General features: G+C 34.0%; 47 protein-coding genes, 3 tRNA genes and 1 pseudogene (2 of these 51 cut by a window edge). 17 read left to right on the top strand and 34 right to left on the bottom strand.

From position 1 onward, the window contains the following. Nucleotides 1-555, top strand: the final stretch of a protein-coding gene (locus IWX83_RS06435; protein ID WP_073355025.1) for an NAD-dependent succinate-semialdehyde dehydrogenase. 798 nt of this gene lie to the left of the window's left edge; 555 of the gene's 1,353 nt are visible here — the last part of the coding sequence; its start codon lies off the left edge, out of view; it ends in the stop codon at nt 553-555. A 143-nt stretch (nt 556-698) separates the two neighbouring features. Here the strand turns inward: IWX83_RS06435 and IWX83_RS06430 are convergent, their stop codons facing one another. Together IWX83_RS06430 and IWX83_RS06425 are read right to left on the bottom strand one after the other, a co-directional pair. After that, entirely contained in the window at nt 699-1,178 is a 480-nt protein-coding gene (locus IWX83_RS06430; RefSeq protein ID WP_073355027.1) for a hypothetical protein, read from the bottom strand. Between the two features lie 80 nt (nt 1,179-1,258). Further along, entirely contained in the window at nt 1,259-1,564 is a 306-nt protein-coding gene (locus IWX83_RS06425) for a hypothetical protein (protein WP_196828450.1), read from the bottom strand. A 593-nt stretch (nt 1,565-2,157) separates the two neighbouring features. Here IWX83_RS06425 and IWX83_RS06420 point away from each other — a divergent pair. Continuing rightward, the gene (locus IWX83_RS06420) at nt 2,158-3,207 is read left to right on the top strand and encodes an outer membrane beta-barrel protein (RefSeq protein WP_196828448.1); all 1,050 of its coding nucleotides are present in this window, start codon (nt 2,158-2,160) and stop codon (nt 3,205-3,207) included. Nucleotides 3,208-3,770: 563 nt separating this feature from the next. On the opposite strand, the gene IWX83_RS06415 is transcribed toward IWX83_RS06420, so the two are convergent. The 5 genes from IWX83_RS06415 to IWX83_RS06395 all read right to left on the bottom strand — a co-directional run bounded on the left by IWX83_RS06415 (nt 3,771) and on the right by IWX83_RS06395 (nt 9,445). After that, on the bottom strand, nt 3,771-4,673 hold the full coding sequence (locus tag IWX83_RS06415) for an N-acetylmuramoyl-L-alanine amidase (protein WP_196828446.1): 903 nt from the start codon (nt 4,671-4,673) through the stop codon (nt 3,771-3,773). 31 nt (nt 4,674-4,704) lie between these two features. Continuing rightward, nucleotides 4,705-5,172 carry a hypothetical protein gene (locus IWX83_RS06410; protein WP_073355033.1) on the bottom strand — a complete coding sequence of 156 codons (468 nt, stop codon included), beginning with the start codon at nt 5,170-5,172 and terminating at the stop codon, nt 4,705-4,707. Between the two features lie 30 nt (nt 5,173-5,202). Continuing rightward, the gene (gene rimO, locus IWX83_RS06405) at nt 5,203-6,516 is read right to left on the bottom strand and encodes a 30S ribosomal protein S12 methylthiotransferase RimO (RefSeq protein ID WP_196828444.1); all 1,314 of its coding nucleotides are present in this window, start codon (nt 6,514-6,516) and stop codon (nt 5,203-5,205) included. Between the two features lie 238 nt (nt 6,517-6,754). Next, on the bottom strand, nt 6,755-8,332 hold the full coding sequence (locus IWX83_RS06400) for an OmpP1/FadL family transporter (protein ID WP_073355037.1): 1,578 nt from the start codon (nt 8,330-8,332) through the stop codon (nt 6,755-6,757). Between the two features lie 54 nt (nt 8,333-8,386). Beyond that, entirely contained in the window at nt 8,387-9,445 is a 1,059-nt protein-coding gene (locus IWX83_RS06395; protein WP_196828442.1) for a hypothetical protein, read from the bottom strand. A gap of 100 nt (nt 9,446-9,545) precedes the next feature. Between IWX83_RS06395 and proS the strand changes: the two genes are divergently transcribed. From proS to rpsT, 5 genes are all read left to right on the top strand, one after another. Beyond that, nucleotides 9,546-11,024, top strand: coding sequence for a proline--tRNA ligase (gene proS, locus IWX83_RS06390; protein ID WP_073355041.1), 1,479 nt, complete (start codon nt 9,546-9,548; stop codon nt 11,022-11,024). A 78-nt stretch (nt 11,025-11,102) separates the two neighbouring features. Beyond that, a tRNA-Glu gene (locus IWX83_RS06385) sits at nt 11,103-11,174 on the top strand. Between the two features lie 47 nt (nt 11,175-11,221). After that, nucleotides 11,222-11,293, top strand: a tRNA-Glu gene (locus IWX83_RS06380). Between the two features lie 38 nt (nt 11,294-11,331). Beyond that, a tRNA-Glu gene (locus tag IWX83_RS06375) sits at nt 11,332-11,403 on the top strand. Between the two features lie 33 nt (nt 11,404-11,436). After that, a complete protein-coding gene (gene rpsT / locus IWX83_RS06370) occupies nt 11,437-11,688 on the top strand; it encodes a 30S ribosomal protein S20 (protein ID WP_066078122.1) in 252 nt (83 codons plus the stop codon). 68 nt (nt 11,689-11,756) lie between these two features. On the opposite strand, the gene IWX83_RS06365 is transcribed toward rpsT, so the two are convergent. Then, a complete protein-coding gene (locus IWX83_RS06365) occupies nt 11,757-12,167 on the bottom strand; it encodes a response regulator (RefSeq protein WP_073355042.1) in 411 nt (136 codons plus the stop codon). Beyond that, nucleotides 12,167-13,882 (bottom strand): PAS domain S-box protein, encoded by a 1,716-nt coding sequence (locus IWX83_RS06360; protein ID WP_196828440.1) that lies wholly within the window; start codon nt 13,880-13,882, stop codon nt 12,167-12,169. The genes IWX83_RS06365 and IWX83_RS06360 overlap by 1 nt, the downstream gene beginning before the upstream one ends. Nucleotides 13,883-14,056: 174 nt before the next feature. Here IWX83_RS06360 and typA point away from each other — a divergent pair, with 174 nt between their 5' ends. Then, nucleotides 14,057-15,853, top strand: a complete 1,797-nt coding sequence (gene typA / locus IWX83_RS06355) for a translational GTPase TypA (RefSeq protein ID WP_073355046.1) — start codon at nt 14,057-14,059, stop codon at nt 15,851-15,853. A gap of 258 nt (nt 15,854-16,111) precedes the next feature. Here typA and IWX83_RS06350 read toward each other — a convergent pair whose 3' ends face one another. The 7 genes from IWX83_RS06350 to IWX83_RS06320 form a co-directional block, all read right to left on the bottom strand. Further along, a complete protein-coding gene (locus IWX83_RS06350; RefSeq protein WP_196828438.1) occupies nt 16,112-18,616 on the bottom strand; it encodes a T9SS type B sorting domain-containing protein in 2,505 nt (834 codons plus the stop codon). A 22-nt stretch (nt 18,617-18,638) separates the two neighbouring features. After that, nucleotides 18,639-23,570 carry a T9SS type B sorting domain-containing protein gene (locus IWX83_RS06345; protein WP_196828436.1) on the bottom strand — a complete coding sequence of 1,644 codons (4,932 nt, stop codon included), beginning with the start codon at nt 23,568-23,570 and terminating at the stop codon, nt 18,639-18,641. A 24-nt stretch (nt 23,571-23,594) separates the two neighbouring features. Further along, nucleotides 23,595-25,919 carry a T9SS type B sorting domain-containing protein gene (locus IWX83_RS06340; protein ID WP_196828434.1) on the bottom strand — a complete coding sequence of 775 codons (2,325 nt, stop codon included), beginning with the start codon at nt 25,917-25,919 and terminating at the stop codon, nt 23,595-23,597. Nucleotides 25,920-25,934: 15 nt separating this feature from the next. Further along, nucleotides 25,935-26,771 (bottom strand): ABC transporter permease, encoded by an 837-nt coding sequence (locus tag IWX83_RS06335; RefSeq protein WP_196828432.1) that lies wholly within the window; start codon nt 26,769-26,771, stop codon nt 25,935-25,937. Nucleotides 26,772-26,862: 91 nt separating this feature from the next. After that, entirely contained in the window at nt 26,863-27,759 is an 897-nt protein-coding gene (locus IWX83_RS06330; RefSeq protein WP_196828477.1) for an ABC transporter ATP-binding protein, read from the bottom strand. Nucleotides 27,760-27,826: 67 nt separating this feature from the next. Beyond that, nucleotides 27,827-28,228 (bottom strand): response regulator, encoded by a 402-nt coding sequence (locus tag IWX83_RS06325; RefSeq protein WP_073354290.1) that lies wholly within the window; start codon nt 28,226-28,228, stop codon nt 27,827-27,829. Continuing rightward, the gene (locus IWX83_RS06320) at nt 28,218-30,047 is read right to left on the bottom strand and encodes a PAS domain S-box protein (protein WP_196828430.1); all 1,830 of its coding nucleotides are present in this window, start codon (nt 30,045-30,047) and stop codon (nt 28,218-28,220) included. Before IWX83_RS06320 ends, IWX83_RS06325 begins: the two co-directional genes overlap by 11 nt. 580 nt (nt 30,048-30,627) lie before the next feature. Between IWX83_RS06320 and IWX83_RS06315 the strand changes: the two genes are divergently transcribed. Then, nucleotides 30,628-31,692 carry a hypothetical protein gene (locus IWX83_RS06315; RefSeq protein WP_196828428.1) on the top strand — a complete coding sequence of 355 codons (1,065 nt, stop codon included), beginning with the start codon at nt 30,628-30,630 and terminating at the stop codon, nt 31,690-31,692. Nucleotides 31,693-31,853: 161 nt separating this feature from the next. Then, complete coding sequence (locus IWX83_RS06310; RefSeq protein ID WP_196828426.1) at nt 31,854-32,729, top strand: hypothetical protein; 876 nt, start codon at nt 31,854-31,856, stop codon at nt 32,727-32,729. On the opposite strand, the gene IWX83_RS06305 is transcribed toward IWX83_RS06310, so the two are convergent. After that, nucleotides 32,712-36,446, bottom strand: coding sequence for a metallophosphoesterase (locus IWX83_RS06305; protein ID WP_196828424.1), 3,735 nt, complete (start codon nt 36,444-36,446; stop codon nt 32,712-32,714). The two genes, IWX83_RS06310 and IWX83_RS06305, sit on opposite strands and share 18 nt — an antisense overlap. 22 nt (nt 36,447-36,468) lie before the next feature. Between IWX83_RS06305 and IWX83_RS06300 the strand changes: the two genes are divergently transcribed. After that, nucleotides 36,469-37,653 (top strand): Pycsar system effector family protein, encoded by a 1,185-nt coding sequence (locus tag IWX83_RS06300; RefSeq protein ID WP_196828422.1) that lies wholly within the window; start codon nt 36,469-36,471, stop codon nt 37,651-37,653. On the opposite strand, the gene IWX83_RS06295 is transcribed toward IWX83_RS06300, so the two are convergent. From IWX83_RS06295 to IWX83_RS06255, 9 genes and pseudogenes are all read right to left on the bottom strand, one after another. After that, complete coding sequence (locus IWX83_RS06295; protein ID WP_196828420.1) at nt 37,650-40,019, bottom strand: GAF domain-containing protein; 2,370 nt, start codon at nt 40,017-40,019, stop codon at nt 37,650-37,652. The genes IWX83_RS06300 and IWX83_RS06295 overlap by 4 nt on opposite strands. Before the next feature lie 152 nt (nt 40,020-40,171). After that, complete coding sequence (locus tag IWX83_RS06290) at nt 40,172-41,230, bottom strand: nucleoid-associated protein (protein ID WP_196828418.1); 1,059 nt, start codon at nt 41,228-41,230, stop codon at nt 40,172-40,174. Between the two features lie 47 nt (nt 41,231-41,277). Next, the gene (locus IWX83_RS06285; RefSeq protein WP_196828416.1) at nt 41,278-41,637 is read right to left on the bottom strand and encodes a four helix bundle protein; all 360 of its coding nucleotides are present in this window, start codon (nt 41,635-41,637) and stop codon (nt 41,278-41,280) included. A 62-nt stretch (nt 41,638-41,699) separates the two neighbouring features. After that, the gene (locus tag IWX83_RS06280; protein WP_196828414.1) at nt 41,700-42,239 is read right to left on the bottom strand and encodes a hypothetical protein; all 540 of its coding nucleotides are present in this window, start codon (nt 42,237-42,239) and stop codon (nt 41,700-41,702) included. A 180-nt stretch (nt 42,240-42,419) separates the two neighbouring features. After that, the gene (locus tag IWX83_RS06275) at nt 42,420-43,037 is read right to left on the bottom strand and encodes an HPP family protein (RefSeq protein ID WP_196828412.1); all 618 of its coding nucleotides are present in this window, start codon (nt 43,035-43,037) and stop codon (nt 42,420-42,422) included. A 6-nt stretch (nt 43,038-43,043) separates the two neighbouring features. Then, nucleotides 43,044-44,324: a chloride channel protein gene (locus IWX83_RS06270; RefSeq protein WP_196828410.1), complete on the bottom strand. Its 1,281-nt coding sequence runs from the start codon at nt 44,322-44,324 to the stop codon at nt 43,044-43,046. 129 nt (nt 44,325-44,453) lie between these two features. Next, nucleotides 44,454-44,843: a VOC family protein gene (locus IWX83_RS06265; RefSeq protein ID WP_196828408.1), complete on the bottom strand. Its 390-nt coding sequence runs from the start codon at nt 44,841-44,843 to the stop codon at nt 44,454-44,456. Nucleotides 44,844-44,890: 47 nt separating this feature from the next. Continuing rightward, nucleotides 44,891-45,286, bottom strand: coding sequence for a hypothetical protein (locus IWX83_RS06260; protein ID WP_073354271.1), 396 nt, complete (start codon nt 45,284-45,286; stop codon nt 44,891-44,893). A 71-nt stretch (nt 45,287-45,357) separates the two neighbouring features. Further along, nucleotides 45,358-45,921: pseudogene (locus IWX83_RS06255) on the bottom strand (sugar O-acetyltransferase). 290 nt (nt 45,922-46,211) lie between these two features. On the opposite strand from IWX83_RS06255, the gene IWX83_RS06250 reads away from it, so the two are divergent. After that, complete coding sequence (locus tag IWX83_RS06250) at nt 46,212-48,371, top strand: TonB-dependent receptor (protein WP_196828406.1); 2,160 nt, start codon at nt 46,212-46,214, stop codon at nt 48,369-48,371. Nucleotides 48,372-48,409: 38 nt separating this feature from the next. On the opposite strand, the gene IWX83_RS17435 is transcribed toward IWX83_RS06250, so the two are convergent. Together IWX83_RS17435 and IWX83_RS06240 are read right to left on the bottom strand one after the other, a co-directional pair. Next, nucleotides 48,410-48,706: a type II toxin-antitoxin system RelE/ParE family toxin gene (locus IWX83_RS17435; protein ID WP_196828404.1), complete on the bottom strand. Its 297-nt coding sequence runs from the start codon at nt 48,704-48,706 to the stop codon at nt 48,410-48,412. Further along, nucleotides 48,699-48,941 carry a hypothetical protein gene (locus IWX83_RS06240; protein ID WP_066078186.1) on the bottom strand — a complete coding sequence of 81 codons (243 nt, stop codon included), beginning with the start codon at nt 48,939-48,941 and terminating at the stop codon, nt 48,699-48,701. Before IWX83_RS06240 ends, IWX83_RS17435 begins: the two co-directional genes overlap by 8 nt. A 178-nt stretch (nt 48,942-49,119) precedes the next feature. On the opposite strand from IWX83_RS06240, the gene IWX83_RS06235 reads away from it, so the two are divergent. The 5 genes from IWX83_RS06235 (at nt 49,120) to IWX83_RS06215 (ending at nt 52,684) form a co-directional block, all read left to right on the top strand. Beyond that, the gene (locus IWX83_RS06235; RefSeq protein WP_196828402.1) at nt 49,120-49,740 is read left to right on the top strand and encodes a hypothetical protein; all 621 of its coding nucleotides are present in this window, start codon (nt 49,120-49,122) and stop codon (nt 49,738-49,740) included. Between the two features lie 52 nt (nt 49,741-49,792). Further along, a complete protein-coding gene (locus IWX83_RS06230; RefSeq protein WP_196828400.1) occupies nt 49,793-51,127 on the top strand; it encodes a histidine kinase in 1,335 nt (444 codons plus the stop codon). Between the two features lie 19 nt (nt 51,128-51,146). Continuing rightward, a complete protein-coding gene (locus IWX83_RS06225; RefSeq protein ID WP_073354262.1) occupies nt 51,147-51,446 on the top strand; it encodes a 2TM domain-containing protein in 300 nt (99 codons plus the stop codon). A 73-nt stretch (nt 51,447-51,519) separates the two neighbouring features. Then, nucleotides 51,520-51,855: a 2TM domain-containing protein gene (locus tag IWX83_RS06220; protein ID WP_073354261.1), complete on the top strand. Its 336-nt coding sequence runs from the start codon at nt 51,520-51,522 to the stop codon at nt 51,853-51,855. A 61-nt stretch (nt 51,856-51,916) separates the two neighbouring features. Next, nucleotides 51,917-52,684, top strand: coding sequence for a LytTR family DNA-binding domain-containing protein (locus tag IWX83_RS06215; RefSeq protein ID WP_196828398.1), 768 nt, complete (start codon nt 51,917-51,919; stop codon nt 52,682-52,684). A gap of 106 nt (nt 52,685-52,790) precedes the next feature. On the opposite strand, the gene IWX83_RS06210 is transcribed toward IWX83_RS06215, so the two are convergent. The 6 genes from IWX83_RS06210 to IWX83_RS06185 form a co-directional block, all read right to left on the bottom strand. Further along, the gene (locus IWX83_RS06210) at nt 52,791-52,973 is read right to left on the bottom strand and encodes a CsbD family protein (RefSeq protein WP_091258074.1); all 183 of its coding nucleotides are present in this window, start codon (nt 52,971-52,973) and stop codon (nt 52,791-52,793) included. 238 nt (nt 52,974-53,211) lie between these two features. After that, a complete protein-coding gene (locus tag IWX83_RS06205) occupies nt 53,212-53,985 on the bottom strand; it encodes a CDP-alcohol phosphatidyltransferase family protein (protein WP_196828396.1) in 774 nt (257 codons plus the stop codon). Nucleotides 53,986-54,048: 63 nt separating this feature from the next. Next, nucleotides 54,049-55,071: a COX15/CtaA family protein gene (locus IWX83_RS06200; protein WP_196828394.1), complete on the bottom strand. Its 1,023-nt coding sequence runs from the start codon at nt 55,069-55,071 to the stop codon at nt 54,049-54,051. A gap of 51 nt (nt 55,072-55,122) precedes the next feature. Then, nucleotides 55,123-56,568 carry a CCA tRNA nucleotidyltransferase gene (locus tag IWX83_RS06195; protein WP_370568391.1) on the bottom strand — a complete coding sequence of 482 codons (1,446 nt, stop codon included), beginning with the start codon at nt 56,566-56,568 and terminating at the stop codon, nt 55,123-55,125. A 12-nt stretch (nt 56,569-56,580) separates the two neighbouring features. After that, nucleotides 56,581-56,955: a GxxExxY protein gene (locus IWX83_RS06190; RefSeq protein WP_196828392.1), complete on the bottom strand. Its 375-nt coding sequence runs from the start codon at nt 56,953-56,955 to the stop codon at nt 56,581-56,583. A 203-nt stretch (nt 56,956-57,158) separates the two neighbouring features. After that, a protein-coding gene (locus tag IWX83_RS06185) for an L-threonylcarbamoyladenylate synthase (RefSeq protein WP_196828390.1) crosses the window boundary here: on the bottom strand, nt 57,159-57,671 show its 3' portion. It continues 75 nt past the right edge of the window; the window shows 513 of its 588 coding nt (coding positions 76-588); the start codon falls outside the window, past its right edge — the gene reads right to left on this strand; the stop codon is at nt 57,159-57,161.

Genomic DNA, 57,671 nt, shown 5'->3' with positions numbered 1-57,671 from the left:
TTTATAGTTACAGAAAAAGTAGCTGATGAATTTGTGTCACTTTTTACGCAAAATATAAAAGCATTAAAACAGGGTAATCCAGTACAAGAAGGAATTCATATGGGACCTTTGGCTCGATTAGATTTAGCAGAAACTTTAGGTGATCAATTGGAAAAATCACTAAAACAAGGAGCAAAATTAATAGTCGGAGGAGAGTGGGAAAGCTGTAATTTCCAGCCTACTTTAATTGATTTCGTAGCCGTTGATTCAATTGCATTTCAGGAAGAAACTTTTGGTCCACTGGCAACGGTTAGTAGAGCCAAAGATGAAAATGATGCCATTGCCATTGCCAATACTCATAGATATGGATTAGCTGCTGCAATCTGGACTGAAGACCGTGAGCATGCCTATACACTAGCAAGAAAAATAGAAGCAGGAAATGTTTTTGTGAATTCCTTAGTCCGTTCGGATTCGAGAGTTCCTTTTGGGGGAATAAAAAAATCTGGTTATGGTAGGGAGTTAGGAGCGGTTGGAATCAAAGAATTTATGAATATGAAATCTTTAGTTATCGAATAATATTTTTTTCTTCAAAAGGGAAAGCTATAGTTTAATTAAAAAACGAGAATAGAAATTGTATTTACAAAATCTATTCTCGTTTTATTTTTTTGCTCTGATCAAAAGCGCTTTGTGTCTTTCCTTGCAAAGCGTATGTCCCTTTCTTAATAGGTATACATAACTGCTTTTAAATCTTTAGACTTGGTGGAAAGAATCACAATAAAAGGATATCCTTTATCAGCCGCATTTTGTTTTAATCTTCTTGCTGCTCCATCCTTAAAAGATTGATTACTTTCTCCTTTAGTTTTTCCTAAAAAGCTTGTAATCGTACCGGATTCTCGTAGGCCTTCGGTTTGTGAGGCGTTTAACACGATGACTTTCGTATAATCGGCCTTGCCAGATGGTATTATCTTTTCGGATATGGTTTTAGCTTCATTTTTCGATTTTTCGTGTAGTTGGGAAATTGCGAATTGGCTAACTTTCTTTTCTTCGTTGCTTTCTACATTGGTATAGTAAACTAAATTGTTTTCAATTTTAATGAAGTTTACCTCCATTGTTTCTCCGTTATGTTTTGTAATCTCATGAGTTTGTGCCATCACTGAGACTGTAAGTGAAAGTGCGAGTATTGTGAATATATTTCTCATTATAGTATAGATTTTTATCTAGGTGTTTTTTTAAGCTTTTTGTACGTGTATTTCCTTTTTATTATGGACGCTGGAATTCGTTATCCTTGCTTTGGTGGTGGAGTAGTATTTTGTAAGGCATATTCCTTCATGCTAAACAAATCAGTAGAATGAATCCTGATTTTTTCGAAAGTAAAAAATTCTAAAGAGTGGTGACATTCAATAGTCGTTAGGAAAAGTGTTTTTGCTTGGGTTTCTAAATTATTTTCCTCTAAGTTCTTTTCTGATTGTTCGTAAAAATCAAATTTTTTATCACCAGTTAGTACAGCAAATCCATCACTTATCCATACAAAAGAGAAAGTGACCAATGCTAAAAATAAACAAGTTTTGACCAGTATTTGATTCATTTCCTAAAAATAATAAAAAAGGAAACTAAACACAATTAAAATTTTCATAAAAAAAATAAAGAGCAATTTGTTTCGATGCTTTAAATCGATGGTTTGGGCGTTGTCAAAATAGGGTGTAACATTATTTTAGCAAGAATAAATCAAATAATTTGTTGTTTTGTATTTTTTTGATAAATTATTTATTTTTATTTAAAATGTATTTTTTAATGGGGGTGTCTTTAAAATAAAACGTTTAAAAACGATATTTTTGGATTTAAAAACTAAAAAATTATTTAAAAATTCAAAAAAAACAGGGGTAAAGAATAAAATAATATTATTGAATTTTTAAAATAGGTCCTAAAAAATAGGGAATAAACATTTAATTTTATTCATTTTTCGTTATTGATAATTCTTCTTAAATCTCGATAAAAAAGTAGAAAATAGTAATTCAAGTGGGATAAAAGTTAATAAATTCGCTTTAATAAAAAGAGAATTTTAGGGTATAAAAGGCATTAAAAATAATTATTTATTGATCTAATACTGTCTTAAAACTCCAAAAATTAAAACCAAAACCGATTAATTATCAAACTTATTACGAATCAAAACAACCAAACATGAAAAACCAACTAGCTACTTTAGTAATTTTACTAACAACTACCTTAACATTTGCACAAGAAACAACTCCTGCTCCAGCAACCACTTTTGCAGGATCAGCGGACGCCTATTACAAGTATGATTTTTCTGGGATAGATAACAGTTTAACGAGTTTTACGAATTCTCATAACTCCTTTGAATTAGGAATGGCTTCTATCGAGGCTTCCCATAAAATGGGTAAAGCATCTGTTTTTGTAGATTTAGGTTTTGGAAATAGAGCGGCTCAATTTACTTATAATGATGGGCCGGAAACATTTATGATTAAACAATTGAATTTTACTTATGAATTTTCAGATAAATTTAAAGTAACCGCTGGAAGCTTTGGTACTCACATTGGATATGAATTAGTAGATGCAGTCGATAATAAGAATTACAGTATGTCTTATGCATTTACTTATGGTCCTTTCTTTAATACGGGCGTAAAAGCACAATATACATCAGGAAAGTTTAGCCTTATGGCTGGTGTTTCGAACCCAACCGATTTTAAAACAGCAATTGAAGCGGGTTCCTCTCAGAAAACATTTATCGGGCAGGTAGCATTTTTGGGAGATAGCGGGAGTGCTTACTTTAATGTAACTTCAGGTAGTAGTAATCCATCATCAGACGAAAATAAAACCCAATTTGACTTTGTGGGAACAAAAAAAGTAAGTGACGTTTTTTCACTAGGGTTCAATGGAACGTACGCAATGACTAATAACGATTTTAATAAGGCGTTAGATGGCGAATGGTTTTCTTTAGTAGGATATGCAAATGTAACTTTCAAAGAATCTTTAAGTTTAGCCTACAGATTGGAATATTTAGATGCTAAGGAGGCTACCGCAGGACTAGGTTTGCTTGCTGGGACGAGCGTTGTGGGTAATACCTTGTCCTTAAATTATAAAGTGGGAAATCTGACTATTATACCAGAGTTTCGCGTAGATATGGCCTCAGAGGATATCTTTTCAAATAGTGATGCTGCACCAAAAGGAGTAACTGCTTATGCTTTACTCGCAACTACCTATTCATTCTAATTCCAATACTATTTTTTTTTTTGCTGCCAGAATGCTTTTAAGTATTTTGGCAGTTTTTTTATAAGGTAAAGTAAGTAAAATCAAAATATTGAAAAGCGAACTTTTTGCAACGATTCGTTCTTTTTTAATCCTAGAAGAGGAAAGGTGTTGGAATTATTGTATTGAAAAGATCGTTGGTTAAAATAGCTCTTGCTCTGCATGAAATGATTGAACTAAACACTTTGTAATATTTTAGCTTTGGTTTAAATAAAGGTTTTTATCACAGACTATCAATTTTGAAATCATGAACTCATTTTTGAATCTGGAATTAAATTTTACTGATTTTTCTCGATTTAACCTTGCGTACATTTGATCAGTTGTACTAAATAGTTGACCATCGAATTCGTAATAATTTAATTTTTTTGGCTATTAATTTCTAAATATCAATGTAAAAAAATAGGGGATTGACAGTATATTATTAGTAGTAAGATAGCTTTTTGTGGTATTGTGTAATAACTAGTACAACTAAAAATAGTCTTATAAGAAGCCTAGAAGAAGTTTTTAATTTTTAATCCCGTACTTGTTTATTGCTTTTTATAAATAGAATAAATAGTGTTTATCGTTTTTTCATCTAAAAGATCATTTACTTCAGTTTGAATAAAATGTAGCTTGAATGCGATAATTGCAGCGGACAAATTCTTAGTATCATATCCTATTATTCGTAAGCCTTGTTCTATATTGAAAGTAGCGGGAGGGGTCTCTAAAAAAGTATCAGGCCAAATTCCAAACCCTTTTTCGGCTAATATTTTCCATGGAAATAAAGCACTTGGATCTTTTTTCCGCGTTGGTGCAATATCAGCGTGACCTATAATATTTTGGGCCGGAATATTGTAGTCTTTTTTCAACTTAGTTAAAAGAGCCAGTAAGCTGTTGATTTGCAGTTCAGAAAAAACTTCAGATCCATTATTGTCTAGTTCAATACCTATTGATGTAGAATTAATATCCGTATTTTTTCCCCAAGAACCATTTCCAGCGTGCCAAGCTCTTAAATAGTCATTTAGCATTTGAATCACTTTACCATCATCTGAAATTACATAATGAGAGCTTACTTGCGGCGCTATTTTTGTAAATGTATTTATGGTTTGTTGCAGAGAATCTTGTGCGGTATGATGAATAATAATGAAGTTAGGTTTTCTTAAATTAAAATTTACGGTTCCTATCCATTCTGTATTGATTCCGTTTTCTAATGGGGTAGAACCCATTTTGAAAATCGTGTCTTTATAAGTCTGTAATTGCTGTGTGTATAAAGTATCAATATTTAGTATTACATGAGGAATGACCGGCAAAGGATGCGGATCTTTATTTGAAATAGTTTCTTTTAATGATTTAAGTTTCTCGTCATATACTTTCTCACTTTTTTTGTAAGGATTGGGAGAGCAGGAAGTAATAATGCCGGCAAAAATCAGATAATAAAAAATTTTTCTCATGTAGGTTTATTTAACAATGGGCTGTAAGCAATTATTTAGATTTTTTTTTGGATTTTTTCGGATTTTTTGCCGCTTCATTAAGGGCGACAAATTTTTCTTTCTGGTCCTTATTCAGTAACTCCATTATTTTTCTATCTGTAACCTCTGCAAGAACTTTCAAGTTTTCCATTTTAAGTTCTTGGCTAGTCTCCGCCTTCATAAGCATGCCCTGCGTTCTAATGCTCTCGTTCAAAATATTAGAAAGAGCCACTACTTGAAGTTCATCTAGAAGGAGTTCGGGTTTTATTCGCTCGATTATTTTTGCAACCGTAACTTCCACAGGAATCTCCTTCGGTTTTTCCTGTGTTCTATTTTGATCCATCGAACTATTCATGCGGCGATTACCACCATTATTATTTCCATAACCATTATTGAATCCACCATTTCCAAATTGTGCGGAAACAGTATTTGAAAATAATGCAATAAACAGGACCGTTAGAATAGATTGAAGTGGTTTCATAATTAATGTTTTAAATCAAATATTATAAATTTAAGCGGGTTCTCCGTATAAATCAAATTCTGTTGCTTCTGTAATTTTTATTAGAACAAATTCGCCAGTTTTCACATAATGCTTTGAAGCATCTATTAAGACTTCGTTATCTACATCAGGACTATCAAATTCTGTGCGTCCTACAAAATGACCTCCTTCTTTTCTATCGATAATACATTTGAAAACTAGCCCTACTTTTTCTTGGTTTAAATCCCAAGAAATTTGTGATTGTAATTCCATTATTTCATTGGCACGATCTTGCTTCACCTGGTCTGGAACATCATCTTCAAGTAAATAAGCATGTGTATTTTCTTCATGAGAATAGGCAAAACAACCCATTCTATCAAACTTTATTTCTTGAACGAAATCTTTCAGTATGTTAAAATCCTCTTGCGTTTCTCCTGGATAACCTACAATTAAAGTCGTACGAATAGCCATTCCCGGAACCGCAGCGCGGAATTCTTTTAGTAATTTAGTTGTTTTTGCTTGAGTAGTTCCACGACGCATAGATTTCAAAATTGAATCTGAAATGTGTTGCAATGGAATATCTAAATAATTACAAATTTTAGGCTCTCGCTTCATGATTTCCAATACTTCCATAGGAAACCCAGTAGGGAAAGCATAATGCAAACGAATCCATTCGATTCCTTCTACCTTAACTAGCGCTTCTAATAATTCTCCAAGGGCTCTTTTTTTGTAAATATCCAAACCGTAATAGGTCAAATCCTGAGCTATCAAAATTAATTCTTTTACGCCATTTTTAGCTAGCCCTTCAGATTCTTTTACTAGTTTTTCAATAGTTTGGGAAACATTTTTTCCTCGCATTAATGGGATTGCACAAAAACTACAGGGTCTATCGCAACCTTCTGAAATTTTTAAATAAGCGTAGTTTTTAGGGGTGGTCGTTAAACGTTCTCCTAATAATTCATGCTTGTAATCAGCGCCTAAAGCTTTTAGTAAAGCAGGCAATTCCGTAGTGCCAAAAAACTGATCCACATTAGGGATTTCTTTTTCTAAATCGGGACGGTAACGTTCTGACAAACATCCGGTAACAAATACTTTGTCAACAAGTCCTCTTTCTTTTTTATCAGCATACTCTAAAATCATATTCACTGATTCTGCCTTAGCATTATCAATAAACCCACAAGTATTTATTACAATAATATTTCCTTCTTCGGCTTCCGGAGCTTCGTGCGTAACGTCTTTTCCGCTTGCGCGAAGCTGACCCATAAGTACTTCACTGTCATATACATTCTTTGAACACCCAAGAGTGATCACGTTTATTTTATTCTTTTTTAAAGACTTCGTTCTCATATCATTAGAATCCCTATAATTTGGGAATTTTGCAAAATTACAATTTTTATTTAAACTGAACTTGTTTCAGTTTCTATTAATTCGTTTCGAACCATAAAACTTTGTGTTTTTTATGGAGCTATTCCTGCTGTTCGTTGCAATCTCCCGCTAAAAAGCGGGAGGATTTTCACTGCCATCAGGGCTAAAAAAAATCCGTTTCATAATCACGAAACGGATTTCTTATACTAATTTTAGTACTTTATAATTCGAATAGCAAGGTTAGTGAAACAGCGTTGTTTACAGCATCTATGCTTGCGCCATCAGTAAGTCCTTGACTAAAAAATCCTTGTTGTGTATTTCTTTTGGCATACGAGTAGGCTAAATCAACTTTTGTTGAGCCAAAACTATAACCTAAACCACCTGAATAACCAGTCAAATCGCCTACAGTTACAGCATTTTTGTACGGGCTTTGTTCGTAGCGGTATCCTGCTCTTAAACTTAAAGCCTCAATTTTATATTCAGCGCCTATTCTTAATTCGCCAGTAGAGGCTAAAGTGGAATTCATTTCACTATTTAAATTATTAAAATAAGAATCATTTTCAGGTTTGAATTTAGTATTACTGTAATCCTTCATAGCATAATCAACGCTTATTAAACCGGATTTCCCAAAAACATAAGCAAAACTTCCAGTTAACTTACTTGGTGTTTGCAGTTTATAAAGTTCGTACCTGTTTACGTACTGAGGATTTATATCATTAGTGATATCATCAGCATTTGAAGCACTCCTTACGACAACTAGTCTTTGAGATAATTCATCATTTAAGTTGTACCATGTAGATGATTCATAAGCAAGACCCACACGAACTTCATTTGTCAATTTTGCAATGGCTCCTACTTGGAACGAGAATCCTGTGCCATACGTGTATAAATCGTTTTCAAAACTCAATCTGCTTACAGTATAATCTGCTGTTACGGGTGCATTATTATCTTCATAAAAAGTGGATGATTTGCGATAGTCAGTAAAATGAGAATTCAAATTAAGTCCTATATATAACTTATCATTATATGATGTTGCAGCATTAAAAGATAGTTTTCCATTATAACCAGTGCTATAGATAGAATTTTCTTGGTAATAATTTCCTCCAGCTGGAACATTTGAAGTATAAGGAGAGTTGTTGTTATTGGTGTCAACGGCATCAATGACGAAGCCTTGATATCCTAAAAATGCTTGCTGAGCGGAGAATCCGTTTAAGTTTTGATATTGATTATTAGGAAGACTAGTCCCTAAAAATGAATATAAATCTGAGATTGTTTCTCCAGGTACTCTGTTTACAAATTCTTGCGGGACAGGGGCTCCATTATTTGAATTGTTGGCATAGCTCAAAAAGTAATTAGCTATTGAATTGTTTGGATTCGTTCCTGCGGAAAATAATCCATTATCAAAATTATTAGTATTTTCATAATTGATACCGAGCGAAACTTTTTTCCAATTGCTATTCCCTTTGCTGTTAAATACAAAGACAGCTCCAGCTTGATTTAAATCGAAAGAATTGTTTTTTTCGGTCGTTGAGGTTCCAAAGTAGTTCGAATTGTTTTTAAGGTCGTAATTACTTAGAGTAATGGACATTTGGTTATTCGAAAAAATGGCGGAACCTGCTGGATTTACATTTATGGAAGATAAATCTCCTCCTAATGCTCCAAACGCACCACTCATAGCCCTGAACCGAGCTGTACCGCTCAAATTATCTTGTGAATAGCGAAGTGCATCAGAGATTTCTTGTGATTGCGCAACGCTGATAGTGAAGCCTAATGCTACTAAAAAAAAATATTTTTTCATATAATGGAATCGTTATAATTTAATACTATAAAAAAGAAAGGAACTTCGTAGTGATTATCCTCTGCCGCCTCTACCGCCACCTCCGGATGATCTACCGCCACCTCCAGAATTTCCGCTGCTACCTGATCCTCTGGAGCTGCTTGATCCACTATTGCTAGGGCTGTATGATCTTGAACTGTTGTCGTTTGTTGAACTTGGAGTATAGGATCTTTCTGGTCTGTTGCTTTGGTTTCGAGTAGCGTTACCACTTCCTCTTCTACTTGTATTGTAATTCGAGTTGTTTTGAGATTGTCCTTGATTTCTTGAAAAGGTTGGACTGTTCCTATTGAATCCGTTTGCACTATTTCGTCGGAAATCAGTATTTGTATTTCCTCTACCATTAAAATCGTTTCTACGGTTAACGGTATTTCCTTGGTTTCTAGAGTAGTTTGCTGAATTTCGGGTGTTGTAATTTCTATCTGTACTCGTATTGGTGGTGTAGGAAGAACCTCTTCGGCCTCTATTATAGGAATAACCGCCATTATTATTGGAATTAGGATATCCCCAATTGTTACCCTGCCAATTGTTCCAGCCCCAATTGTTTCCATACCAATTATTCCATCCAAAACCGGCATTCATACCCCATCCAAAACCGCCATTCCAGCCCCAGTTGTTCATTCCCCAACCAAAACCGCCATTCCATCCCCAGTTGTTTCCATACCAGTTGTTCATTCCCCAGCCAAAACCACCGTTCCATCCCCAATTATTCATGCCCCAATTGTTGTCGTAGATGTTTATGCTTACACCTTGAGGATTACTGCCCCAACCAGGATAGCTTCCGTTGTCTTGTAGAGAGTCGTCTTCAGTGCTAAAATCATTATAATTGTCTACATCTGTAAAAATTTCTACAGGTTGATTGTCGTTTTGTAAAGACCCAAAATAGTCTTTATATTGATTGTTTGGAGTATTTTCTGTCTCTCCTGCAACAGCTCTTCTTGTAGTATTACCATATATTCCATCAGAATCATAGTAAGAGCTATTTTGGTAAGAGCCACAGGATGTAAACAAAATGCTCAAAAATCCAACTAAGTAGTATATTGTCGGATTTCGGAAGGAAAGAGTACTAGTTTTCATATATATGGAGTTTTTATTGTTGGACATTACAAAAATAGTTAGTTTTGTGGAACTATTTATTTAAAATTATTAATGCAAAATTTGTGCCAAACTATTCAGTATGAGTAAGAACATAACTACGAGAGCAGACGATTATTCAAAATGGTATAATGAGTTGGTTGTCAAAGCCGATTTAGCCGAAAATTCAGGAGTTAGAGGCTGTATGGTTATCAAACCTTATGGTTACGCGATATGGGAAAAAATGCAAGCAGAATTGGATCGAATGTTTAAAGAAACGGGACATCAAAATGCCTATTTTCCATTATTTGTGCCAAAAAGCATGTTTGAAGCCGAAGAAAAAAATGCGGAAGGATTTGCTAAAGAATGTGCGATCGTGACCCATTATAGGTTAAAAAACGATCCAGACAGACCCGGTAAATTAATGGTAGATCCGAATGCAAAATTAGAAGAAGAATTAATTGTTCGTCCCACCAGTGAGGCAATTATTTGGTCTACTTATAAGGGTTGGGTTCAATCCTACAGAGATTTACCGCTGTTGATCAATCAGTGGGCTAACGTGGTGCGATGGGAAATGAGAACCAGATTGTTTTTGAGAACAGCAGAGTTTTTATGGCAAGAGGGTCATACGGCCCATGCAACAAAAGCAGAAGCAGTTGAAGAATCGGAAAAAATGATGAATGTATATGCTGATTTTGCCGAGAATTTCATGGCAATTCCAGTTATAAAAGGAATAAAGACAGAAACAGAGCGCTTTGCGGGAGCAGAGGAAACGTATTGTATTGAAGCTTTGATGCAAGACGGAAAAGCGCTACAGGCAGGAACTTCGCATTTCCTGGGTCAGAATTTTGCTAAAGCCTTTGATGTTAAATTTGCAAATGCTGAAGGAAAGCAAGAGCACGTTTGGGGAACATCTTGGGGTGTATCTACTCGTTTAATGGGTGCATTAGTAATGACGCATTCAGATGATCAAGGATTGGTATTGCCTCCTAGTTTAGCACCTATTCAGGTAGTGATTGTTCCTATTTATAAAACAGATGAGCAGTTGGATGCTATAAGAGCTGAGGTAAATGTTTTGACTGCAGCTCTAAGAAAATTAAATATCTCTGTGAAATTTGATGATAGAACTACTCAGAAGCCTGGTTTTAAATTTGCGGAATGGGAGTTGAAAGGGGTGCCAGTACGAATTGCTGTAGGTCCAAAAGATCTAGAAAATGGAACTTTTGAGGTTGCAAGAAGAGATACTTTGTCTAAAGAAGTAATTTCTAAAGATGGAATTGAAACTTATGTCAGTGATTTATTGAAGCAAATTCAAAAAGAATTGTTCGAAAAAGCATTAGATTATAGAAATACACATATTACCGAGGTAAACAGTTTTGAGGAGTTTAAAGAAGTTTTAGATACTAAAGGAGGTTTTGTATCAGCACATTGGGACGGAACTGCAGCTACGGAAGAAAAGATTAAAGACTTGACTAAAGCGACCATCAGATGTATTCCATTAGATAGGGTAAAAGCGACGGGAAGCTGTGTTTTTACTGGAGAAAGTTCAGTTGGAAGGGTGTTGTTTGCGAAGGCATATTAAAAAAAAAATTTTTTTTTTGCATCAGCTATTGTGCGTCTCAAAAATAGTTGTATTTTTGCATCCGCATTAGAGAAGCAGGGCCCGTTCGTCTATCGGTTAGGACGCATGGTTTTCATCCATGTAAGAGCGGTTCGATTCCGCTACGGGCTACTATTTTTATTGCAGACTAAAGTTTTCCTGAACTTAGAGGGAAGTAGGGCCCGTTCGTCTATCGGTTAGGACGCATGGTTTTCATCCATGTAAGAGCGGTTCGATTCCGCTACGGGCTACAAAATTCAATTCAGATTGATAAAACTTAGGGGATAATGGTCCGTTCGTCTAGGGGTTAGGACGCCAAGATTTCGTCTTGGTAACAGGGGTTCGATTCCCTTACGGACTACAATAAAATAGTAAAAGATAAAAAAGCAATAAAATGGCAAATCATAAATCAGCTCTAAAGAGAATCAGAACTAACGAAAAGAGAAGAGTATTAAACAGATACCAGCACAAGACTACTCGTAATGCAATCAAAGCATTAAGAATAGCTACTGATAAGACAGATGCTACATCTAAATTGTCAAACGTGATCTCTATGATTGATAAGTTAGCTAAAAAGAACATTATTCATGATAACAAAGCTTCTAATTTAAAATCTAAATTAACGAAACTTGTTTCTAAATTGTAATTAACACAATTTATTACATACAAAAAAAGCTCTCATTTTATGAGGGCTTTTTTTGTATATAACCATTATTATTTTAATTTGTCTTTTAAGTATTCCAGCATAGACTGACTGATTGGTTTTGATAAAAAGTCAATAACCATTGGGTATTTCTTGGATTTTTCCAAGTCCTCTGGGTCAATTGTTGAAGTAAGTACAACAACCTTTATGGTATTGAATTCTTCAAATTCTGTACTGTTGAAATAATCTAAAAATTCCCAACCGCCCATTACGGGCATGTTTAAGTCTAAAAAAATAAGCTGTGGTTGTGTTATTGGATTAGTTTTGTTGTTAGTATACTTAATGGTGTTGAAGAAATTAAGAGCTTCTTCGCCATTCTGGGATGTGATTATTTCATTAGAAAATGATGATCTAATAATTACTTTTTTGCAAAGCATAAGTGTTATAGGATCGTCATCAATACATAAAATTTGATCTAACATTATTGTCTGTTTTTAAATGTTAATGTAAATGTAGTTCCTTTATTAACTTCGCTTTCAATTTCGATAGTTCCCCCCATTGTTTCAACTTGTGATTTAACCAAATATAGCCCAAGTCCTTTGCTGTCTGGGTAGTTATGAAAGCGTTGGTAAAGCCCAAAAACTTTGTCTCTGTTTCGAACCAAGTCGATACCGATGCCATTGTCTTTAAAAATTAAAACAACAGTATCATCAATTTCGTGAGTGGTAATCGTTATCTTGAGCTTTCTGTTCTCAGATTTGTATTTTATGGAATTGGTTAATAGATTCAATAATATACTCTCTATATATGCTTTATTGATATTAATGATAGCAACTTTTTCAAAATCGAGTTTAATGATTGGCTTGTGTAATTCAATTTGGAAATTAAGCTGACTAAAAACATTTTCAAATATTTCTTTAATAAAGACCGCCTCTTTTTTAATGGAAGGATTGTCTTTTATGACGATTACCTTTACTAGGTCGTTGATTGTGTCGTTCAATAAATGAGTAGATTTATTAAAACCGCTTAAAATCTCCTGTAATTCTTGGTTTTCGATCGGGATGTCTTCTACTAAATTCAGTAAGCCTATTAAATTTGATAATGGTGCTCTGAGGTTATGCGAGGTAATATAAGAAAATTGCTTTAGGTCTTTATTGTTTTGCGTTAATTCTCTAATGAGTTGCTCTTTTTCTCTTTCTTGCTTTTTCTCATCAGTTATGTCTCGTTGGATTGAAATCCAATGCGAAAGTTCATTGTCTAAGTTGTAAATGGGAATCATAGAGAGGCGTACACAATATTCCTCTTTGTTTTTAGTGTAGCTTATCGTCTCGATAAGGCATTCTTCCTTATTTTTAATAGCAGCTAACAGTTTTTTTAGTTCGTTACTATCTGAATTTGGGCTATTAAATAAATCGGGGGATTTACCAATGATTTCAGCAGCTTCGTATCCTGACATGATTGAAAAAGCAGGATTTACATAAATTATGTTTGGAATTTTAGCATCACTGGAATCAGCCTCGGTAATGATAATAGAATCTTTAGACTGGGTGATTACGGTCTCTAATAATTTAAGTCTTTGTTCTTCCTCTTTTTGTTTGGTAATATCTTGTATGGCTCCAATCATTCTGACTGCTTTACCGGTATCATCTTTTAATAAAAAGCCTCTGTCTAGAACATATTTATAGGAGTTGTCAGCGCATCTAAAGCGATATTGATCCTGCCAATTTTCTGTTTTTTGTTCTATAAAAGAGTAAAGTCTAATGGACATTTTAATACTGTCTTCGGGATGAATTTTATCAAACCACCAATTTGAATTATCGTCTACATCTTTTTCTTTGTATCCAAAAACACTTTCAATTCCCTTGTTCCAAGAAAAGCTGTCTTCCTGTATCTTCCAATCCCAAATGGTATCGCTAGTTGCTTTAGCTACGATGTTGTATTTTTCATTTGATTCTTTTATTTCGTCATTTGTATTTTTGAGTTTTTCAAAAATGGCGACGTTTCGGTTGTCATTTTTCGAGAGAATGAGCTTGAAAATTAAACCAGTAAACAGTACGAATAAAAGGTCCTTGGTAAAAGTGAAAAACGGAAGGTTTTCATTAGATATATATTGTAGTAATAATTTGTGACTAACAATAGCTACAAACATTGAAATAAGGATGTAGATTATGATTACTTGATTGGTTTTGCTTTTCATTACTCAAATATAAATAATTATTGCCGAATTATTAATCATCAGTGATAACTTATTTTTTAAGGATTTTTTTTATTATTATTTTCGGGGTCTAATAGGTTAAGAATATGTAAACTATTGCATAAATATTTTTTATATCAAAATAAAGTGTACCTTTGCACCCATTAAAAATCACAGATGGAATCTATTAGAAACATTGCAATTATTGCCCACGTCGATCACGGTAAAACAACTTTGGTTGATAAAATTATGTATCACTGTCAGTTATTTCGTGATAACGAAAACACAGGTGACTTAATCCTTGATAACAACGACTTAGAGCGTGAAAGAGGTATTACTATTACTTCAAAGAATGTTTCTGTAGTATACAAAGGAACAAAAATCAACATTATTGATACTCCTGGTCACGCCGATTTTGGTGGTGAGGTAGAGCGTGTATTGAATATGGCTGATGGAGTTTGTCTACTTGTAGATGCTTTTGAAGGGCCTATGCCACAAACGCGTTTTGTATTACAAAAAGCATTAGACCTTGGTTTAAAACCATGTGTTGTAATCAATAAAGTTGATAAAGAAAACTGTACTCCTGAAGAAGTTCATGAAAAAGTTTTTGACTTAATGTTTGAATTAGGTGCAGAAGAGTGGCAGTTAGATTTTCCTACTGTTTACGGTTCAGCTAAAAATAACTGGATGTCTGATCACTGGGAAAACGTAACTGATAATGTGGAAGCCTTATTAGATATGGTTATCGAAAATGTACCAGCTCCTAAAGTATCGGAAGGAACTCCTCAGATGTTAATTACATCGTTAGATTTCTCCGCTTTTACAGGTCGTATCGCTATTGGTCGTTTAGAAAGAGGTGTATTGAAAGAAGGTATGCCAATCTCATTAGTTAAAAGAGACGGTACAACAACTAAATCTAGAATTAAAGAACTTCATACTTTTGAAGGTCTTGGTCGTAAGAAAGTTCAAGAAGTAATTGCTGGAGATATTTGTGCAATTATTGGAGTAGAAGGTTTCGAAATTGGAGATACTATCGCTGATTTTGAAAATCCAGAAGCTTTGAAATCAATTGCTATTGATGAGCCTACAATGAGTATGTTGTTTACTATTAATGACTCTCCTTTCTTTGGTAAAGAAGGAAAATTTGTAACTTCTCGTCATATTAGAGAAAGATTGACTAAAGAATTAGAGAAAAATTTAGCCATGAAAATGGGTGAAACTGATTCTGCTGATAAATTTATGGTTTTTGGTCGTGGTGTATTACACTTATCTGTTCTTATTGAAACAATGAGAAGAGAAGGATACGAATTACAAATTGGTCAACCACAAGTAATCATCAAGGAAATTGATGGTAAAAAATGTGAGCCAATTGAAGAACTAACAATCGACTTACCGGAGAATCTTTCTGGTAGAGCTGTAGAGTTTGTTACTATGCGTAAAGGAGAAATGTTAAGCATGGAAACGAAAGGGGAGCGTATGATTGTAAAATTCAATATTCCATCTCGTGGAATTATAGGATTGCGTAATCAATTGCTTACTGCAACAGCTGGTGAGGCTATTATGGCACACCGTTTCATTGGATATGAGCCTTACAAAGGAGAGATAGCAGGACGTAACAAAGGGTCATTAATTTCTATGGAAAAAGGAAAAGCTATTCCTTATTCTATCGACAAATTACAAGATCGTGGTAAGTTTTTTGTTGAACCAAATACTGAAATCTATGAAGGTCAGGTAATTGGAGAAAACTCTCGTGCTGATGATATGTGTGTAAACGTAACTAAAGAGAAAAAACAATCTAATGTACGTTCATCAGGAAATGATGAAAAAGCAAGGATTATTCCTCCAATCATTTTCTCTCTTGAAGAAGCTTTAGAATACATTCAAAAAGATGAATATGTTGAGGTTACTCCTAAATCTATTCGTTTACGTAAAATTTATTTGACAGAAACTGATAGAAAGAGATTTAAAATCTAATTCTATTTTTATAAGATTTAAAAGCCATTCGTTTATTCGAATGGCTTTTTTTATGGTCTTTTATAACGTTTGTACTTAATAGCGGTAAGTTTTTTACCACATAAGGAAGCTATAATACAACTTCGGCATGGTAGCACGATATCCAGTTACATGACAAAATAAGGCACACCCTTTAGTAAAAAGAACAATGAAAAGTAACTAATCTTAATGATAAAAGTAGGTATTGACTAGGTTGCGGAGTATTTACCCAAAATCAATTTATCTTTTCAAACTGAAATGACCCTTGATTTCTCTACCATCTCCAAGTTTCACAGTGTACCAATAATCATCAGATGGTAATGACTGTCCCATAAAAGTTCCATCCCATCCTTGATTGGCGGTGGTAATTTGTTTTATTAACTTGCCGTAACGGTCATAAATAAAGATGTTAGAACTTGCATTAAAAGTGGTATTTACTCCCATTATACTCCAATAATCATTTTGACCATCTCCATTTGGTGTAAAAAATTTAGGAATACCAATTACAGCTATAATTTTATTCACTGTCCCGCAACCATTTTTATCATTTATGTAAACTTCATGAATTCCTGCAACCACATTATCAAAGAAATTAGAATCTTGAAATGGTCCTAGCGGTTCGTCAAGGCTATATTCATACAGTCCTTTTCCACTAACATTTACAGTTATGGAGTTTACATCCGATAAATCCGTAATCGCAATATTCGTAATTTGGGCAACATCCGAAGCTGTCACTTTTATAGTATGTACTGTACTACAACTACTAAGCGAACTAATTTCAACGCCATAATCACCTTCCGTATTAACATCAAGTGTTGAACTTGTTTGTCCATTTATTGTGCTGTTATTTTTTGTCCAAACATAAGTGAATTTTGTAGAATCGATACCGCTCGGAATTCCAGATTCTAATGTTATAAAAAAAGTAGGAAGATTTGAACAAACTATTTTATCTTCTTCAAAATCATCCATAATGATTGGTTTTGGATTCACGACTAGTTTTAGTAAAGGACTTATACCGTAACAACTATTGTCTGCCGTACTTTCCACTCGGACCCAAATAATTTGTTCATTTGGATAGCCTTCATTTCTATATTTAGACGGGTTTTGAACTGCATTATTTTCAGATAAGGCATCAGCATCATTTTTGAAATATTGGATAGAATAGGGTGTTGTGGCAGGCGGAAGGATAGCAATTATATCTTCGCTAATACTAGTGAAATCAAATGTAGCGACTCCGTCTTTATCGTCATTTATTGCTGTTAAGTCATCACAAGTCGAAAGTATTCGAGTAAATGAAGGTGGGATTTGTGTTGTCGATACTAGTAAATTAAGTTGGGCAATTTTTATGCAACTGTTAGTATTTTCAACCCGTGTCCAAACCTGCATGCTTCCTGCAGTAGTATTTGTAAAAGCAATAGGGTCAACAATTAATTTTTCAGGATCTTCTATTTCTGCACCAATAAGTGAAGTATAATAGGTGAATTTTGCAGAGATAGTAGGCGATATTTCGTTATTTTTTATAGTTAAATTAAAGGCTGAAAATCCATCAGAATCTTCATCGCACTGCACTATTGTTACGTTGTTTACTAGCGGAAGAGGCGTTACAGTTAGATTAACTTTACTAATGGCTACACATAAAGTAGCAGGGCTAAAAGCTTTAACATAAATGTCCTGTTGATTAGGGTTCGTGTTATAAAACAAGGGGCCTAATTCATTCCTATCTGTTTCAGCATCATTTTGGGAAATAAAATATTTGAGGATGTAATCTGTAGTACTTTGTGCGTTTAAAATTTCAGCAGTAACTTTATTTAAATCAAAAGTTGCTTTACCATTTGAATCATTTCCGTCCTTCGCATCATCGCAAATGACTGATTCAATTGCGGGAATATTTATATATTCATTCACTTGAACATAAAACTCTGATGTGGTGAAGCAACCAGTTATTGTATTCGTTATTCGTGCAAAAAGAGATTGAGGATTCTGTGAATTTGTAAATGAAGTTGGATCTAGTATTGGATTTATACTTGTTGTTGCGTCATTTTGATCTTTATGATAACTCACATTAACACCGGTTTGGTCTCCTATGATAATTGGAGTATTTTTAGTTAAATCGAATGTCGTAGAAAAGTCCGCTGTTCCATCGCTATCGCATTGAACTATATTTAAGGTTTCTCCCGTTGGTACATTACTGGTAGGCGAAGAATTGAATGTTGCAGTTCCGGTCCATTGAATTGAAAAATTGCTATTGCCAATAGGTCTGTCTATTACTAAAAAATAAGAATCACCATCAGCTACCGTCAGCCATTTTACAAAGCTATTTCCATTGTTTCCGGGCCCTTCGGCTATATCACTCTCTATTTCATTCATGCCAGTATAATTATTATTCTGCCTTGTTGATGCTGGATTAGTGGTAGAACACCTGATGGCCAGTCCTAGAGCATCGCATGTTTCATTAGGTCCAAAAACAAAAAAATCAAAATCTTCTCTGATGTCTGTACTTTCGGGAACGAGATTGAATCCTAGCGTGCCGCCTTTTTTTATCGATATTCTTAACCAAATACTATTATTCTCCTGACTTGAGCAAGTATTTAAAGCAGATAATTCTTGGGTGCCAAAACCGGTTACTGTCAGACCATCTAAATTTGTGTTTCCGCAAACAATAATGGCATCGCTACAGTCACTTTGTGCATGGCTCTTTACAAATGCAAGAAGTAAGAATAAGGGTAGTAAGATTGTTTTTGTCATTGTTAAAATTTAAAAAATATTTTTACCTTTTTAAGCTAAAATGCCCTTTAGTTTGTCTTTCATCTTCTAATTTTATGGTATACCAATAATCATCAGAAGGCAAAGGTTGGCCTGTAAAAGTTCCATCCCAACCTTCACTGGTTGGTATCAATTGTTTCAAAAGCTTTCCATAGCGGTCAAAAATATAGATTGTCGACTTGGCATTAAAGTTGGCATTAATTCCTTTTACATTCCAAAAATCATTATAACCATCATTATTGGGTGTAAAATATTTTGGTACACCAATAACAGAAATAGTTTTACTAACCGTTCCGCAACCATTGATGTCATTAATAAAGACATCATAAATTCCGGAAGGAATGTTAGTAAATACATTAGAGGATTGGAAAGGGCCCGACGGTTCGTTTAGGCTATATTCATATTTTCCTTTTCCGGTAACATTCACCGTTACCGTATTTATATCTGTTAGGTCTACAATATCAATGTTTGAAATCGTTGCAATATCTGAAGCTGTCACTTTTATTTTTCTGGTCCTGCTGCAGCCTAGAGTTGTAAATACTTCAACAGTATAATTACCTTCGGCATTAACATCTAAGGTTGCATTGGATTGGCCAGTTAAAACAACACCGTCTTTGGACCAAACGTAAGTATAGTTAGTTGTAGCTGAACCATCTTGAATTCCCGCATTAAGTGTTACGAAGAAAGTGGGGAGATTCGAACATACTAATTCATCCTCACTTCCATCTAAATTTAAATTTATTGGTGGAAGTGGATGTACTATAAAAGGTATAATTACCGATACAGTACAGTTTGAATTTATAGTATTTTCTACTATAGCAGTAATGTCTTGAGTATTGCTAAAAAATGGATTTGGTAGCGGACTAGGTAAGGGAGCCCCATCCTTGTCGAAATATTTAACATTCATTCCTGTTTGTCCTCCTAAAATTGTATTTTGAAAAGTACTAGTGTCAAATCCATATTTCCCGTCTTGCATTAACGGATCTGCTTCATCATCGCAAACCGTTGTTAAAGCTGTTGGAATTGGGAACGCTACAGGTAAATCATCTACGATAAAAACGATAGTCGTTGCATCAGAACAGCTCAAAGTTGTGGCGTTCGTTACCACTGCTTTTATAGTCTGAGATTCCGTTGTGAATGTTGGTGGAAAAGGACTAGGTAACAGATTGTTATTTTTATCAAAATAAGTGATGGTTACATTAGTTTGTCCTTTTACTATATCTGATTCTAGAGTAGAAGTGTCAAAAGTATATATTCCGTCTTGATTGTCATCGCATTGTCTTGGAACGGTAACCACATTCGCAAAAGGTAGTTTTTCAACAGTAAGCGATACATATGGTCCCAAACCATAACAAGCGTTATCGACATCACTATCTACTCGACCCCATATTTCCTGTGTGTTTTGATAACCAATATTTCTATAGTTTGAAATATTTGTGATCACATTGTTTTCCGCTAACGCATCTGTTTGATTACGGTAAAAAGTTACGGTGTAATTACCAACTGGCAATAAAGTTTTTATATCCGTTTCGGCACTGCTAAAGTCAAATGAACTAATTCCATCTCTGTTATCATTGTTTGAATTGTTATTCCCGTTTTCATCTAAGAAATCGTCACATTCCATATACGTTCTCTTGAAGGTGCTTGGAATTTGTGTTACTAAAACTTTTAAGGTTAATTCTGCTACGCTAAAGCAGCCATTAGCATTGACTACTCTTGCCCAAACTTTCATCGTGCCGGGTGTTGTATTTGTAAAAGATGTAGGCGTACTAATTAATTCTGATTCGTTTGCTGTGGTAGCACCATCCAATGAAGTATAATAGAAGATGTCCTCATTGGCAAAATTACTGGAAATAGCATCATTTTTCACCGTTAGATTAAAAGTAGTTACCGCATCTAAATCATCATCACATTGAATGATAGTCACCTTATTAACGATTGGTAAAGTGTACACGGTTAGCGTAGTATCATCTGAAAGTAATCCGCAGGAATTACCCACTTTATTTAGTTGAACTCGATATTTATATCCGTTCATATTATTTTTTACGCTTGTTATCACTAAAGTATTGGTTGTTGCTCCAGAATAGATGACGTTATTAATAATAGTATTCCAAGTGGTTCCATTAGTAGAAATTTGCCATTGGTAGGTATTACCACCATTGTCACCTAGTGTAATTGTCGTGTTTTCTAGCTCACAAGTAGGATTTGCCAGCGGTTGGGAAGTGATTACAATTGGCGCGGCTGTTATGTAATTTGCATTTGGGGTTGAGTAGCCAGTACCGCTAGTTACTTGCCCTTTACTATCAATGGTTGGTGGAGCAATTGTACCCAATAATCCATCTCCATTTGGATCCATGAATCCTGCTTCGATAACATCAGAACATAAATCTCCATCACTATCTAAATCGCGATAATTTTTGATGCCGTCAGTATCGGTGTCTGTTCCAAGATTGCCAGTTTCAATTGCATCAGTAATTCCATCATTATCGCTATCTAAATCTAGATAATCGGGTACGCCATCATTATCTGTATCGATTGGGACCAATTCAGGTTCAAACGCATTATCTAATCCATTTTTATTGGTATCAGAATTTGATAATGCAACCGAGGCATTTGGTTGAGATTCTATTATGTCTAGAATTCCATCATTGTCACTGTCACTGTCTAGCTGGTCTGGGGTTCCATCTCCATCAGAATCTTTTGGAACACAAGAAGCAAAAAACTTAAATGTTGATTTGTTGGCATTGGTGTCAGATAAATTTTTGTGTGTGAAACTGATGGAGTTGGACAAGTAAGTAAGAAACTTGAATGTTCCTGTTCCCGGCACCAGGGGAGTGATACTGTTCAAACGAAATCGTATTTCGAAAGAAGAATATTGTGTTACGCCGCTTTCATAAATACCATCATAATTAGTATCAATCAATAATTGGTTGTTTGGGTTGAGTACCGTTATTGTTTTATCGATATCCGAATTTACAATGTAATCAGAATCAGCATTCAATAAATCTGTTGCATTGGCGCTAGTTACATATTCCATTCCCAAACTTATGGGTTTTGAAAAAGTCATTTTATAGCTTACAAAATTTCCTTTTCCGGCGGGTATTTGGGTAATAAAACTTCCATCATTATTTCCTGTAAAAGGAGCAGCGCCCGGTGCTGTCGACGCAGAAATGGCTCCAATAAATGAATTGGAATAAAGACCAGTTGCTATAATTCCCCCATTAGGATTGGATATGTTAACGTCTTGATTGCCATAAGATTCCGTACAATTGGTAATGCCGTCGTTGTCATTGTCGATATCAATATTATCGTTTACGCTGTCATTATCTATATCTGTTTCACACGTGCTTACAGGAATTAGGTCAGATAAAACAGGAGGTGAACTGCAACCAGATATACTACCCTTTACTTGATAATAGCCAGGTTCTGTGGGAGGATACGAACTTTTGTTGGAATTGTCTATGGGGCTATTATTAAAGTACCATTCGAAGGTGTCGTATGAAGAAATGGAACTAATTTTTAGCGTAACATTAGAAATACAAGATGAACTACCTGCGGTGATTTCGTCAGTTATAATTTCGGGCTTGGTATCAAAACCGGAATAATAACCTCCATAGGTAGCTGCATTGTTTGAACCAAAATAAGAAACATAGACTTGCTTAGTGGATTTTACACTTACATTTCCAGACAATCCATTGACAGTATAATAAACAAAACCAGGGTTTGCATTAATAGAAGTTGGAAATGATGTGATTGGCGAACCATCAATTAATACTGTAGCTCCAGATTCAGTTACAATATTTATACTGCCTACATAAGATACATCGCCTATTGCATTTATCATTGGAATATTATCAACTATCCTTGGAGTAGAACAATTAATAGGTGGAACAAAAAATAAATTTTGATTTGCGGGTGATTCGGTTCCGCCGATACTTTGATAAGCAAAGATATTCTCTGAACTTGTAACGTAGAGATTATTATTGATATAATTGCTTCCATCTAATATTAAATATTCACCTGCATTTTTTGTAATCGGAGTCGAATTTCCGTTTGTGTAAATTTTTGTATTGTCCTTGTGCGCAATTAATAACACACGTTCCAAAACATCGCTTCCTAATCCTTTGATGAAAATATATTCTTTCCCAGTTTTTTCAAAAGAAACTATTTGATCAAAGCCAAGATCTCTTCCCGAGGAATTTCTAGTGATTTGGCCTTCGTAATTAGTACCCCCAAAAGAACCTGCATTTACGACAATGTCCTTATCAGAACTGATTAAGCCTCCTATAATATTTGTACTTCTAAAATCATTATCATCATTTTGGATTGCTAATACGTAGCTTTCATTTTTATTAAGAGAAACTCTTATAGGACCATTTATAATAATTCCATCTGTTAAAATTGTACCATTAGGAATATTTGAGATCGTTATATTAGTGCCATTTTCAACAGCTAGGATTGATGCAAAATTCATTAATCCAGTGGTGTTAAATTTGTTTAGCATGGCTCCAATTCTAAATTCTTTTCCTAGGGCACTATTCCCTTTGGAGACTAATCCTCCAGCTTGATTTTGGAATCCTGCATTTGTTCGGAAGCTTGTATAAATTAAATCTTCTGCTTCTACTATATATCCCTTATTATTTAATTTTCCAATACTTGTATTTGGTGTGAATATTTGTGTATTGTCACCGTTACCAATAAAGTAAATCCAAGGATTGCTTTTGTTGATTGACTTTGTATATGTGTTTCCACCAATTTCAATCACTCTTACCTTAACATCAGTAATGCTTGGCGTGGAAATGTATAAAAGATGATCTTCTGGAGTAATACCTAAAGTATTTGCCGAGGTCAAAGGCGGTATATAATGTGTTTTACTAAATTGGGCAAAGCAGCTTATTGATAAAAAAATAAAGAAAATAAGTAAAGTTTTTTTCATGCGCTAAAAATAGGGAAATTAGTATTATCTTTTTAAAGAAAAATGTCCTTTTATGATTTTCCCACCCGTAAAAGTTAAATTAAACCAATAATCATCAGCAGGTAATAAGACTCCATTAAAACTTCCGTCCCAACCACCATCTGAAACCGTTAATTGTTTCAGTAGCTTTCCGTAACGGTCAAAAATATATAATGTCGATTGGGGAAGTGTGTCCAGATTTTTAATTTTCCAAAGATCATTGTAGCTATCATCATTTGGCGTGAAATAACGCGGGTAATCCAAAACGTAAACTACAAAAGGGAACGAGGTGCCGCAACCATTCCTATCTCGGGCATAGACTAAATATTCTCCTGGAACCACACCATTAAAAGTGGAATTTTCTTGAAAAAAATCACCGTCAATTGAAAATTCATATGCTCCAATTCCCGTGTACTCAATTGAAATTGAATTCTTATTACCCGCAAAATCGTTTGTTTTTATGCCTGTTATCGTTGCAATTCCAGAAAGGGTTACCGTATATTTTTTAGTTTTTTGACAGCCTTTCTCATTTGTGACTACTACAGTATACGTTCCTGGCGCATCAATCAAAATACTATTAGAACGTCCTCCTGTGTTCCACAAATAGTTGGTGAAGCCACTATCAACGGCAAGAGATATGCTAGATCCTTCACATAAAATTAAAGATACGTCTTGAAAATTAGGTGGGTCAAATGGGTTTACTTCCAATTGTATAGGAGTAATTGCATAACAGTCGGGTCCATTTACAATCTTAGCAAAAATGGTTTGCTGATTCGGAATCGTGTTTCTAAAAACCGTTGAGAGTTGGTTTTGCGTTGTTATAGCATCCGTTGAGGTCAAATAATACTGAACGACCAATCCCGCTGGTAAACCGGTCAGGACCTGTGCGGTTGCCTGAGTACTTAAATTAAATTCAGTTAAACCATCTTCGATACCATCGCCGTCGCAAGTTATGATGGGATTTTGTTCCGAGAGGGTAGTATTGGAAATAAGAAGTTTTACTTCCGCAAAGTTTTCACATCCCAAGGAATTGGTCACTCTAGCGAATACAGATTGACTCGGTGCTGTATTTTGAAAAGTGGTTGTGTGCTTAATTGGATTCATTTGTGCTTTGGCAGCAGCCAAAGATTCATAATAGACTACCATGCTTAAATTCGGTATATTATTTTTTACAATGGCATCTATTTTTGTCAAATCAAATAGAGTGATTCCATCAGAGTCAGTATCACATTGCAAAAGTGTGGTGTCCCTCAAATCGATTTTTGGAATAAATTCAATTTTTATGTCTTCTGTTGCAATACAGCTGGGTGTCAAGAGTACTTCAACTTTATAAATACCAGGACTTGTAACAGTGTAAGTAGGTGTGGTATCGGATAATTCGATTCCGTTTTTAAACCATTTATAGGTATAACTTGATGGTAGTTTAGGATCAATAGTGTAGCTTTCGCCAAAGCAAATAGCATTGTTTGTGGATAGTAATCGATCAGGCCCTAAATCAATTTTTGGCAGAAAGCTACCCGCTTCTAGAAAAACTGCCGAATCAAAATCAGCATTTTCGTCATCAGCGATAACTAATTTTATATGATAAATTTTGCCGGCAATCACGTTACTTTGCGCGTTTAGAACGGTAGTTTGTCCACTGTAATTAATAGGGCTAGTGCTACCGTTATACCCTCCAAAAAAATTCTCATTTACAGCCGAACATCCGGGTATTGAACCGCCAGATCCATTGAAGGGAGGAATGAGGGGATGAACATTGGTTGAGGAAACAGGAATCGTAGAAGTGGGTAGGACCGCTATATTTTGATAGGGTGTAGGACTTCCTTTTTCTTGGATTAAAAAAGCAAACCCGTCTGAATAAAAGCAAGGAAAATAATCTTGGTATTCATTTGAAGCAAAGATGTAGTTGAAACTGATAAAATTTGTCAACGGAACAAAATCGAATTCTAGAGTAGTAGCATTAATGGTCCGGGTTAGATTCAAAGCTTGTTCTAAATCGGAATCCCCCAGCCACCCGGGGTTTCCACCACCTCTGTTTCTTATAAATGGGCCTACAGAATTTTGACTGCTCCAAGTACTCAACAGGACGCCCTCTTTAAAAGGAAAAGTACTGGTTCCTGCATTGAAATAAGCATAACTTTTTTGAATACCAGAAAAATTATCTCCGGCAGCCTCAGCATTTGAAATGGTAGCGCAGGAACTATTTACTAAAACATTTTCTACTAGTTGATTTGCTGTATACGCGTCGTTTACCTTAATAGATTGTGCAGTTGCATTACTAAAAATGCAACAAATGAAAAGAATAAATAGTATTGTTTTTACACCGTTCATAGCGCTATAAAGATACTACAAATCTCTATTTTTTAATAATCGATGTGAAAGGAAAATAAAAATGACGGTCCAGCATAAAACAATTATTAGGGAAGACAGTTCGACATCATATTTTTTAACATTATCTAATCCAATTTGTGTTCCCAAGTTTTTTACTACTGACAAACGTGTAAAGGGTTCAATGATTAAATTCGACATGGATTCCAAAGGAAAAAACTGCATAATGGAAGCCGCTGTGGTACTTTCTGGAAAAATCTTGAACGTTAAAACACCTTTTACAATTCCTTCGATAATATTCCAAACTAATAAAAATCCTAGCGCAAAGGCGGATCGTTTCACCAATATTCCTAAAAATAAACAAAACGAAAAGAAACCAACTAATTTTATGAAATAGGCAAGCAGGTATTCCAAATCAGAAAATACGATGCTGAATTCCGTATAAGATGAAAAACTAAATCCTAAAAGCAGTGACATTATAAAAATAAAAATGGTAGATACTGATGCAAATAAAACAACGGTTAAAAATTTAGACTGAATAAATTCCGCTTTGCTCATGCCATCAATTAAGTTTTGCTTTAGCGTTCCATAGCTGTATTCATTTGCCATCATCGAAACAATTACGATGGCTAAAAATAGTTTTAGTATCGCTGCAATGTACGTGTTGAAATGCCAGATAAAAGGAAAGTTGAAAATTCCCATTTCAGCCAGGTGAAATTTAAAAATTCCTAAATCAAACTTTATAGAGGCTATTAATGCAATGAAGGTTAAAAGTATAAAGTAGGTCAATGTCAAAACCCGACTGGCTTTGTTTTTCCAAATTTTTTGTAGTTCTATGGAGAGAAGTCGTTTCATAAATGGAGTATTAATACTTAAGAATTGTAGCTTAAGATTTAGTGTTTTGTAATAAGATTTAAATGTAGCTCGTGAAATTGCTTTACCGATGTTATTTTTTTTGTGTCAATTCTAAAAATTGTTCTTCCAAGCTGTTTTTTCGCTTCACCAAATGATTTAAAACTATGTTTTTTTCAAAAAGGAAACGATTCAACTCTTTTGCTTCCAAATTCTCTTTTAAATAAACCAAAACCTTTCCTTGCTCCTGTACAATATTTTTAGTGCCGGGATGCGTATTTAGAACCATCATTAAGTTGGGAATGTCATCTGCCTCGACTTCAAAAAATCCTTCATTAGCTGACATTCCGTCGACTAGACCAGTATATAAAACCACTCCTTTTTGTAATACTAAAACGTGGGTACACACTTTTTCCACTTCGTCTAATAAATGCGAAGCGAGCAATATGGTTGTCCCTTTAGAGGCAATTTGTTTGATAATATCTCTAATTTGATGGATTCCTTGTGGATCTAAGCCATTTGTGGGTTCGTCTAAAATCAAGATTTCAGGATCATTCAATAGTGCCGAAGCGATTGCTAATCGTTGTTTCATACCTAATGAAAAGGTACTGAATTTACTATTTTGGCGATCCGTCAAACCTACTAATTCTAACTTTTCGTTGACTTTGGCGTAATTAATCCCTTTGATTTTGCACACTAATTCTAAGTTCTCCTTAGCGGTCATATAGGGGTAGAAATTTGGTCTTTCGATAATCGCGCCTACTTTTTTCAGGGCTTGATGTGTCTCCATGGTTCCGCCAAACCAGCTGTATTCGCCAGAAGTTTTGTTGACCACATTTAAAGCAATACCTAAGGTGGTTGATTTTCCGCTCCCATTAGGACCTAAGATCCCGTAGACATTGCCTTTTTTTATTTCGAAAGAAACGTTTTTTAAAGCTTGGAGTGCGCCATAACGTTTATTGAGATTTTTGACTGAAAGTATCGTTTCCAAGGAATTCATCTTTATATATTTTTATATAGGACGAACAAGGACCGATTTTGTTACTATTTAATCAGAATTAGTTTATTTCTCCGATTAATTTACAAAGGATATCCAGTTTTTTTGCAGTGATTGGCTTTTCAATATAATCTTTTACTATTTGATATTCCTTCGCTTTTTCGATGTCAGCCGGGTCAATTGAGGAAGTCATGATAAAAATAAAGATCTCTTTTTTTAATGATAATTCGATAAACTCGTCTAGGAACTGCCACCCATCCATCATTGGCATATTGAGGTCGAGTAAAATGGCATCTGGCAGAATTTCGTTGTCAAATTCATTTTTTTTTAGTTCCTCTAACGCATGTTGGGCGTTATTATAAGATTGAATTTCTTCGCAAAACTTATTTTTTGAAATAAGAATGCTCATCAGTTTCACGGTTAGTTTGTCATCGTCTATGATGTATGTTAATTTATTTTTCATTTAAATAAATTTTAAAATTCGAACCTAGATCTAGTTCACTTTCTACCTCAATTTTGCCATTCATGGCTTCTAGTTGATTTTTAGTAATAAATAACCCAATTCCTTTAGCATCTTCATTGCCATGGAAGGTTTTATACATACCAAAAATTTTATGTCCATTTCTTTCTAAATCTAATCCTAATCCATTGTCTTTGAAATTTATGACATTGTAATTATCTATAAATTCATGCTGTATTTCTAAGGTAGCAGTGCGCTGCGTTGATTTGTATTTTATAGCATTGGTAATTAAGTTGAGTAAAATACTATCTAAATAGGCTGGTATGGCTGTAACCATAAGATCTTCTGGAATGGTGTCCGTTATAATTATTTTACTTTCTTTAATAACTAACCTTAATGCTTTTTTTGTTTTTTCGATTTCGTTTTTTAAACAAATTTCTTTTTTTTCGATATTTGTTTTTTGCTGAATTGTTATTATTTCATTCAAATATTCAATCGATTCAGACAGTTTTTCCGTTCCTTCTTTAAATAATTCAAAATAGGAAAGTTTCTCTTGGATATCATCAGTATTTTCAATCACATCTACTACCATAGATAAATTACTGGTATGAGAACGGATATTGTGGGAAACGATATGTGTAAAGTTATATAATTTATTGTTCTGATTACTAGTGACTTCTAAAAGTTTTTTCAATTCTAGTTCTTTTTCGATTCTGGAAGTTACATTTCGTCCTACACCAATAAAATTGATGAAATTATTGTGATTATCAAAGGCTGTCGTGATATTCAATTCAAACCAATATTTTTCTTTTTTCTGGTTATAATTAAGTACCGTAATTTTTATACTTTCTTGGTTTTCAATCGCTTTTCGCATCAATGATGAGGAAGTTGCGTCCGTTTCAGGACCTTTAGATAGATATCCTGGTTTTTGCCCTAAAACTTCAATCATTGTTAAACCCGTTAGGTCTAAATAAGCTTGGTTTGCCCATACAGCGATTCCATTTTTATCAGCAATTACTATGGTGTCAGTTGTCTCAGATGCAGCAAGTGATAGTAAAGTCATTTTGTTTTCAGTAATCTTTCTTTCGCTGATGTCTCTGATGAAACACACTAAATAGGTGATATTATCCACCTGAAATTTCTTTCCAGAGGCTATCTCGACTGGGATTAAATCTCCCGACTTAGTTTTTATGAAGGTTTCATCAACGGTATAGTCATTTCTGTGTAGGTTGTATTTTAGAAAAAAATGGGCTTCTTTTCGAAATTCTTCGCTAAATAATTCGGTGTAATGGCTGCCTTTTAATTCAGAGACCTCATATCCAGTGAGGACTGAGGATCTCGGATTACAATCGGTTATGATGCCATTAGAAGTGTCAATAATGAAGATTGAGTCATTGGCACTAGAAAAAATGGACGAAAATTTCTCTACATTTAATTGAAGCTCATTAATTAAGTTCTGTTCATTTGTGATATCCTGAAAAGTACCTAATAAATTAGCTGGTTTTCCATCAATCATTTCCACTTGACAGATGCATTCTATATATTTTATATTGTTTTTAGCGGTAGTAATTTGGAATTTATCATCAAACGAAATTCCTTCATGAATTGCACTATAAATTCTATTTTTAATCCGGTCTCTATTTTCTCCTTCGGTATAAAAATTAATTCCGTTTCCATTAACAGGGTCAAAATCAGCAGGAACCTCAAGAATGCATTTTGTCACTGCATCCCAAAAAACGTGATCTGTCTGCACATTCATCTTCCATATACCAATCTTAGCTGATTGCGCAGCCTTGAAGTAGAGTTCAAGTTTATTTGTCATTAGTAGGTTATAAATGTTTTTAAGTAATTTGGGGTTTTCAAATATAAAGTATAAATGTTGTCATCCATTTTTTTTAACATTAAATAACCGTTTTTCAGGATGGTAATGTTAAATATGCTTTTAAATCAGCTTTTATGTTTTTATTTACGATACAGGGATTATATCTAAGATCTCGGTTTATCTGGTAGTAAACTGTATACGTGATCGTAATCTAGTCCTTGGCGCTTTTCCTAATTGTTGTTTATTAAAATAAAAAAATATAATAAAAGCTGCTCCTTTATTATTGATTTGGGATAATTAGCGCAGGAAATTAAGTCAGCCTAAGCTGCGGCGTGTACTTTTATATTTTTACGATAAACATTATTTTTATCTTTTTTTATTCAAACTTAAAACCTGTACTATTTCAGAGATCTCTCGCCGATAATTTATGAAAACTGATGTCGCGGAGGTCTATTTAAACATTCAATAATCTTCTTTACTGCATTTTTATGGTTCAATAGTAAGTTCGCAGAGGTTTAGTTGAACGCATGCACCAGTCAACAGCTTAATTTGTTGTAATTTTGTTGTAAATTTTTTTCAGATGAGTGAGCCAGTAATGATTTTTAAAAAACCATCTTATCCTATAAATGATGCTCTTTTGCAGTATTTAGAGCGGTTTGATCGCATATCAAAAGTCTCAATATTTTATGATGATTTATTGCGATTTTCAGGTTCGGTAACGGTGTATGATAAAAACGATGAGGATACGTTGTGGATTAGAGTGTATTACAATGAGTTTGAAAGAGAAGAAATTGATTTGAATTTAAAAAAAATCTATTCACTATTGCACTCAGATGGTAATTTAGGAATTATTAAATTCTTAAATGTGGATTCGATTGATTATTGCACTTTTGGGAACTCAAAGCCTTTTCGAATAAAAGTCAGGAACATACTTAATGATAATTATACGCATTTTTATATCAAAAAAGCCGATGCTTCCCGTGTTTATGGTTTGGAATTAGAACACATTCTTTCCCCTGATAAAATCAATTTTTTGGTTTACCAAGATACTTTAATTGAGGAGCACATCATGGGGATTCCGGGCGATGTATTTATTAAAACCTTATTGAAAGATTGTACAGAAACGGAAAAGTCACAAATCGCAAAAGAGTTTGTAAAGTTTAATGAACGTTGTATGATTCGGTTGCTAGGGGATATGCGTTCTTATAATTATGTAATTGTTCCTACGCATGATTTTGACCAAGTGGTCTATAAAATACGGGCCATTGATTTTGATCAGCAATGTTACGAAGGCAATTTTAAAGTGTATCGCCCACAGTTTTTTAAAGAAAATTATCCAATGGTTAAATTGGTAAAAGAAAAACTTCAAAATAGTTCAATCGAGCAATACAAAGATGAGGAGCGTTCTGTGTTAGCTAAAAGAATGATTTCTGCTGAAAATAGAATCAACAGATTATTGGAAATTATGGGAGAGGACGAACTTGCACCCGAAGCACATTTGCATCAGTTACAAATGGAACTTTACAATTATACCAATGATTTGAATTTTAAAAAAGCCAAATCTATGGGAGAAATTATGAATGCAGCATTTGAATTTATTACTCGAAATTTCAAAAGCATTAATTTATTTAAATCAAGAATGTAAGTGTTGGTCTGTTTGTGTTGAACGAATTAAAATGATTTTTGGTCATGCTACTATAAATCGTATTGTTTAATTTTTGCAACCACAATTAAAAAGGGATGAATTTTCTTAAGTGCTTTTTACTATTTCCTTATGCTATTCAAATTAACGTCAAGTTCTTTTTTATGAAAAAATATTTTTTATTGAGTTTCTCTTTTATTTTGATGGGTTGTCAGCAAGAATCAAATTCTTTGACACCACTCTTTTCTTTTCCCAATAAATTAAAAGAGGTGTCAGGAATAACGTATGTACCTAGTGCTAATTTGTTATGGGTATTAGAAGATCGTGGAAACCCAAATGCAATTTATAGTATTAATTCTAATGGAAAAATCGAGAATACCTTAACGATCGCAAACACAGATAATATCGATTGGGAAGACATCACAAAAGACAAAGAAGGAAATCTTTATATTGGCGATTTTGGTAATAATGACAATGAAAGAAAGGACTTGAGTATCTACAAAATTGATAAAAACGCGTTACAAAGCAAAAGTGCAACACCAGTATACAAGATTTCTTTTACTTATCCTGAACAAAAAGATTTTCCACCTAAGAAATCAGAAATGTTTTATGATGTAGAAGGTTTTTTCGAGTTTAAAGATAATTTCTATCTTTTCACAAAAAATAGAAGTAAAGGATTTGATGGAACAGCATTTTTATATAAAATACCGAATGCTCCAGGAGTTCATCTAGCGGTTTTAATGGGGAAATTTGAAACATGTACAGTGTACAATAGTTGCGCAATCACCAGTGCAACCATTAGCCCAAACGATGAGAAAGTTGCTATTTTAACACACGATAAACTATTTTTATTTGAAAATTTTAAAAACGATGACTTCCTTAATGGTACTAAAACTGTTCTGGAATTAAATCATTTCTCTCAAAAAGAAGCGGCTTGTTTTAAAGATAATGACCGCTTATTCCTTGCTGATGAAAGAACCAAAAGCATTGGAGGAAATGTGTATAATGTCAGTCTTAAAATGTTAAAATCCAAATCCTAGACCAAAAGCAATTCGTGCTTCTTCGCCTGCACTTTTAAAATAAGTGATCCGGGCCGTTAATACATTTAGTCCGTTAAGCCATAAGCCGCCACCAAATGACTGGTGCCATTTATCAGAACTCTCGCCTTTCTGCCATACTCTACCGTAATCAAAACCACCTAAGACTCCATAAGACATCGGTATAATGGTCCTTTTTATTTTTCCTAAATTCAAACGAATATCACTACTTTGATAGAAAGATCGGTTGCCTAAAAAACGTTCATTTCTGAAACCTCTTAAATCATAATCACCTCCTAAAGTCGCTCCTTGGTAAAATTCAAAATTGTCATTTAATACGGCTTTTCCTTTAAGTATAGTTGCGAACACTAGCTTTCCGTTGGCGTCTATTTTGTGATTAAAATTAAGCTTGCTTTCTAGTGCAGGAAAATTTCTTTTGGTATCTTCTAGATTCATTTTCCAAGTACCTGCGATACTAAACCCCATTCCCATAAAGGGAAAAGATAGTACATCATAATTTTCAAAACTGTATTTCATCATTGCTCCAGCAAATTGTTGACTTTGAAAAACAGCTGGATTTACACTTGAAGAAAGATCTACAAACCGATTCATAGTTTCTTCTACGGTGATTCTTTCAAAACTGGTTTGAAGCTGAATGGTACTGCCGGATTTCCCAACTCTTTTTATGGATGGCATTACTTTTAGCATGCGGATACGAACGCGATTGAAATCCATACCAAACGCATCATCTTCGTTTACCGTTTCATTTCCGTAGCCGAAGTAATTAATCGTGAAATTAGGACTGGTGAAACGGCTCTCAAAATCGGCATCCCATTTGCCAAATAATTTCGGAAATTTACCATTATAAATAACTTCATACCCTTTTGTAGCAAAGAAATAATTCGCTTTTAAACTGTGTTTTTGAGTGTAGGGATTCTGTTTAAAATCATTAACAAGATAACCGGTTGCAATGCCTATTTTTATTCCGTCATCAGGATTAAATCCAATATTTGGAAGCCCAGAAAAAGCATTATATTTCGGTTTTTTATAATCGTATAAGCTAGTTTCGTAGTCGTCTGATAATAAAATTTTACTCTTCGCATCTAATGCATACGTATTAGTCTTGGACTTAAAATCATGAATTTTAATTTTTCTTCCGTCTTCAACAATGTAAGAATCCTCATTTTGACCTCCAATTAGTCGGATTTTAATTCCTGATTGTGCTTTTCCTTTTACTTCAAAAATATCATCATCATCTAAACCATAAATCCATATTTTTTTTGTGTTTTTAGCGTTAAAGTTTTTAGTATATTGTAGTTCGTCTCCATCATTTTTCAAGCGAAAAACTTGGATTTCGAGTTTGTTTCTTCCTTTATTCTGGATTACAAACTTGTCTTTTTTATCTGTTCCAACAATCAAAACAGTGTGCTGTAAAACCGTGTAATATTGGGAGGCAGACTGCTGTAATTCTTTTTTACGAAGTTTTAATTTTCGTTTGATATCTTGCAATGTCTCATCTTGTACAGCCTCAGGTAAATTATCAAAGGTCGCCCCTATAGCTTCATCTGATAGGTTATCTTGGATGTATTTTGCTTGTTTGATCCATTCGTTTTCATCGGCAGTTTTTATAAAAGCGAGGTCTAAGGGGTAAGGTTCTCGATTCATCAATTTGACGTTTTTCATTTTGTCCCCAAAAGACTGCATGTGACGTAATGGTATACTTTTCATCAATACAAAGAGCAACGCACCATCATATTTTGTAAATGCTTGATCTCGATCTCGCGGAATGGGTTTGTAAATTACTTTTTGATCTACTTTATATTCGCCCCAACGCCACTGATCTTCATGACGGTCCCAATCGCCTATAAGCATGTCAAATAATCGCGCTATAATATAAGCACTTTCATCTATTGTGTATTTTTCGTCTTTGTGTAGGTTTTTCATTACCTCTTTTGTGCTGATGATTGCCATTGGATTGCCAAAACTTGCTACATCCTTTTGGCTATCTGTTGGACGCTCTTCCACCAAGTATAATTCGTTTCCAAATTCAGCATTGAAATTTTGCAACGCACTGTGTTTTGGAATGTAGTATAAGTTAGGATTCGCATGAGCAACACCTATTTTTGAGGCTAAATTGCCCACAGCAAAGGGCGTATAAGGATGTGCAGTAGTATAAAAATCAGATAATAAATTTTCGGCATACGTATCGTCAAATTCATCTTGGATGAACTGATTCTTGAAAGCTACGGATTGGATAAAACGTGTTGTGCTTTTTTTCATAGCACGCATCACATATTCTTTTCCCGTTTTATCAATGAGTTGTAAGGAATTAGATTGATGTCCGCCGCCAGAACGCTTTGGTTGTAATCCTCCATAAAGAGTATCAATTGTAGTAGTTGTAGCCACTATGGGTAGGCTGTAATATTTGCGGTAGTGGTTTCCGAAGAAGAACCTATAAAACCCTGATTTCTGGGTTTGTTTGGAAGTATAAATACTAGCAGTGGTCGTTTTGGGAAATGAGGTTGAAAATACTTTCGTGTTATAATCCTCTTTTTTGTCCAATACCAATTTTTCAAAGATAAGTTTTTCGGTATTATTTTCTTGGCCATAAAATGATACTTTTGCCGCCCCATTTTCATAGATTGCCAAAGAAGCATACCCATTTCGACCATAGGAAAAATCATTTGGATAAAGTGCTTTAGCAGCTTCAGATTTAGAACCTGCACCACTGATAACTTGCTTTATATTGTCTTTTTCAATATACTGTAAATTGTGATCATGGCCGGATACTACAATAACATTGTCCTGATTTTGAAGTAGTGTTTTTACCCTTTTGATAAAAAGGCTGTATTGCTTATTTTGAATATCTTGTGGACTTACTCCAGATGTTTTTCGGACAAAATTGATTACAGAACCTAAAATTGGAAGCGGAATCTTTTGTTCTAAGGGGAAAAGTTGTTTTTCTAGTGAAAATTGACCTCCATGTGATCCATTGCTCATTAGCGGGTGATGTAGCGCGAGAATTACTGTTTTTTCTTGATTCTTACTCAAAAGGTTTTCAAATTCTTCAAAAAAAGCTTCTCGAGTTTTGATCGAGCAATCATCATTTATTGTAGGGCTTTTGTCCCAATCCTCTAAAAACCATTGGCTGTCGATAGTGATTAAAACCAGATTTTCGTTGATTTCTAAATCATCAATACCGCAACTTTTTCTAGGAAGGAATGATTTCTTGTCGTTGAGGTACTCCGTTACAAATTTAGCCTGGCGTTCTAATCCCTTAATTCCGCTATACCAATCGTGGTTTCCGGGAATGAAGATAGTTTGCCCCTTAAATTTTTTAGATAATTTAAGTTGATTTGTCAATTTACTTTCCGCGATAATTCGTTCATTTGGACTATCAGTTGCAGGCAATCCTTTTGGATAAATATTATCACCAAGAAATAAAAGAGTACTGTTTTTATTGGCTTTTTGTAAACGTTCCTCCAGTATAAGTAATGTTTGCTGTGCTTTCTTTTCATTGGCGTTACCAGCATCTCCAATTAAATAAAAAGTATGCGCAATTGCTGAACTATCTGTTGCGTTTTGGGAAACTACATTTTTGATGTTTTTTCCAAACTGGGCATGATGTGTTGCGCACGATTGAAAAAATAGCGCTACAATAAAAAATATAAAACCTGCTTTATTGGAGGTAATAAAACATTTATCCAAAAATAATTTCATAATTTAGTATAAAAATAAGTCCATGAATCTAACAGAACAGGCTGAAGTATTTGTTAAAAAATTATTCAAAGATAGACTTTCTTCGTTATATACCTATCATAATTTACAACACACAATTGATGTCGTTACCGCTGCTAAAACTCTCGCTGATGCAGCAGATCTTAATTCTTCTGATCGAGAAATTTTGATAATTGCTGCATGGTTTCATGACACGGGATATATTAATGGTTGTGATGATCATGAAGAATCTAGTGTGGTAATCGCTAACGAGTTTCTACAAGAAAATGAAAAATCGCCTGATTATATGGCCAACATAGCTAATTTAATACGGTCAACAGCATTCGGATATATACCTAAAAGTCCTATTGAAAAAATAATAAGGGATGCGGATTATTTCCATTTAGCCAGTGATGATTATCCAGTAACGAGTAGTGCGTTGCGAATGGAGTGGCAAAATATGGATCAAAAAACCTTTTCTGATTATGACTGGAATACTGAAAACATAAAATTTATGTCGGATAGACATCAGTACTACACGGATTATGCTTTGAGAAATTGGCAACCATTAAAAGAAAAAACGGTAACGCGACTAAAGAAAAAAGGAAAAAAAATGGAAGGCAATGCTAAAGAAGAATTGGAGAAAGAATTAAAAAAAAGGGAAAAAGAACAAAAACCGGAACGAGCCATCGATACTCTTTTTCGTATCACCTTAAATAATCATACTAGTTTGAGTGGTATTGCAGATAGTAAAGCGAATATATTACTGTCGGTAAATGCTATAATTATTTCCATTGCACTCTCAACATTGATCCCTAAATTAGATAGTCCTAACAATGCTCATTTGATGATTCCTACTTTTGTCATGCTCTTGTCCAGTGTAACCACTATAATTTTTGCAATACTTTCTACACGACCAAAAGTGACCAAAGGAGTTTTTACTCGACAAGACATCGAAAACAAAAAAGTGAACTTGCTTTTTTTTGGAAATTTCTATAAAATGCCTTTGGAGGAGTACCAATGGGCAATGAATGAAATGATGAAAGACAAAGAATACCTGTATAATTCTATGATTAAGGATTTGTATTTTCTGGGATTGGTTCTCGAAAAAAAATACCGATTGTTAAGAATTGCTTACAATTTATTTATGATAGGAATTATAATATCAGTTGTTTCTTTTGTAATTGCCTTCAGGATGGTGGGCGCTTAGTTTAATTCATCCAGCAAATCTTGGTACGAAAAATTATTTGGGATTTGCTTTCTATGTTCATTGCTAACTTTCACTCTAATTGCTTTTAAGCCGGAGATGCCTTGTAATTCCTCTACTTCAAATTGTTCGACTGTAGATTCTAAAATCTTTTTGAATTGTAAAAATTTAATGTAATTCAAATATTCCATTTCTTCATTGGTATGGGAATAAACGATTGTTATTTTTTCTTTTGCTGTAATTCTCTCACTGCTGCCTTTGATCATAGCTTTGTCGATACGTTTTTTTACCACTTCATAGCGAGCATTATAGGTGCCATCTACATCAAAACGTTTTTCATCCATTCTAAACCGAATTGAAATGGGAGAACTAAAAACTAGAATTAATCCTGTAACATCGAGTTCGTAGGGCAAAGAGAGTTTGAGTTGGTGGTGTTTCATCTCCATTTCGCATAAGGTTTGTAACTGCCACAATCTCAAATTATGGAGGTAGAGTGTGTCAAATGGTTTTGATGGAGCAATCGAAGATCCTATGTAAAGATTGTGTTCTACGCCATCAGTTTTGAAACGCTCATAATAATGAGGATATATGTTTTGTGCCTCTATTTGTTTTTTATCAAGGAGTGAAGCTAGTTTTTTATTGATAATAGACATGGCATTATCAAATTTCTTTCTGGATTGATAAAACAGGCCCGATTTCTTATCTATGCTTTCGAAATAATTGGCGACTAAAAGTGCTTCAGTTGAACCGGCTTCGCTATTATTTAGAATAGGATGAATCTCATTTTCAATATAAAGCTGAATTTGCTGCTCTGTATCTGCTTTCAATGGTAATTCCAGTTGCGTAAGAAGGGAATCTAATTCAAATTTTCGTTGTTCTAGTAAAACTAAGTTGATCTTTGATTCTTGATTTTTAAAAAGGTGGATGAGAGCACTAATTTGGTTTTTTAGGTCTTCCTTAACACACTCGTTTCTATGTTCTGATGATCCTTTGATGTCTATTTGTCCAAACAAAGGATATACTTCTTTGAATACGATTTCTTTAAAAATGAAGCCTTTATTATGGCTACTCGTTTCAAAATAATCTAATGCTTCCCTTCTGAATTTCCAGTAAACACTCGGGTGAATAGCAGTATATTCCCTTTGGATTATGGCTTCAATTTGATTTTGCATATCCGTATTGTAGCGCTCGACGGTATCAATTAAATAGGGTAAAATCAAATCTAGTTTGCAAGCGTTAATACTATTTAATTCCCTAGGATATGCGGAAACGAGTTCAACTACTCCTAAAAGTACACCGTTTTTTAAAATGGGAGCAAAAATGCAGCTCTGAATATTTTGTTTCAATAAATGATTGCCTAGTATTTCATTTTCTGGTTGTTGCGCAAATTTTTCAACATTTGAAATGGATATAATTTTTTTATTTTCCAACAGATTTTCAAAAGAACAACTAAAAAGTGCATTTTTACAAGCTACTTCTTCACTATCTGCGAGTATGAAACTGGTCAAACTCTTGTCATTCAAAGTGGGTTTTACAAATTTATCTTCCTCTTCATTGTAAACAATAACTCCCACTCTTAAATCAGTAATTTTGAAAATGGAACGAAAAATAGATTCGAAGTTTTCTTGCAACTCTATTTGCTCCTTTTCGGGCTTCAATAGATTGCTTTTTAACTTTGAAATGGAACTTTCCGTGGTGGCATCAAATAAAATGGCAATGCCAAATCCTTTGAGAATCCAACTCTCAACAGGAAATTTTTCTTTCCACAAAGCAAGGTTGTCATAATTGTCCATCAACAAATCTATGTCATCCTGCGATAGCTTTGGTGCTTTTTCGGTTGCAATAATTTCTAAAAAATCAGCATTGTACAAAATACGATACTGATTCATAATTCCTTTTTTGTTTGGTATATCGTAAAATAAGGGCTTATTAAAGTCTATTTTCTGTCCGTAAATCGCATTCAAAATCAACGTACAACTCATTACATAAAATTGATGTTCATTAAAATCTCGAATGGCCATGTCAAATAATACACCAGCTTCTGTGACTATTTTCTTGAATCTTTCCGTGTAATTGAACGTAAAATTTTGAAATGGAATTGTAACTGCCTTAATTTCATTATTTGTTAATGCAGTTGGAAATAAATCAGCTAGCAAATGCTTAATTAAAGTTTCATTTTCAGAAATTATGCTCAAATCTTCAATGCCTGTTCTAAATTCAGGTAGGGGCTCTATTTCTTTTAACAAAGCGGCGGCATAATTAGCACGATAATCCACATTAGTGACCGCAATTGCTTCCAAGGCTTCAATAAGCTTATGAAATGATATTAGGGTTTTGAACGGACTTTCTTTAAAAAAATTATGCGCCATTTTTCTTTTATTTTAAGAGCTACTAATTTACAAATAAACCAAATTTTTGGAATTGTTTTTGGAGTTTTATTTTTAAATGTAAAAATCCCCAATTACAGAAGTGAATTGGGGACTGAATCTTTTTTATAGTGCGTTATTGCGTGCTTTTTAAGCTATGATTTCTCTTCTTTATTGAAGTAAACAAGGTAATAATACATTTGTTTTTCTTCATCCCAACCTTTTTCCACATATTTCTCCGCACTTTCAGGATTGATAAAATCCATTTTAATTTGGATGTGCGTATCTAAATTGATCACGTTTTTGATGGATTTTCTAGCATCAGAAACCGCTGCATTCGCAATAGGGAAAGAGGTAACATCTTCAATGCTGTATTTCTCTCCTTTGTCGACTTTATAGTTTTTAAACTCAGGAATTAAGTCTGGATTGTCTAAAACTTCATTAAGAAAATTCGTTTCTTCGAACTGATCGTTTTTGGCAAAATAATTTACGGAACGGTTCATAAACATCACTTCTTCTTTCTTGTCTTCAGCAGGAAAAACAACGTCTTTCGCAAAGTTCTGACAGAATTTAAGGTATTTTTTAGTGATGAAGTTTTCATCTTCAAAAGCATCCACAGATAAGAAATGTTCCAACCAATATCTCGCATCATAACGGTTGCTGTCAACAGTCAGGATTTTGTATCCTTCTTCTTTTTTGTAGTTAAAGATAATGCATCCTTTATCTAGCTTATTCAAACTCACACCATGTTGTAAAATCATCTCTAAATGGGAAGCTTTTTCTTCAAACTGCAAAAAGTCAGCTTGAATTTCACTTTTGAAAATCCCTATAGCGTCAACCACATTATTATCGATACTTACATTGGTTAAATAAGTAACATATACTTCACCATTCTTGATGTGCGGATGATTCGACTGCTCAAATAAGTGTGAGGTGATTTTTTTAGAAACTTCATGAATTGTACTTGGATTATCAAAAACTTCCGTTGCAAATTTGAACATGTCGTTATAGTCCAAATCAATTTCATGGGCAAACTGAAAATAGTTTTCTTCTTTTTCTCTAAAGGGTTTAAAGAAAAATTCTTTCATCAAAGGCACAATTTCATCATTCAGATTAAATGGTTGCTCCGATAAAAAGATCGCTTCGTTTCTACTTTTATTTCCCACTCTATGAATGGATAAGTTTTCGATGTGGGTGTTGTATAAGTTGATCATGGTTTTTTTGAGTTTCAAAGGAGCAAAGAGACAAAGAAATTAAGGTTTTAAATTCGCTCTTTTATTTTTCTAATGAAAGAACTTAACATTCTTTCTATTTCTCTGCTTTCTTCGTATATTTTGTTAAATTGAATTTCGTTTGTGTATTTTAGATTAAATGCTATTTCAAGTTGTGTTTGTATTTCAAATAATGAAGCTATTGCAATATTCAAGAATTTTAGATAATCTTTATTACCATCTCTGCCATAACCTTCAGCGATATTACTCGGAATTGAGACTGAGCTTCTCCTGATTTGCGAAGTTAAACCGTAAATTTCTTCTTTTGGAAATGAATTTGTTAACGGGTAGATATCGGTAACTAAAACCATAGATTTTTGCCAAATCAGTAAGTCTCTAAATGTACTCATGTTCTTATATTTTTAAAACCTTTGCAACTTTGCACCTTAGTAGCTAGCACCTTCTTTAAGAATTAATTCCAATTCTCCTCAAATCCATAATCTTCAAAACTGTCATCGCCTTCAAACATGTCTAAATCATCCTCGTCTAAGCCATCTTCAAATTCGTCATTGTAATCATCTGCATTGTCTGATTCAAAGTTTTTTTCCATTGCTTCGTCAGGCATTTCACCATGAGAAAAAATAGTTTCAGGATATAAATTACCAACAACTTGATCTTCTACAGCAGCAAGTTCCACAAGGAACGTCCACATATTGATGAAATCGTATACATAAAGAATTTTAGTGTTTTGCTTGTCTAAAATATTGGATAATTGGTAATCGCTCATGACCTTTTGTTCACCGGGAACATCACCGGTATCAAAAAGTGAAATCTCCTCTTCTTGATTCCAAGTTTCATCACAAGTATAAAAAGAAGCCACTTCCATTCCATCAAAACCGAAAGAATTGAAAATAGCGTTGTGTAAATCTTCTAAAGTATCGTCTTCAAGTATTGCAATGTCCCTAAAAACATCTTCTTCTGCGTCTAGAATCACTCTAAATTTATATACCATAATCTTTGTTTTTATTGAAAGGCCAAAGGTAAAATATAATTTTAGATTTAGATTTCAGATTTTCGATTTGTTGATAATATTTTTACGTATGCGGAAGTAAGAAAATGATCAAGATGATACTATTTCAACAAAATAGAAAAAAGCAAATCTTGTTTTAGAACTAAATATTTACCTCTGAAATTACAGTTTTTGATCGTTTGGTTTATTTTTAAAAACACGTGCAACTCTTTTTCGGAACTGATGGTATTTTTTATGAGTTGGATACTGTCTATTTGATGTCATATTATTAAAAACCAAAGCTACAGCAAGCAAAATTAGTACGCCGCTCAATACTGGGGAAAGTACATACCAATAGCCCATATTTTTAATTTCATTTGAACCAGTAACTGCAATTAGAGCAGTTGCACCGCCTGGTGGATGCAAAGTTTTCGTTATTTGCATAAAAACAATAGACAAAGAAACGGCAAGCGGGGCGGTTATCCAAACTAGATCCGGAACGAATTGAAAAACGGTAACTCCTATAATTGCAGAAATTAAGTGTCCTCCAATAAGGTTTCTTGGTTGTGCCAATGGACTTTGGATTACACCATAAACTAAAACACTGGAGGCGCCAAAGGAACCGATTAAATATACCACATCAGATTGCGGTAACGTTTGGGATTGTAAATAAGCGAGTATTCCGATGCCTATAAAAGAACCGAGAAAAGCCCAGAAATGTTCTCTGAAGTCAACCAATGTTTCTTTGTACAGAATGTATTTTGTTTTGCGGTAACTCCTTTTTATTTTTTGAACTGCCATCGATAATTATTTTGCTAAACTGGGAGAATAAGAGTAAACGGTGAACGGATAAATCAATTTAGCCGTGTATTTTGAGATTAAACACACCACTAGAATTGGTAGAAACAATGTATAATCATTGGTTAAACCACACACTAAAAATAGGGCGGTAAAAGGCGCATGAATACTGGCACTCAAAACGGCTGCCATTCCTATTATGACGAAATTTATTGGAATTACATTGGCATTGAAATACTGATTTAAAATTAAAGCAAGTAGCAATCCTAAAAAAGCTCCTATAAAAAGACTTGGTGCAAAAACGCCGCCATCTCCTCCTGAAGCTAAAGTGGCTGAGGTAACAATAGGTTTCAAAACTAAAATTCCAATGAAAGTGAGTATCATTGACATTGAAAATACCATTCCATTTGGATTGATGAAAATAGTTTTGATGGCATGATAGCCTTCGCCATAAAGCTGTGGAAATACAAAAAGGGAAACACTTAAAATTACAGATCCAAAGATGATTTTGTAATAGTGTACTTTTATTTTCGAAAATTGTGCTTTAAAAAATAACACACAACGGGTTAAATAAACCGAATTTATTCCTGCTATAATTCCAAGCAGTATAAAGTAGGGAATAGCTCTTAAATGCCAAGTCATATTATGTACTGCAAACAAAGGTTTTTCGTCCAATAAATGAAGGAGTCCAAAAGCGATTGAAACAGCGATTAGATTGGTTAGTATAAATGCCCGAGTTACTTTTCTTGAAATTACTTCCAATGAAAATAAAAGGCCGGCAATAGGACTGCTGAATAATGCGGTAATTCCGGCAGCAACACCCGCACAGATTAACTCGGTTTTGTATTGTCGGAATACATTTTGTTTTCTTTGTGCCACAGAACCTATTGTAGCCGAAGCAACAACTGTCGAGACTTCTATTCCTGTAGAGCCACCAAAAACGACAGTCAATAAGCCGTTAATGAAATGAGAAGGAATTTTATAACTGGGTAAATTATTCGAAGGAGAATTAGTGCTTTCAAACACTTCTTTTATGCCTTTATTTTCCTTTTTCTTGAATACATATTCCCGCAGAAAATAGATAATTGACAATCCAAAAACGGGGAAAACAACTAAAAATATTGGGTTAACTACCGTTTTATGAAAAAAGATTTCTTCATAATATTCGGTTGTATTTTTTAAAATAACACCTAAAAAAGCCGATAGAAAACCAATTAGTATTGATACAATTACTAGTTTTTGAACTTTAATGAAGCGATAATTTTTTTTAATTTGTGTGGTATTGTTCATTTTGAAAAATTAATTTTCTGAGTAATACAAAATTAAAGAAACTTAATCGGAATCAAATAAAGAAAATGGATAGACTATTTTCTTTTGTGATTTATATATTATTTTGACTTTTTTACAAACAAAAACGCCTTATTTTTCATAAAACTCTACCGGTAAGTTATCGGGATCTGCGATAAAGAAGAAGCTTTTTTGAGTAAATTCATCAATACGAATTGCTTCTGCAGTAATACTTTGATACACTAAAAAATCGCGTGTTTTTTGAATGTCATTGACTTCAAATGCTAAATGGCGCATTCCAGCCGCTTCAGGACCCGAAGGACGTTTTGGTGGATTTGGAAAAGAAAACAATTCAATCACATAGTCTCCGTTAAGTGCTAAATCAAGTTTATACGATTGTCTTTCCTCACGATAAATTTCTTGAATAATTGTAAGCCCTAAAATAGTTGTATAGAATGTTTTAGATTTCTGATAATCGGAACAAATAATGGCAATATGATTAATTTTATTGAGTTGTAGCATTTTTATTATAATGAAAAAGCCTAATCGGTTGATTAGGCTTTAGGTTTTTATTTTTTTGCGTCAGAACAAAGTCCCACAATTTCATGAAAAGTGTCGTGTAAATCCGTAATTGATTTCACAATTGCGGCATCAGTTCCATTTGACTTTACTAATTTGTGAAGTGCTTTACTTTTTAGTTGCAGTCGTTCTGCTGAAGCTAAAATAGCGTTTGTTCTAAATTCTGTTGGAATATCTGATTTTAATAACATCGCTGCTTTGTTCATCATTTCTTCTGAACGTGCTTTTATTGGCGCCACATTTCCTTCTTCTGCCGGATGGAAAGTTTGCGACATTACTTCGTGAAATTCTTTTATGGCAGGCCACTTATCAAAAGTGGATTGTGCCGAAACTGAGTTTGCGACAACGATAAGTGCCAAGACTAAAAATGTTTTAAGATGTTTCATTATGATTTGTTTAAGTTGTTATAACAAAGATAGGAAAATTTAGTTTTGAGAAATTGCAATTTCAATATTCATCATTCATTCAATTTCCGAATCACTTTTGCCGGATTTCCAACCGCCAATGAATTATCAGGAATGTCTTTTGTAACTACTGAACCTGCACCAATCACGCAGCCCTTTCCAATCGTAATTCCAGGACAAATCACCGTATTTCCGCCAATCCAGCAATCATCACCAATGGTTATGGGTAAGGCATTTTCTAGCGTTTTTCTCAATTCAGCTTCCAGCGGATGTGTTGCGGTATACAACTGTACATTGGGTGCAAAAAACACATTAGAGCCAATAGTAACTTTGGCACAATCCAAAACAACGCAGTTTACATTGAAATAAACATTTTCGCCACAACTGATATTGTATCCGTAATCGCAATGAAATGGCGGTTCAATGTAAAAATTTGCATCGGCATTCGGAATCAACTCTTTGATTATTTCCCGCGCTTTTTTGGTCACTCGGTATTCTGTGACATTCAATCGGTGCAGTAAGTTCTTAGCTCTGCGACGGTCTTTTACTAAAACAGGATCACCAGCTGACTAATAGTCTCCGGCAATCATCTTTTCTTTTTCTGTCTTTACTTCCATGGTTGATTTTCTTATTTTTTTTGGGCATGACCGTAGTCTCGTCCGAAAAGACGAGACTGCGGTCGGGCTATCCGTTTCAATCTTTATTTTCTCGTTTTGACAACGAGAAAATAAAGGATTTCCACTGCTATCCCTCATGCAAATCGCCTCTGTTTTTATCAGACTTGTTGTAAATATAACAGAAAAATAAATTCTTTACAATTCATCCGTTGATTTCAACAGTTCGGAATAGTATAGTTTTTCATCGGTAGTCGTCCTGCTACATTTGCTTCATCATAAAATCAAATCAGATGAAAACCATTATTACACTTACATTTTTATTATGTACCACGTTTATTTTTTCGCAAAATACAATTTCAGGAAAAGTAGTAGATGAAAAAGGGAAACCCGTTTCAGGTGCTAATGTTTTTATCGAAGGGACTTATGATGGCGCTTCAACTACTGAAACTGGAGATTTTAGTTTTACAACCACAGCTATAGGAAATCCAACTTTGGTCGTTAGTTTCTTGATATTTGAAACTTCAAAAACAGTAATCAACGTGGCTAATTTCCAAAACAAAATAATCAAACTGCGAGAAAGCGTAACCTCTCTAGATGCGGTTGTCATTACAGCTGGAACATTAGAAGCGGGCGACAAAGCCAGAGTTTCGGTGCTAAAACCATTAGATATCGTTACTACAGCGGGTTCTGCTGGAAATATTATTGCAGCTTTGCAAACCTTGCCAGGAACACAAACGGTAGGCGAGGACGGAAGATTATTTGTTCGTGGTGGCGAGGCCAATGAAACACAAACCTTTGTAGATGGGATTCGGGTAGCGCAGCCTTACGGAGCAAGTACAAATAACGTACCTACACGAGGCCGATTTTCTCCTTTTTTGTTCAGTGGAATGTCATTTTCAACGGGTGGTTACTCCGCAGAATATGGCGAAGCACTTTCCAGTGTTTTGTTATTGAATACACAAGATGAGCCGGATCAAAATAAAACCGAAATTTCTTTAATGACCGTTGGTTTAGGAATTGGAAATACTCAAAAATGGAAAAAAAGTTCCTTGAGCGGGAATGCAAATTACTTGAATTTAGCTCCGTATCAAGTATTGATTCCTCAAAACTTGGATTGGAACAGTCCTTTTCAATCCTTGTCGGGTGAAACCGTGTATCGCTATAACTTCAACAATGGAATTTTGAAAGTTTACGCTGCTTTTGAGAGTTCTACATTCGATATTAATCAGGAAAACATCAATTCTCCAGATAAAATCAGGGTTGCTTTGAATAATAATAATTTCTATTTGAATTCATCTTACAAAGGAGTTTTTGGCAATAACTGGCAAATTACTACTGGTTTGAGTTATGGGTATAGCAACAACAAAATAAATTTGGATTCAGATAAAGTGGTGAATGACGAAAATGCGGCCCATTTAAAATTAAAACTACGAAAAAGTTTTTCGGACCGATTGAAACTGTCTTTTGGAGCGGATTATTTTGTAACACAATTCAAGGAAGATTTTAATCCTATTTCCGGTTCGGTTTTCACCAATGGGTACGATTCAAACAGTGCCGCTATTTATACCGAAGCTGATATTTTTTTCTCTAAAAAGTGGGCTGCAAAAGTAGGAGTGCGAGCTTCTAATAATGATTTGCTGAATGAAACGGCTATTTCTCCCCGAATTTCATTTGCGTATAAAATGGCTAAAAACAGTCAGTTCTCCTTTGCGTATGGCGATTTCACCCAAACTCCAAGTGCAGAATACATCAAATATTCCAACAGCAATCAGTTTGAAAGCGAGAAAGCGTCGCATTACATTTTGAATTTTCAGTACAATAAAAATGGAAAAACGTTTCGTGCAGAAACCTATTATAAAGACTATCGTGATTTAGTAAAATTTGATACTCAAATGGCAGCTTATAATTCGGTTTATGATAATTCCGGTTCTGGTTATGCAAAAGGTTTGGATTTGTTTTGGAGAGACGGAAAATCCATCAAAAATTTAGAATATTGGGTTTCTTATTCGTACATCGATACAGAAAGAGATTATAAAAATTTCAGTTCTCAAGTGACCCCAAGTTTCGTTGCGGATCATAGTTTATCAATTGTTACTAAATATTGGATAAACGACTGGAAATCGCAAATAGGTTTTACGAATTCCTACAGTTCTGGACGACCATATAACAATCCAAACGAAACGAAATTTATGAATGGAAAAACAAAATCGTATAATAGTTTGAGCTTTAACTGGGCGTATTTATTGAGTCAACAAAAGATTTTGTACTTCTCAGTTTCCAATGTTTTAGGTTCTCAAAATGTATTTGGTTATGAATACGCGAATAAGCCAAACGATGCAGGCGTTTTTAATAGAAAAGAAATCATTCCTACAGCGGATCGGTTTTTCTTTGTAGGCTTCTTTTGGACAATCAGCAATGATAAAAAAGACAATCAGTTGAGGAATTTGTAATGGATTTAAGTTGCCTCTTTTAACGATTAAAAATTACTTTAAAATAATAAATTTTCAGGGTTTTGGCGCGTATCGTATAATCGTAAAATCTCAATTCTAGTATCAGTTTCTCTATAATAAAGTGAATTTTGTTTTGTGATCACACACTTTCTTATTTGTAGTTCATTATTGATAAAGGGGAATTGCTTAGGGTTTTGTTGGATCAAAGTGACACAAGAATCTAAATGATTAATAAATTTTAAACAAACTGATTTATTCCACTTTGAATCAAGATATTCTAACAGTTTAGCTAGATCTTTATCTGCAAATGATGACCACTTGATAGATTTATGCATACCTTGTTTTGTACTTATCCAAAACTGATTGATGAGCAAGACCATCATTTGAATTCAATTCCTCAATTGCATCTAGTAGTCCTTGTTGTTTGGCTTGTGGCATTGTGTCCCATTCATTGCTAATTTTCTCAGCGTTTATGAAATTTAATAATAGCCCGTACACTTCCTCTAATTTGGTTTTTTCCAGATTATCGATTTCACGGAATAATTTTAATTTTAATTCAGCAGTACTCATCCTCAAGTGTTTTTATCAAAATTACAAATTAATTTCTAATCAGAATACAACTCATCCATCAAAATTGACAGTTCAGTATTTATAAATTTTAATCCAATGAAAACCGAGATACTTTTGAAGTATAAATAACACAACGTTTCAATCATCAAAAAAAACAACCATTTAAAACCAAGAAATCATGACAAAAGTTATCACCACAATCGTATTTTTTATCTGTAGTTTAGTATCCGCTCAAGGGCAATTCGAACAAGGAATGGGAAAAGCCTTCCAGTTATGGGGCGAAGGAAAAAATACGGAAGCTTCAGATCTATTCGAACGAATTGCAGCTGCCGAAAAAACAAGTTGGTTGCCTAATTATTATGTTGCATTAATAAATACAACTACTGCTTTTAAAACCAAAGACAAAGATCAAATGAATTTATTGCTTTCGAAAGCACAAAACGCATTGGATATAGAAATGGATAAAAATCCAAATAATGCCGAATTGTTGGTAATGCAAGCCATGATTCACACCGCTTGGATTGCTTTTGATCCTATGACCAACGGACAAAAATTATCAGAAACCGTGATGGAATTGTACGGAAAAGCACAGGCAATAGCACCAGAAAACCCAAGAGTAGTTTTTAGTAAAGCCGAATTTGAAATGGGTAGTGCTAAATTTTGGGGAACCGATACCAAGCCAATGTGTACTCAAATTGAAAAAGCTATTGGACTTTTTGCTACTTTTAAACCTGAAACAGTTTTTTCTCCAAAATGGGGTTTAGAGAGAGCCATCGAAGCACAGAAAAATTGCAAATAAGAGAAAAGAAACTTTTTCTTGAATGTAACATCGGAATAAATAGCAAAGTAAAATGAATGTACTATACAAACAACTTCAAAAAGTAATAAAACTAACCCTAATTATATTTATTGTAATTGAAGTGATTAATGTGATTATGGGTAGTGAAGTTCATTTTAACAAAAGGCTATTGGTTCATTTTTTATTTACAACATTGTATACATTTTCGCTTTACGGAGCTAATGCGTTGCTTTTTGTGAAATTAGACAGCTTTTTTGTAGATCGATTTTCAATTAAAAGATTGGTAGCGGGTTTTTTAGGTTCTTTTGTTGTCTCATTAGCAGTGATTTTTTTACTGCATGTTTTTGAAGAAGTAGTTTACGGTAATACCTCTTTTGAAAAATTTTTGGCAAACGAAAAGCCTTCCAATTATTTAGCATCGATTATCATTACTTTTTTCGTCACTTTATCAGTACATGCAATTTCATTTTATAAAGCGTATAACGAAAACAAAGTCAAAGAACAGAAAATTATCGCTGGAACAGCTAATGCCAAGTTTGAAAGTTTAAAAAACCAAATTGATCCTCATTTCCTTTTCAATAGTTTGAATGTACTGAGTTCTTTGATCGAAGAAAATCCAGAAAATGCGCAGCGCTTTACAACATCGTTGTCTAAAATTTATCGTTATGTTTTGGAACAAAAAGACAAGGAATTAGTTTCGGTTGCCGAAGAATTGGCTTTCGCCAAAACGTATATGAATTTATTGAAAATGCGTTTCGAAAATAGTTTATTTTATGAAATGCCAACAACTGAAATTTCGGCTGAAGCCAAAGTCGTACCGCTTTCTTTGCAGCTTTTATTGGAAAATACAGTGAAGCACAACGTGGTTAGTGAACAAAGACCATTGCACATCAGGATTTGTGTAGAAGGCGATTACTTAGCAGTTCAAAACGATTATCAAAAGAAAGAAGTGTTGCAAGAGCGTCAAGGTGTTGGGTTGCAAAATATCATCAATAGATACGGAATTATTACTAAACGAAAGGTTTTGATTGTCCAGAATGAAGAGACATTTACTGTCAAAATACCCATTTTAACCAAACAAATAACCGTCATGGATACAACAAATAATTATAGCGAAAGCAACGCCTACTATAAAGCAAAAAAAAGAGTAGAAGAACTCAAAGGATTTTACGGAAACCTGATTTCGTATTGTTGCGTGATTCCTTTTTTAATATTTATCAATTTAAAGTTTTCACCTCATTTTCAGTGGTTTTGGTTTTCAGCAGTGGGATGGGGATTTGGTTTATTAATGCACGCTTTAAAAGTGTATGGTTACAGTTCAAACTGGGAAGAGCGCAAGATTCAAGAAATTTTACAAAAAGAAGACAACAAGAAAAATTGGAATTAAACCCTTAAAAAATTAAATCATGGAAAATACATATCAAAATGACGAGCGCTATTTTAGAGCAAAAAAACAAATTGAAGAAATAAAGGGGTTTTATGGGAACTTGGTTTCCTACATCGTCTTTAACAGCATATTACTCGTCATTAATCTCGTTACATCGCCAGATCATCTTTGGTTTTATTGGCCTTTGTTTGGTTGGGGAATTGGAGTGGTTATACACGGACTAAGAGTGTTTAATTACATGCCTTTTTTGGGTAAAGATTGGGAAGAGCAAAAGATCAAACAAATAATGGATCAGGAAAATAAAAAAAACTGGGAGTAATACGATTTGCCAAACAGGAAATTAGAATATGAATTGTTGAGGTCTAACAAAGTATCATTTAAAATTAAGTACAATGCGAAATAAAGTTGAAATGGATTATAACAACCTTCAATCCGAGGACAGATATGCAGAAGCCCAAAAAAAAGTAAAAAAGTTAAAAGGGTTTTACAGCCATTTGATGATTTACATTCTAGTTAACATTTTTATTTTTGTTTTGAATGTTAAGGATCTTTCACCAGGCGAAAGTTATTTTAAACTAGAAAATTTCTTTACTGCATTTTTTTGGGGAATAGGACTATTCTTTCATGGATTGTCCGTTTTTGGTGGTAATATCTTTTTTGGAAAAAACTGGGAAGAAAGAAAAATCAAAGAGTTTATGGAGAAAGAAAAAAGTGAAAAATGGGAGTAAAAAGGAGTATGCAGTAGCAGTATTCAGTTAAACAAATAACCAAATTAACGATTTTACGTAAATGACCACAATAATAATTGAAGACGAAAAACCAGCTGCAAGATTACTGCAAAGAAAACTGGAAAAACTAAATATTCAAGTAGGAGTGATGCTGCATTCAGTAGAAGAAGCACTCGAATGGTTTTCTAAAAATGAACACCCGGATCTGATTTTTTTAGACATTCAGTTATCGGATGGATTATCGTTTGAAATTTTCGAAAAAGTTGCAATTAAAAGCGCCGTAATCTTTACAACAGCTTATGATGAATACGCGCTTCGTGCTTTCAAATTGAATAGTATCGATTATCTTTTGAAACCCATTGACGAAGATGATCTTGAAATTGCAGTTGCTAAGTTCAAGTCGCTTTTGCCAAAGCAAGAATTACAATCTCAAAATCTCGGAATCGATTTTGAGCAAATCAAAAGGATGCTGACCAATCCGTTTGAGAAAAATTATAAAAAACGGTTTACGGTAAAAATAGGCCAACATTTGAAAGTGATTTCCATTGAAGAAATCGAATGTTTTTTTAGTGAAAATAAAGGAACCTATTTGCATACTTTTGACAACAGGAATTATTTAATCGAATGTACTTTGGAACTTTTAGAGCAGGAATTAGATCCCGCAGATTTCTTTCGAATCAGTAGAAAATTTATAATTCCGCTGAAAGCAATCAAAGAAATTGTCGTGTACAGCAACTCTCGTTTGAAAGTTATTTTGCCTTCGTATAAAGAGGAAGAAGTGATTGTGAGCAGAGAAAAAGCATCCGATTTTAAGACGTGGATTGGTTAGTTTTATAACATATAAAACTGTTTCAATTGAAAGTTAAAATGTCCTAAAAGGGAAATTTTTGAATCTAACAATTGAAACAGTTTTAAGTCATTTTAGGATGTAAAAATTAATCAAATAATGATTTAATTTCCTTCTCTGTCTTACCTAATTTTTGTTGTAATTTACCCCACATTTCATCTTCTTTTCCTTCTTCGTATAGTAAATCATCATCCGTCAAATCAGCAAATTTTTGTTTCAGTTTTCCTTTCAACTCATTCCAGTTTCCTTCAATCTCTTTTGAATTTGGCATAATATCTAAGTTTTAAATTACTATTTGTTCTTTACAAATTTCGTTAATTTAAACGCTAAAAATGTTATATAATTCTATTGAACTATTGCATAATTCCTATGGAATACGTTTCCTTATTTTAAATTATACTACTCAAATTTGTTGCAACTACGGTTGTAGTAAATGTTAAAGTGACTTGATGTAAGATCATGGTAACGTTTATTTTAGGTAATTGATATAGATTATCTCTATAGTAGTTTTACGCCTTAAAACAGGCCTTCCTAATGCTAATTATTCCAAAAATTAAAGCGGTATAGATTATGAAAAACGGGATGATGTATTCTATTAAATGGAGAGACAGCATGACGGCTATAATCAGTAATTGAAAGCCCAATCCATAAATACTGACTAGGGTCATAAACCAGTTAGGAAAGGTTTTTACTTTGTACGCCTCTTTGTCTAATGTGTGAATTATTTTGTCAAACACACCGTAAACGATTGAGTAAACAAAGAATAAAATATCAACAGATTTTTGAGTTTCTCCAGGTAAAGCTCGAGGAGATTTATATTCAAAAATTTTACTAGTTGTATCTCCACCCACTGATTTGTTTCTTAAAATCACATAGTAATAATTGTATAAAGTTCCTTGCAATTGTATGCCAAAAAAGGCTAAAATAGTAAGCCAGATACTCGTTTTTGAAACGTAACAAATGGTCATGAAAAACAGAAAATTAAGGATGATATCAAACACGCTGTCTAAGTATCTTCCTGTGTAGGAAGGCGTGTTTTTTAAGCGTGCCAATTCTCCATCCGCAGCATCGATTCCTGATTTTAATAGTATGAAAATACTAGCCAAGTAGAATGATTCATTGATAATAAAGTAAATAGCAATCAAACCTGAAACACCAAATAGCAAGGTAACATGAATGGGAGTAAAGCGGGTACTTTTTAATTGATTGGCGAGAAATTTCCCGAATGTTCTTCCATAATCTGATAAATCTAAAAATTTATCTTGAGGAGCAAGTTTAGACATTTATGCTTATAAACAAAGAAATGTGACAATATAGTCAGGTAATGATGGTGCTAAATTATGATTTTATTTTGATAATCGATGCAAGGAGAACGTCATTGCTGTCAAGAGAAAGAAAGCCATTATTTGATGCGCTAAACCTAACCAAAGCGGAACCCCATACAACAAGGTAAAAACACCTAAGGCAAATTGGAAAAATACAAAAACAACTAAAACTTTAATGGCGCTTTTCTGCAGTATAGTAAGTAGGTATTTCCTACTAATAAAATACAAAGCTATAATAAGTCCCACTACAACATAAGCCATGGTTCGATGCACAAATTGAACGCCGCTTTTTCCTTCAACAAGATTCAAAAACAATGTTTTTTGCTCAATGAACACGCTGTCGTGAATCAATTGTCCATCACTCATTAAAGGCCAATGGTTGTGTATTAAACCGGCATTTAAGCCGGCAACAAAGCCACCGTAAATAATTTGAATGACAAGAAAAACTAGTGCTACGCGCGCCAGATTGCGCAATGGAACAATGATTTGTGTTTTGTTGGGAAAAATTAAATCCAATGCAACCCATAATGTGTAAGCAAAAGTGATAAAGGCGAAAGTTAAATGTAAGGCCAATCTAAAATGGCTTACATCTGGATTGTCAATTAGACCGCTTCGTACCATAAACCATCCCAAGAATCCTTGAAAACCGCCCATAAATAGTAATACAACACATTTTTTGATAGTCTCGCGTGAAAGACGTTTTTTTAGTAGGAAGTAGATAAAAGGAATAATAAAGGCTAGACCAATAATACGTCCTATTAAACGGTGAAACCACTCCCAAAAATAGATGAATTTATAATCGCTAAGTGTAAAATCGTTATGGATATTAATTTTTTTATACTCTGGAAATTTTTTATATTCTTCAAAGGCTTGAGACCATTTTGCTTCTGACAAAGGGGGGAAGGTGTCGGTTACTAAATGCCAATCAGTCATGGATAATCCAGAATTGGTCAATCTTGTAATACCTCCTACTACAACCATAATAAACAATAATAGGCAACCCGATAGCAACCAAATGATAACGTAATTATTCTCTTTTTTCATTGTTTGAAATTAATTTGCACAAAGATATTTGAAAACCTATGAATTGTTAATTCAACAAGCGTTAATCTTTAGGCCAATTTTCGCTGCTTTTTTTAGCATAAATTGATAGGCTGCCTGATATTCATTTGGGATTTCTCCTTCTAGAATCGCTTCTTTAATTGCTTCCTTAAGCATCCCTATTTCCTTAGATGGCTTCAAGTTAAATAGCTCCATAATTTCTTCTCCTAAAATAGGCGGTTGAAAATTACGTACTTGATCACGTTCTTCTACTTCCACAATTTTCTTGCGGACGATTTCAAAATTATTATGATATTTCTTGAACTTATTTGGATTCTTGGTTGTAATATCGGCTTCGCACAACGTCATTAAATTTTCGACATCTTCACCTGCATCAAATACCAAGCGGCGTACTGCAGAATCTGTAACCGTATCTTGCGATAATACAATTGGCCGCGAACTCATCATGACCATTTTTTGCACAAATTTCATTTTATGATTCAATGGCATGTGCAAACGTTCAAATATCTTTTTTGCCATCTTACCACCCAGAAACTCATGTCCGTGAAAAGTCCAGCCTTGCTTTTTATTAAAACGTTTTGTTGGCGCTTTTCCAATATCGTGCAATAAGGCCGACCAGCGCAACCATACATCATCCGTATTTGGACAAATATTATCAACGACTTCCAGCGTGTGATAGAAATTATTTTTATGGGTATGACCTTCGATTTCCTCCACTTGATTCAGCGCAGTCAATTCGGGAAGGATAATATCTAAAATTCCTGTTTTGAACAAAAGCAAAAATCCTATGGAAGGCTTGTCTGTCAAAAGGATTTTATTCAGTTCATCAACGATGCGTTCTCCAGAAATGATTTTGATTCGTTCTGCGTTTTTGGTTATAGAGTTCAACGAATTTCCTTCAATTTCAAAACCTAATTGATTCGCAAATCGAATGCCTCTTAACATGCGCAATGGATCATCAGAAAAAGTAATATCTGGATCCAAAGGTGTTCTAATTATTTTGTTTTTTAAATCTTCGAGTCCATTAAATGGATCGGATAGTTCTCCAAAATTTTCTTTGTTTAAAGATAGTGCCAAAGCATTTATCGAAAAATCGCGTCGGTTTTGATCGTCTTCCAGCGTTCCATTTTCCACAACTGGATTCCGACTCTCAAAATGGTATGATTCTTTTCTGGCACCTACAAACTCAATTTCAGTATCTTCAAAACGCAACATCGCTGTTCCGTAAGTTTTGAAAACTTGAACTTTTGGTTTTTTTGGAAGTAGTTGAGAGACTTTTAAAGCTAATTCGATTCCGCTGCCTACAGCAACAACATCGATGTCTTTTTTAAAGTCTCTGTTTAAGATCAAGTCACGTACGAAGCCACCAATGACATAACTTTTCATGTTTAGTTCTTGGGAAGCTTCAGAAATGACTTCGAATATTTTATTATGTAGTGCTTGTTTGTAATTGTTTGAAATAGCCACGGATTCACAGATTTTTTTCAACTATTATTTAATTATTCTTTTGTATTCAAGTGAGGTCTTATTGAAATTGACTAAAATTGCAAGTCTATGACCTGAAACATGCAAATAATTTAAACATTGAGAAATATGCTTTTCATGTAATGATTCAGTACTTTTTATTTCAAGTATAATTTTGTCTACAATAACAAAATCGGCATAGAATTTATGATTTAAAACGATGTCTTTATAATGAACTAAATATTCTTTTTCTCTTTCAAAAAAAATTCCATTTGTTTTTAATTCATATTCGAATGCATCTTTATATACAATTTCAGAAAATCCTTTCCCGAGGTTTTTATGGACCTCCATCAAGGCTCCAATAATTTTATAAGTATCTTCTTCGTATAAATAGTTTGACATTTTACAATAAAATTTATTTAAATCACTGATTTTGATTTTTTATAGTACTATCTGAAATTTCAATAAATGTTTAAATCGCCGCAGATTCACTTATTATAATTGAATCCCTTTCTGAAATCGCGTTTTTCTTTAAACTTATCGAGAATCAGTGTTTTTGTCTTTTGTAATCTTATTTAAATCTGTGAATCTGTGGCTGCAAAAAACTATTTTCGAATCACTTTCACCTGTGAATCGTTTGTCAATTTTATAATTGTAGAAGGTTTTCCAGCAATTTTATCGCGCTGCAAATTTACAATATAGTCTACACCTTTTATAATCTCGGGACTAATTTCTTTAAAACTTTTTGGTGTTGGTTGCCCTGAAATATTTGCCGAGGTAGAAACTAATGGTATTTTCATCTTTTCTAATAGTTTAAAGCAGAAAGGCTCTTTTACAATTCGGATTCCCAATGTGTTGTCTGGAGCGATTAAATTTGGTGCTACATTTCTTGGTTTATCTAATATCAAGGTGATAGGGTTTTGCGCGGCCTGTTCGCTTTCGCTAAGATCTGATAAATCCATGATTTGCCAGGCAACTTCAGGAATGTCTTTGAAAACGTTGTACATCATTTTTTCGCCATTCATCAAAACAATCATGCTTTGTGTTTCGATTCTTTTCTTGAGTTTGTAGATTTTGGCAACTGCTTCTGCATTTGTAGCATCACAGCCAATTCCCCA

This window comes from Flavobacterium sp. CG_9.1, from assembly GCF_015751645.1.
GTDB lineage: Bacteria > Bacteroidota > Bacteroidia > Flavobacteriales > Flavobacteriaceae > Flavobacterium > Flavobacterium xanthum.
This window is presented reverse-complemented; position numbering and strand designations above follow the sequence as displayed.

Bases quoted from the DNA above. Each gene is read 5' to 3' on its own strand.
- IWX83_RS06275 (WP_196828412.1), bottom strand. From the start codon at position 43,037: ATGGCAGTTCAAAAAATAAAAAGGAGTTACCGCAAAACAAAATACATT.
- IWX83_RS06335 (WP_196828432.1), bottom strand. From the start codon at position 26,771: ATGAAACGACTTCTCTCCATAGAACTACAAAAAATTTGGAAAAACAAA.
- IWX83_RS06190 (WP_196828392.1), bottom strand. From the start codon at position 56,955: ATGTCAAACTATTTATACGAAGAAGATACTTATAAAATTATTGGAGCC.
- IWX83_RS06205 (WP_196828396.1), bottom strand. From the start codon at position 53,985: ATGTCTAAACTTGCTCCTCAAGATAAATTTTTAGATTTATCAGATTAT.
- IWX83_RS06365 (WP_073355042.1), bottom strand. From the start codon at position 12,167: ATGTTAGATCAAATTTTATGTATTGATGACGATCCTATAACACTTATG.
- IWX83_RS06265 (WP_196828408.1), bottom strand. From the start codon at position 44,843: ATGCTACAACTCAATAAAATTAATCATATTGCCATTATTTGTTCCGAT.
- IWX83_RS06215 (WP_196828398.1), top strand. From the start codon at position 51,917: ATGACCACAATAATAATTGAAGACGAAAAACCAGCTGCAAGATTACTG.
- IWX83_RS06295 (WP_196828420.1), bottom strand. From the start codon at position 40,019: ATGGCGCATAATTTTTTTAAAGAAAGTCCGTTCAAAACCCTAATATCA.
- IWX83_RS06300 (WP_196828422.1), top strand. From the start codon at position 36,469: ATGAATCTAACAGAACAGGCTGAAGTATTTGTTAAAAAATTATTCAAA.
- IWX83_RS06280 (WP_196828414.1), bottom strand. From the start codon at position 42,239: ATGGTATATAAATTTAGAGTGATTCTAGACGCAGAAGAAGATGTTTTT.
- IWX83_RS06290 (WP_196828418.1), bottom strand. From the start codon at position 41,230: ATGATCAACTTATACAACACCCACATCGAAAACTTATCCATTCATAGA.
- IWX83_RS06420 (WP_196828448.1), top strand. From the start codon at position 2,158: ATGAAAAACCAACTAGCTACTTTAGTAATTTTACTAACAACTACCTTA.
- IWX83_RS06220 (WP_073354261.1), top strand. From the start codon at position 51,520: ATGCGAAATAAAGTTGAAATGGATTATAACAACCTTCAATCCGAGGAC.
- IWX83_RS06430 (WP_073355027.1), bottom strand. From the start codon at position 1,178: ATGAGAAATATATTCACAATACTCGCACTTTCACTTACAGTCTCAGTG.
- IWX83_RS06410 (WP_073355033.1), bottom strand. From the start codon at position 5,172: ATGAAACCACTTCAATCTATTCTAACGGTCCTGTTTATTGCATTATTT.
- IWX83_RS06415 (WP_196828446.1), bottom strand. From the start codon at position 4,673: ATGAGAAAAATTTTTTATTATCTGATTTTTGCCGGCATTATTACTTCC.
- IWX83_RS06285 (WP_196828416.1), bottom strand. From the start codon at position 41,637: ATGAGTACATTTAGAGACTTACTGATTTGGCAAAAATCTATGGTTTTA.
- IWX83_RS06230 (WP_196828400.1), top strand. From the start codon at position 49,793: ATGAATGTACTATACAAACAACTTCAAAAAGTAATAAAACTAACCCTA.
- IWX83_RS06340 (WP_196828434.1), bottom strand. From the start codon at position 25,919: ATGAACGGTGTAAAAACAATACTATTTATTCTTTTCATTTGTTGCATT.
- IWX83_RS06225 (WP_073354262.1), top strand. From the start codon at position 51,147: ATGGAAAATACATATCAAAATGACGAGCGCTATTTTAGAGCAAAAAAA.
- rimO (WP_196828444.1), bottom strand. From the start codon at position 6,516: ATGAGAACGAAGTCTTTAAAAAAGAATAAAATAAACGTGATCACTCTT.
- IWX83_RS06395 (WP_196828442.1), bottom strand. From the start codon at position 9,445: ATGAAAACTAGTACTCTTTCCTTCCGAAATCCGACAATATACTACTTA.
- IWX83_RS17435 (WP_196828404.1), bottom strand. From the start codon at position 48,706: ATGCATAAATCTATCAAGTGGTCATCATTTGCAGATAAAGATCTAGCT.
- IWX83_RS06310 (WP_196828426.1), top strand. From the start codon at position 31,854: ATGAAAAAATATTTTTTATTGAGTTTCTCTTTTATTTTGATGGGTTGT.
- IWX83_RS06315 (WP_196828428.1), top strand. From the start codon at position 30,628: ATGAGTGAGCCAGTAATGATTTTTAAAAAACCATCTTATCCTATAAAT.
- IWX83_RS06250 (WP_196828406.1), top strand. From the start codon at position 46,212: ATGAAAACCATTATTACACTTACATTTTTATTATGTACCACGTTTATT.
- IWX83_RS06320 (WP_196828430.1), bottom strand. From the start codon at position 30,047: ATGACAAATAAACTTGAACTCTACTTCAAGGCTGCGCAATCAGCTAAG.
- rpsT (WP_066078122.1), top strand. From the start codon at position 11,437: ATGGCAAATCATAAATCAGCTCTAAAGAGAATCAGAACTAACGAAAAG.
- IWX83_RS06360 (WP_196828440.1), bottom strand. From the start codon at position 13,882: ATGAAAAGCAAAACCAATCAAGTAATCATAATCTACATCCTTATTTCA.
- IWX83_RS06345 (WP_196828436.1), bottom strand. From the start codon at position 23,570: ATGAAAAAAACTTTACTTATTTTCTTTATTTTTTTATCAATAAGCTGC.
- proS (WP_073355041.1), top strand. From the start codon at position 9,546: ATGAGTAAGAACATAACTACGAGAGCAGACGATTATTCAAAATGGTAT.
- IWX83_RS06350 (WP_196828438.1), bottom strand. From the start codon at position 18,616: ATGACAAAAACAATCTTACTACCCTTATTCTTACTTCTTGCATTTGTA.
- IWX83_RS06240 (WP_066078186.1), bottom strand. From the start codon at position 48,941: ATGAGTACTGCTGAATTAAAATTAAAATTATTCCGTGAAATCGATAAT.
- IWX83_RS06270 (WP_196828410.1), bottom strand. From the start codon at position 44,324: ATGAACAATACCACACAAATTAAAAAAAATTATCGCTTCATTAAAGTT.
- typA (WP_073355046.1), top strand. From the start codon at position 14,057: ATGGAATCTATTAGAAACATTGCAATTATTGCCCACGTCGATCACGGT.
- IWX83_RS06325 (WP_073354290.1), bottom strand. From the start codon at position 28,228: ATGAAAAATAAATTAACATACATCATAGACGATGACAAACTAACCGTG.
- IWX83_RS06425 (WP_196828450.1), bottom strand. From the start codon at position 1,564: ATGAATCAAATACTGGTCAAAACTTGTTTATTTTTAGCATTGGTCACT.
- IWX83_RS06305 (WP_196828424.1), bottom strand. From the start codon at position 36,446: ATGAAATTATTTTTGGATAAATGTTTTATTACCTCCAATAAAGCAGGT.
- IWX83_RS06235 (WP_196828402.1), top strand. From the start codon at position 49,120: ATGACAAAAGTTATCACCACAATCGTATTTTTTATCTGTAGTTTAGTA.
- IWX83_RS06210 (WP_091258074.1), bottom strand. From the start codon at position 52,973: ATGCCAAATTCAAAAGAGATTGAAGGAAACTGGAATGAGTTGAAAGGA.
- IWX83_RS06260 (WP_073354271.1), bottom strand. From the start codon at position 45,286: ATGAAACATCTTAAAACATTTTTAGTCTTGGCACTTATCGTTGTCGCA.
- IWX83_RS06400 (WP_073355037.1), bottom strand. From the start codon at position 8,332: ATGAAAAAATATTTTTTTTTAGTAGCATTAGGCTTCACTATCAGCGTT.
- IWX83_RS06200 (WP_196828394.1), bottom strand. From the start codon at position 55,071: ATGAAAAAAGAGAATAATTACGTTATCATTTGGTTGCTATCGGGTTGC.